This is a genomic window from Ruegeria lacuscaerulensis, from assembly GCF_013034745.1.
GTDB lineage: Bacteria > Pseudomonadota > Alphaproteobacteria > Rhodobacterales > Rhodobacteraceae > Ruegeria > Ruegeria lacuscaerulensis_B.
The window spans coordinates 288,358-344,720 of the sequence record NZ_WQGP01000003.1; the positions used below are offsets into that span (position 1 = coordinate 288,358).

Below are 56,363 nucleotides of genomic sequence, written 5' to 3' on the forward strand. Positions count from 1 at the left end.
TATGCCATACCTCTGGGTGTATCGACCGTCGCCTCGACCCCTATGGAGAAGCTGATCGAGATTGCCGAAGGGCACGCCTGGTTTCAGCTTTATTTTAGCGGAGACGGCGCGGGAACGTTCAAGCTGGTCGATCGCGCAAAATCAGCCGGGTACAAGACCCTTGTGCTGACCGTCGATGTCCCCGAAGTGGGTCGCCGACCGCGCGAACTGCGCCACGGGTTCAAGATGCCCTTCCGCATCGGTCCACAGCAGTTTCTGGACTTTGCGATGCATCCTCGCTGGTCCTTGGCCACATTGCGGTCGGGAAAGCCTCAGATGGCCAATTTCCTGATGGAAGGTTACGAGTTCGACCGTACCGAAAGCCGGGCCAAAGCCACGTGGGAAACGCTGGCCCGCCTGCGTGACCAATGGGACGGAAACTTGGTGCTGAAGGGTATTTTACACCCCGAAGACACGCTGGCGGCAAAATCCGCCGGAGCCGATGCGGTTCAGGTGTCCAGCCACGGCGCACGACAGTTGGACAGCGCCCCAGCCGCCTTTGACGCCTTGCGCCTGATACGAGATGCCGTTGGGCCGGAATTTCCGCTGTTTTACGACAGCGGGCTACGCTCGGGTGAAGACGCAGTCAAGGCTATGATTTCCGGCGCCAATTTTGTGTTCTTCGGCCGGGTCATGCAATACGCAATCGCCGCCGCTGGCGAGGCTGGGCTGCATCAGCTCTGGGACGTCTTGAGCGATGAATTCAGCATCACAATGGCTCAGATCGGGGCCACTTCCATCGACGATCTAAACCCCTGACCATTTGGCTGAACTCTTCTGCCCAGGCTTTTTGACCACCAATTTCTAGGTTGGCTTCGTGGGTTCGGTCATCAGATGTGCAGCGGACTGGTTGAACAGGGTGGCGTGTTGCTGAGCCGTGGCCTTGCCCGAGAACTGAGCGTCCTTGTGCAGGTTGATCGCGTCGATCACCGCCGGGCGCGCTTTGATACGCTGACGCCAAGCGGCCAAATTGGGGAACCCGTCCAGTGAAACTCCCAAGGGTTTCGCAATAAAGGCCCAAGGGAAACACATCATGTCCACGATTGTATAGCGATCCAGCATATAATCCCGACCCTCCAGCCAGGTTTCCATCACCGCCAGCGCGCGCTCGAATTCGCCTTTGTAGCGTTTATGGGCATAGGGCTGATCTTCGGGGCTGTAATTCACGAAGTGACTCAGCTGCCCACCCATCGGGCCTTGGTTGGCGGCCTGCCAGAACAACCACTCGTTAAAGGCTATCCGTTCGGCCGGGGTTTGCGGCCCGAACTGTCCCGTCCGCTCAGCCAGATAGAGCAGAATTGCGCCGCTCTCGAATACGGTTTGCGGCCCATCAGGCGCGTCGTGATCGACAATTGCGGGCATTTTCGCGTTGGGGCTGATGGCGCGGAAGGCAGGCGTGAACTGGTCTCCGGCGCGCAGATTCATTAGGACGGTGCGATGCTCCAACCCCGTTTCGCCCAGCATGATCGCCACTTTCCAACCATTCGGAGTAGGAGAATAGTAAAAGTCGATCATGAGGCGTCTCCTAACTGCGCCTCCGCGCGCACTGCGTCTGTATGTTCGCCCAGCTCTGGCGCCGGGCGCAGATCGGTTGCGGGCGTGCCGTGAAATACGGCGGCAGGGCGGGTTTGACGCAATCGGCCCGCCGCGGGGTGGTCATATTCCACGATCATCCCGTTGGCGTGCAATTGTGGATGTTGGCGCATCTCTTGCCGGGTCAGAACAGGGGCACAGGGCACCCCGGCCTTTTCTAGTTCGGCCAACAGGGTGTCACGGTCGATTTCCTGCACGATAGTCTGAGTCAGCTCCAGCCGGGCATGGCGGTTGATGTCGCGCAATTCGGGGGTCTTGAACCGTTCATCTTCCAGAATATCGAGGCGACCCGTGGCGTGGGCCAGCGCCTCCCAATGCTTGTTGAGCATGACCGAGATGCTGAGATACCCACCCTTCACCTTGTAGATCAGGTCGTGGAAAGACTGGCTTTCCTCTTTCTCCATCTCATCGCCAACAAACGTGTGGCCGTTCATATCCGAGGCCCAAAGGAAAGCTGTCACCGTGTCCAGCATCGACAGGGTCACTTTCTGCCCCTGCCCCGTGCGTTCGCGTGCGAACAACGCAGCGGTGACCGCCTGGCTCGCCTGCACCGCCGTCAACTTGTCGGGCAGAATGGTGCGCACCAGACGCGGGCGTTCCTCGTCCGAACCGGCCTGTACCGTGGTCAAGGCCGACAAAGCCTGAATCAGCGGGTCATATACCGGTTTATTCGCCAAGGGACCGTCGAACCCGAAGCCCGAAATCGACATATAGACCAGACGCGGATTCAGAGCGCTTAACACCTCATAGCTCAGGCCCAAACGATCCACGACACCGGGGCGGAAATTCTGGATGAACACATCTGCGGTTTTGACCAGAGACTTGATCATCTCGATATCGCCAGGGTTCTTCAGATCCGCCACTACCGAGCGCTTGTTGCGGTTGTTATTGAGGTATGAGGCCGAATGCCCACCCCGCCGCGTGGCCACATGGCGGGTAAAATCGCCTTCGGCGCGCTCGATCTTGATGACATCTGCGCCCTGATCCGCAAGGATCATCGTGCTCATCGGGCCCGAGACCACAGCCGTCAGATCCACCACCCGGACGCCCGACAGCGGCCCGTTGCGCCGAAGGTTTTCGCTTTGTGTCATCTCCAGATCCTTTTGATCCCCGTGCCGACGCTAACTCCGGCACCGGCCAGAACGTAGAGCAAAAAGCTGGGGTGTCGTCGTCCAATATGCAAGCACCCGCTGCATTTGCACCAGTTTTGTGGACTAAATACTCACCTATGAGGCCGTTTTCTGAAAACGCCTTGGCAACTCATCATGTTACAAGCCTCAGGCGTTCTTCGGGCATCCCTGCGCAGCGCTTCATCTGTTGCGTTCGCGCTGCAAATGTCTTGACGGCCGCTGCACTAGACAAAGCCTTTTACCTGTAGGAACCTGTAGCCAAACAGAAAACAGGGAGACATTTGATGAAACTGCTTTCCAGCACAGCTTTGGCTTTGATGGTCTCTGCGACGGTGGCGTATGCCGCAGGCGGTGGTGCCTGTGCCGTGGACAAAACACTTGTGGAAGGAACGCTGACCATCGCCACTGGGAACCCGGCCTATTATCCTTGGGTGATGGATGACGCGCCCGAAAGCGGTCAGGGGTTCGAAGCGGCTGTTGCTTATGCCATCGCTGATAAAATGGGTTTCAGCTCGGATGATGTCACCTGGGTCCGCACCAGCTTCGATGAGGCGATTCAACCTGGCGCGAAGAACTTTGACTTCAACATGCAGCAATACTCGATCACCGCCGAGCGCGAGGAAATGGTCGATTTCAGCCTGCCATACTACGCCTCGGCCATGGCGGTTCTGACAACTCAAAATGTGGTCGACAACGGCGCCCAAGCAACATTGGACAGCCTCAAGGGTTTGAAATGGGGTGCCGTGGCCACCACGACTGCACTGCCGATCCTCAATGACCTGATCCAACCTGCCAGCGATCCGCTGCTTTACAATGACAATGCCGATGTGAATGCCGCCATTATGGCGGGCCAGATCGACGCCGCACTGTATGATCTGCCCACGGCACTTTATCTGTCGGCCGTGGTGGTGGAAGGCGGCGCGCTCTTGGGTCAGTTCCCGCCGGACAAGTCGGAAAACCCCGATCAGTTCGGACTTCTGATGGAGGAAGGGAACCCGTTGAAGGAATGCGTCGACGCGGCGATATCTGAACTAACGGAAAGCGGCGAGCTTGCCGCCATCGAGGCCCAATGGCTGGCCGAGGCCACGGGTGTTCCGGTCATCGAATAAATGAGCGAAACATCGGTGCAGAACAAGGCGACCGAGCGCTCTGGCTCGGCGCCCACGCGGCGTGAGGTCTATGAGGCCGGGATTCGGCGGCGCTCGAACCGGATCGCGTTGACTTCAACGGCTATCGTGGTGCTGGCCATTGTGGTGCTAGTGCCGCTTGCCCCCGGCTGGGATGCTGTACAGCGCGCCTTTTTCAACGGTCGGGTCTTTGCGGCGACGTTTCCGGGCCTGCTCGAGGCCTTTCTGTTGAACGTGATGATTTTTGCGTGGTCCGCGCCGCTTATTGCCATCACCGGCCTTGCCATTGCGCTGTGTCGTGACACTCGCGCGCCGGCGCTGTTTCCGCTTCGGCTGTTCGGGATTGCGTATACGGATATCTTCCGTGGCCTGCCGGTGGTTCTCGTCATCTATATCATTGGCTTCGGGGTGCCCGGCCTTGGCCTACCGAGACCCTGGAACAGCCCCTATATCTGGGGCACCTTGGCGCTGGTGCTGGTCTACTCGGCTTATGTGGCTGAAGTTATCCGTTCCGGCATCGACTCGATCCATCAGTCACAACGATCCGCCGCAGCCTCCTTGGGTCTGAGCGATCAGGACACCATGCGTTTTGTGGTCTTGCCGCAGGCTATCCGCAACGTTGTTCCTGCCAATATGAACCTCTTCATTGCCTTGCAGAAGGACGTGGCGCTTTTGTCTTTCATCGGTCCGGTCGAGATTTTTCGTCAGGCCGGGGTCTACAAATCGCTTTACGCGAATTTTACGCCCTATGTCGGTGCCGCGCTCATCTTCCTAGCCCTGACCATCCCTGCCACACGATATGCAGATTATCTGATGAACAAGCAGAACCGGGCGCGCACATGACGACGAAACTATCCTTGCGAGGGGTACGCAAACGGTTTGGCGATCACGAAGTCTGCAAAGGCATTGATCTGGACGTGACCGAGGGCGAGATGGTCTGTCTGATCGGGGCGTCCGGGTCTGGCAAGTCGACGCTCTTGCGCTGCATGAACCTGCTGGAACCGATTGACGATGGCGCGATCTGGCTGGACGGCGCGGACATATCCGAGCCGGGGCTGGACCCACAGCCTGTGCGCCAGAAAATCGGTATTGTATTTCAAAGCTACAACCTCTTTCCCCACATGACCGCAGCCGAGAACGTGATGCTGGCCCCGCGTCGTGTACGTGGTTTGAGCCGGCAAGACCTGCTTCCAAGGGTAACGCAGCTTTTTGCCCGCTTCGGGTTGGGCGAACGGATGGGGCACTATCCAGATCAGCTTTCAGGTGGCCAACAGCAACGGGTGGCGATCATCCGAGCGTTGGCGATGGAGCCCCAGATCATGCTCTTTGACGAGATAACAAGCGCGCTTGATCCCGAACTTGTGGGCGAGGTGCTGGATGTGCTGCGCGATCTGCGACAGCAGGGCATGACCATGGTGCTGGCAACCCATGAGATGGGTTTTGCTCGAGAACTGGCTGATAAGGTCTGCTTTCTGGATGCAGGTCGTATTCTGGAACAAGGCCCGCCCGAGGTACTTTTTGCCGCGCCGCAAGAAGAACGCACCAAGGCCTTTCTTGCGCGGGTCCTCTGACCATATTGGTCCCGCCCAGTGGGCGTCCGCAACATCCTGTGCTGCATCGTTTCCACCTTTACTGTTGCGCGCAGGCATCTTGTTATGGGTTGATCAAAGCAACTTGGTACTTGTCGAGAATTTCCGCCAGTTCAGCACCGTAAGAGAACAGGGGTTCGCTGCGGACTGATCGGACTTTGGTCATCCCACGTTCAAATACTGCCACATTAGACTGTTCATTCAGGCGGGATGAAAAAATGATCCCGTCGGGCTGATCTTTATGTTCATGAATGGCCAGTGACCAAATCTGTCCCAATTCATGAGACTGTGCCCGGACCGCATCTGTCGGGATCCGATAAGACAGGGTGCCTGACCCACGGAGGTCCAAAAGTTTCAAAGGTTCTGTGGTGGCGATTTGAACTATCGACCATCCTTGCAGATACTTTCGAGAGATGGGGATACCTTCCTTGCCGGCGCCCAGCCCACTGTCGCGTATGATGGCTTCTAAAACGCAAGTTTCGACACTCGTCCCGAAATAAACAGTCGCGTACGTATCGGCAGTGCCGCTACCAATCCTGGGATCTGAGAAACGGCTTGGAGCGGGGCGAAACCCCAACGGGTTTGGATATCGTGTCTGAAACGCGCGAAAATGCGGCGCCTGGTCAAGGTCAACAAGATTGAGATCGCGCGCGTGGAATGCCTCGGTCGGCAGGAATTCATCAGGAAACAGACTGTCTGGCATTAAGTTGTGCTACCGCCAAGTACACCATCTATATGCGCCAGAACTTTTGAGGCTTCTCCACGGCGAAGTTTTTCGTAGACGGGCTCTCCTTGCGCATCCGGAAAAGTTTCGGTCAGCATCCGATAGGCCGCCCAGGCGTCACCGTCCAAACGATCAATGACCTCGCTTAGTCCCTCAATTGTTTCTCCGGTCGGCAAGATTTGCCACTCGGGATATTTGAGCGTCTTCGGCCCTCCGCGCAAAGCAAGAAGCTGTCCCGATTTGCGGCGCTTGTCGATTGCTTGGCGTGTAACACCAATGAGATCGGCCAATTGAGGTGTGGTCAGCATCTCATCACCAGCAAGCACAGCTTTGCTCGCGGCAACGCCGCGTCGTTCAGCGGCGCGCAGTGCCTTCTCAAGCGGGCTATTGACCACGGAACCTGTCGACTTTGAAACTTCGACAAACTTTGCCAAAGTATATGATTTTTCGCGCCGACCGCCTCGGGCGTGTTTACCCTTCGAACCCTTCTTGACACCTGCCGTAAGCGTCTTTGCGGCGGGGATATCGGTATGAATCCTGACACTTCCCTGAACATACTCAACGTTACTGACGGCATGCTCCACGCCATAGAAGGCCTTTTGCGTACTAGGGTTGCCTGTCTGCGGAATGCTCGGCTCGGAACTATGACCAAAGGCCACAACCTCCTCTTCGCCCAGGTTGGACAACATGGTCCTCAAAGCGGCCCCGAGATCGGCATCACTTGCATTCATATCGAACGATGACACCTCAACCCCACCGGGCATCGCGGCGGAAGTTCCTGTTTTCATGTTTGTTTTTCGGGTCATATCGGAAACCGTTTTTGTGAAAGCGTGAGAAGCGATCAGTCCGCACTAGACTTCAACGGACACTGCTACGCTCTGCCAATATGGTATCAATTGACCATTTTGTCAACTTGAGCAACCTAGTCAACTTTGCCAACCTAACTAAAGCACACGGAAGAATCCCAGTATGAAACTGACAACTCGCTGAAATGAATTATGAAATGCCTCAAATACGCCACCTCAGCGGACGATTGAGTGCACCTTAGCTACCACGATTTCCCACTAGGAGATTCATCTTCAACATAGCTACGGAGCGCGTCGATATCCGAAATCTCGGCATGGTTTCGATTGATATTCACACCAACTGTTTTGAGCCTGGAAAACGCTCGGCTTAGGCTTTCGGGTTTCATTCCCAAACGACCGGCAATAAGCATCTTGTCGTAAGGTAGCGACACGTCGCAACGACCTTCGTCGCTGTCGCAAAGGTTCAACAAAAACTCGGCGACCCGCTGAGCGCCCGTTTGCGCCTTGAGCTGCTCTAGTTGAGCGACCAACGAATGCAAATGGGTAAACGTGGACGCCAGGATTGATATTCCTATTTCGGGGTCCTCTTTCATCAACGAGATCAGGATCGGGCTGGGGATATGCATCAATTCGCAAGCCGATACCGCTTCGGCTGATACCGGATACGGTACGTTTCGCAGGGCCACAGCCTCGCCAAAACTGTCGCCGCGCTTGAAAACACTGACGACAGCTTCTGCGCCGGTCGGTGTAATGCGAAACAGTTTAATCCACCCCGCCAGTACAACGTGAACAGCCTTCGCAGTTTCTTCCTGAAGGAAAATTGTCTCGCCACGATCATATTGCCGCCATATCGCATGGCTCAACAGCGTCTCGACGTGCTGATCCGGCAAACTGCGCAGCAAAATCGACTGACGTGCGATCGCTTTTTGTGCTTCATGAGGCAAGAATACTCTCCCGGTGTCTTTTAAGCCGCCGAAAAACCAACGTCCGGGCAGACTGTCTTTAAGTTATGTCAAACCCGCAGCGTTCGCATCAATCTTTTGATGCCGGGTCAACTTGACAATAGTCATGTCGAAAGCTGCACGCCTGGCTTACCCTTGGTGCAACGCCAGCAATCCGGGGGAGCACGAAATGGACTACGAGCGATTTTTCACCCAGCGCCTTAATGCCCTTCGGGACGAAGGAAACTATCGTGTATTCATAGACCTGCAACGACGCTGCGGGTTTTTTCCCAATGCAAGGCAAACCGATGGCACCGCAGAACGAGATGTGCGCATCTGGTGTTCCAACGACTATCTGGGCATGGGTCAGCACCCCGCTGTCATTGCCGCCATGCATGACGCGCTGGATCGCTGCGGCGCAGGTGCGGGCGGCACGCGCAATATTTCGGGCACCACCCATGACCACGTGCTGCTTGAGGCTGAACTGGCCGACTTGCATGGCAAAGAGGCCGCGCTGCTGTTCACCTCGGGCTATGTGTCGAACTGGGCGGCGTTGGGGACGCTGGCGGCAAAAATTCCAGACCTGATCGTTTTCTCTGATGCGCTGAACCATGCCTCGATGATCGAAGGCATCCGCCACTCACGGGCACAGAAGGTGATCTGGGCCCATAACGACCTTGCAGATCTTGAGGCCAAGCTGGCCGCAGCCGACCCCGACGCGCCCAAGATGATCGCCTTTGAATCGGTCTATTCCATGGATGGCGATATCGCGCCCATCAAAGAGATTTGCGATCTGGCAGATAAATACGGCGCGATGACCTATTTGGACGAAGTCCACGCCGTCGGGCTGTATGGCCCCCGCGGCGGCGGTATTGCCGAACGCGAAGGGCTGATGGATCGCCTGACCGTGATCGAGGGCACGCTGGGCAAAGCGTTTGGCGTGGTGGGCGGCTATATCGCGGCCTCGGCCGCGCTTTGTGACTTCGTGCGCAGCTTTGCCAGCGGGTTCATCTTTACCACAGCACTGCCACCTTCTGTTGCGGCAGGCGCTGCGGCGTCGATCCGACATCTGAAACAGTCGAATGTAGAGCGCGACCTGCAAAAAGCCCGCGTGGCGCAGGTGCGCGCGCGGCTAGATGCCCAGGGCATTCCGCATCTGCCCAACCCCAGCCATATCATCCCGGTCATGGTGGCCGATCCAGTGAAGTGCAAATTCATCTCGGACACACTGTTGGAGGAGTTCGGCATCTATATTCAGCCGATCAACTACCCCACCGTCCCCAAAGGAACCGAGCGTCTGCGGATCACCCCCTCGCCCGTACATACGGATGAAGATATCGACCATCTGGTCGGCGCGCTGTCCGCTCTCTGGCAGCGTTGCCAGATCGCGCGGATGCCGATGGCAGCTCAATAACCAAAGCGCCCCCACGCTTGAAAGGCCGTCGCCCCTTGGGGTGGCGGTTTTTCATATCAGGTAGAGGCCAAACAACACCACTGCAAAGCAGATCAGACCAAAGCTGAAGCCGCGCAGCCAGGCAGGGCTGTGAGCAAGGTCCAAATAGCGGGCCAGGATGAGGCGCGATTTGATCAGCCCAAGCAACAGGATCGCTGCGGCCAGTGCCGATCTGGGGATCGGCAACGGGATCAGCAGGGCCGACGCAACAGTCAGCGCCAGCAAAGCCACCCAGGTGCGTGTGAGCGGGTTCAGGAGCCTCCGGCGGCCGTATTTGGAACAAGAAGAAAGTGCGGACATCGCCCTTATCCCAAAAGGTAAATAACAGGGAACAGCATTATCCAGACCAGATCGACCATGTGCCAGAACTGGGCGCCCGCCTCGATGTTGCGGGGGTGGTCGTGCCAGGCGACCAGCAGAAGCACACCCACACCGGCCAGCACATGTGCCGCGTGAAAGCCGGTCAGCAGGTAGTAGAATAGGAAGAACGGGTGTGTTTCGAACGAGATGCCCTGGGCGGCTTTGTCCGCGTATTCGATCCCTTTGATGATCAAAAAGACAACACCCAGAAGGGCCGCGCCGATCAGGCTGAACCGCGCAGCTTTGCCACGCTCAGTCTGCCGCCAATGCAGTGCCATTGCCGCCAGATACCCTGACGTTACCAGAACTGCGGTATTCAGGGCGGCTCCGGTCCGGTGCAGATGCGATTGAGCCTCGGCAAAGCCTGTCGGGTCGGTCAGGCGCACGCCCATGAACGCGATTAGGCCCGCGCCGAAAACCAGCAGTTCCGAGATGATCAATACCCACATCAGCAACTCGCCCGGAAGTTCGTCGATCAGAGAGCTGTCGCTCATGCGCCGACCAATTGGCGGTAGATCTGCGGCAGCGCCATGGTCAGGCGGTGCGGGTCGGGGATGACGGCGAAACCGCCTTGGCCAAACATGCGGGGGAACCAGCTTTTGCCGGTTTTGTCGATCGTAACGCCAAAGACCGATTGCCCGGCGCGGCGCGCCTCGCGGATCGCCATGCAGGTGTCCTCGATTCCGTGGCGACCTTCGTAGTGGTCCAGATCGTTAGGTTTGCCGTCGGTGACGACCAACAGCAAGCGGCGTTTTCGGGATTGCGCCGCCAGATCGGCCGAGCAATGGCGAATCGCGGCCCCAAGCCTCGTGTAGTGACCTGGACGCAGCGAGGCGATGCGTTGTTCGACGGTGCAGCCCATCGGCTCATCGAACCGCTTGCAACGTTGCAGATAGACGCGCTGACGTTTCAGCGAACTGAAGGCGTGGATGGTGAAATCGTCGCCGCAGGCATTCAGGCCCCAAGCTAAGGCTGCCAACGCCTCGCGTTCGATGTCGATTACCGCGCGACCAGTGACGGCACTTTCGGTCGAGCGGCTGACATCCAGCAGGATCGAGACCGCCAGATCGCGCGCCTCGGGGCGGGATTGCATCCAGATGCGTTCATTGCCTTCGCCGCTGGCATGGCGATCGGTCTCGGCACGCACGGCGGCTTCTATATCCAACTGATCACCGTCCAGATGGCCACGCGTCATGACGCGGCCCGGGCGCAGAGCCTCGAACTGACGTTTGACGGCACGGATGCGGCGGGCGGTGGCCGGATTCTTGCCAAACTCGGCGGCGTCGTCGCGGATATCGGCGTCGGACAGCAAAACGTTCACATGGTCTGGCAGGTACTGACCGGTGCGCACATCCCATTCGGGATAGAGAATTCGGCCCGACAGGCGTTCGCGATTCACGTCCTCGGGGGCCAGGTCCAGATGCAGTTTCAGCTTGGTGGGCGGGGCTTTGGAAATCTGGCCCAACCCAATCTCTTCCTGATCGTCCGCGGCTTTCTTGGCGTTGTCGGGGTCGTCATCGTCGATGCGCCGGTTGATGTTCAGGAACTCGGCCCAGCTGAGGATGGCTTCGAACTTATGCAGGATGAAACTGTCACTGCGGTTCGCCTGATCCGATTTGCGACGGCGAGCGCGGTGGGTTTTTTCGCCGGATTCCTCGGGTTCACCTTCAGTGTCGGGGTTCTCGACCTCATTGTGTTCGGAAAAGCCGACGGTGCGTAGCTCTGGCCACAGGGGCACCGGGCGAAAGCGTTGATAGCCGCGCGGGGCCTCAGCCTGAAGGTCCAGATAGGCGCGGGCCCGGTCGGACAGCGGATCGGGATCGCCAAGCATGTTTCGGATGATGCTTTCAACCGCCGCTTCGGCAGGGGGCAGATCGGGGACGCTGCGTAGATGCTGCAAACCCTTGCACAGCTCGGCATATAGCGGGCGCAGGCCGGGGGCATCTTCCAGGGTGTCCCTGACCATCTGCCGGGCCGCAGCCAGCGCGCGCAGATCAGCGCGCAGCAGGTCGGTTTCGTCTGTGCGGGTTCCGGCATGGGCCGCTGCGGCGGCCAGCCAGACATAAAGCGCACCATTGGCCTCGCGCAGCGGATAGACCGCTAGTCGGTCGGGCAGACGCAGAACCTCTCCGTCGAACGAGGCGCGCGGCATCAGTTCGGCCTCGGTCGCCAGTTTGCGGCGCCAGCTTAGACGGTGGCGTGAAATCTCGGGTGAGACCGGGCGCAATTCAACGCCCGGGCTACCCCCAAGTCCTCGAAAGAGGACGGCCAGCCGCCCCGCGACCTCTGAGAGGTCGACCGCGGCTCCATCATGCACCTTGGGTGCATCGAGGCGGCTGGCAAGGGTGTGCCACAGTTTCCCGATCGTTTCTTCGGGTTCCCATGGCTCAAAATCGATCCTGACCATCGGCCGGCCTCACCCAAAGACAGCCGTGACAAGATCGAGGAGCCCGCGTTTGATGTCCTCGTCATCTGTCAGAGGTTCGATCATTGCGGCAAGGATGGCGCGGTCGGTGGACATGCCCTGTGCGATCAGTGTCGCGGCATAAACGACCAAACGGGTGGAGACGCCTTCCTCAAGGTCCTGACCCTTGAGCCCGCGCAGCTTGTTCGCCAGCCGGATCAGCGGCTTGCAGCGTTCCAGCGACAGGCCACTTTCCTTGGCGACAACTTCGGCCTCCATTTCAGGTGACGGAAAATCGAACTCCAACGAGATAAACCGCTGCCGGGTCGAGGGTTTCAGGGTTTTTAGGATGTTCTGGTATCCGGGGTTGTATGATGCGACCAGCATAAAACCGGGCGCGGCCTCAAGCTCTTCGCCGGTGCGGTCGATCGGCAGGATGCGCCGGTCGTCGGTCAGCGGGTGCAGCACGACGGTGACGTCTTTACGGGCTTCGACCACCTCATCGAGGTAGCAGATCGCGCCTTCGCGCACCGCGCGGGTCAGGGGACCGTCGACCCAGACCGTTTCACCGCCTTTCAGCAGATAGCGGCCGATCAAGTCGGCAGCAGCCAGATCGTCATGGCAGGCCACGGTATAAAGCGGGCGGCCAAGCCGAGCGGCCATATGGCCCACAAACCGGGTCTTGCCGCAGCCTGTCGGGCCTTTCAGAAGAAGCGGCAGGTCGTTGTTGTAAGCGGCGCAGAACACATCGCATTCATCGCCTTGGGGCAGGTAGAAGGGGGCGTTTGCCGCCCCCTCACTCAGTTTAATGGAGCCGTCCATATCCATCACTCCGCAGGGGTTTCAGCTGCGCCGGGTTCAATCACCTCTTTCCGGGGGACCCAGAGCGAGTAGATGAACAGCAGCGCGCCAAGGACAACGACCACACCAGACCCCAGACGCATCCAGTAGAAGATCGCAATCTGGTCCTGCACATCCATGAAGTAGTCTCCGACCACCCGCTGCATGTGTGTCTGGACGGTGCCACCGAAGGTCAGCACAAAGGTCATGAAGACCATGCCCGAGGACATCAGCCAGAACGATCCCATGTTCAGCACCTGATTATATGGATCGCGGTTTTTCAGGATCGGCATGGCATAGCTGAAGATCGCCAGGTTCAGGCAGACATAGGCGCCATAGAAGGCCAGGTGACCATGGGCCGCGGTGATCTGCGTGCCGTGGGTATAGTAGTTCACCCCGTGCAACGTATGCAGGAAACCCCAGACACCGGCACCAAAGAAGGCCAGCGTCGCACAGCCCAACGACCACAACAGAGCGGCCTTGTTGGGATGGTCCCGGCGGCCTTTCCAGACCATGACAAAGGCAAAGGCCATCATCGCAAAGAACGGGATCACTTCGAGACTTGAGAAGATCGACCCGATCCACTGCCAGTAGGCAGGCGTACCGATCCAGTAATAGTGGTGCCCTGTGCCAAGGATGCCAGAGAACAGCGCGGCGGCGACGATGACATAGAGCCATTTCTCGACCACCTCACGGTCCACGCCTGTCAGCTTGAGCATCAGATAGGCCAGGATCGAGGCCATGATCAGCTCCCACACGCCTTCAACCCACAGGTGGACGACATACCACCAGTATTGCTTGTCGAGCGACAGGTTGCCGGGGTTATAAAAGGCAAACAGAAACAGCAGTGCCAGACCCCACAGGCCCAACAAAAGGATGTTGGTGATCGCGGTCTTCTTACCCTTCAGCACTGTCATCGACACGTTGTAAAGGAAGATCAGCGCGGCAACGACGATGCCGGCCTTGACCCATTTGGGTTGTTCCAGGAACTCGCGTCCCTCTTTACCCAGCAGCCAGTTGCCTTCGAACAGGTTGAACGTATAGGTCAGCACCACGCCCAGTGTTCCGAGGATCAGGATCGCCAGTTGCGCGTAGGCCAGCGTGGGCGAATGAATGTCGCGTTCCGCCTCTTCGGGGATCAGAAAGTACGCCGCACCAAAGAAGCCGGTAATCAACCAGACGATCAAGGCGTTGGTATGCAGCATCCGCACGATGTTGAACGGCAGCAGATCAGACAGGAAGTTGGGATAGACATAGATCAGACCGGCCAGCAAGCCACCGATCACCTGGATCGCGAACAGGCCCATTGCGAATGCGAAATACGCGTAGGCCACTTTTTGGGATTCATATTTCATTGTTCCGGTTCCCTTCTCAGCCCGCCTCGTTGGGCGGCCAGTCCTGCGCGTCAATATTGTCCGTCCAGATCAGGAAGTTCGCCAGATCGCGGATCTCTTCGTCGCTGAGGTTGAAATTGGGCATTTGCCGGCGACCGGGAATGCCGGTCGGCTGCGCCTCCATCCAGCCCTTGAGGGACTCAAAGGCCGATTCCGGGTCGTCCAGCACGCCCCAACGGGTCATGACGTTGCCGACTTCGGGGGCATAGTATGCGCCCTCGCCCAGGATCGTATGACAGTTGATACAGGCGTGTTTTTCCCAGACATGTTTGCCCCGGACCACGCTTTCATCCAGCTTGGCGGTGTTTTCCGACCGCAGGATATACAGATGTGAATGGGCCGACAAAGCCAGAAAGATGAGGATAAAGAACAGGGACCCGCCGTAGAATATATTGCGAGCCATGCTCTTGGTCATGACTTCACGCATTGCGCTCTCCTTTGCGCAGATTAGCTAGTATGGGCAGAATGGAGATTGGGCAGGCCCGGCTCCTTAACGAAAGTCAAGCCTGTGGGATTTTACGCGGATCGGGCTGCGCGGGGGCCCGTCAACGCGGGCCACATCGCAAGCAGATACAGGGCAAAAGCCGCAACCCACAGCCCGTCTGACAGCAGCATCGCCACCAGATAGACCGCGTTCAGATCGGTGCCGACCCAGCGGGTCAGCGCAGCGACGGCCATCAGCCCATAGGCCACCACCATCGGTCCCGGCGCGACTAAATCGCGCCCGCTGTGACCCAGTGTGGCGCGGCTCATGACGGCTAGGGTCATACCCCCGACACAGCCGATCCCTAGCACGTGTAGGGCCGCGACCTCATTGCCTAGGCCAAGCCCGGCCAGACCCCACAGGATCAGACCCAGCGCCAACATGCCCAGCCCCAGATGCAACGCCAAAAGGATCGGTTGGTGCAGGGTCCAACGCGTGCGCCAGCGTGCCATGCGAAGAACCTGAACCCCACCCAGCAGCAGGGCCAACGCCGCGGCAACCCGACCTATGCCGAAGACCAACACGCTCAGCGGCAGGGTGAGCGCCAACACCATCCCCGCCCTGTCCAACGCCGCGACAGATACCGGCCACTCCGCCTCAGGAACAGCGGCACGTTTCATGGCGTTGCGAGTAAAAGCTGGCGTAATCCGTCCTCCTAAAATGGCGATCATCGCACACAAGGTCAGCAAACCTGCGCGCAGGCCGGTTTGCAGCGTGTTTTCCGTTACCCCCATCCATTCCAGATGCGTTAACAGATTCGCCACCCAGATGAAGACCAGCAACAGCAGAAAAATCATGTTTTGCGGCTTCGGCCGCCGCATCAGCTGAGTCGCGATCTTGGCCGCCAGTATCGGCACAAAGGTCAGATCAACCGCCGCAACCAGAACCGGTGATATCGTCCCTGAAAACCACATGGCCATCCGCCCTGCCAACCACATTGCGGCAGCCAATGTAATGAACCGCACGCGCGCGTCCGCCGCTCCTGTCCAGTTGGGAACTGCCGTCAGAAAAAACCCACCAAGCGCTGCGGTGGCATAGCCGAAAACCATCTCATGCGCATGCCACATTGGGGGCGTCATCCCGTAGTTCGGTGCCAGATAGGGCACGCTTAACCACAGACCCCAGACCAACCCGACAAATAGGCCGTAGAGCCCAGCGGACAGAAAGAAAACGCGAAACCCTTCCCCAAATACGCGGGTTATGATTGTGGGCATGGCTGCTCTCCTTGACGGTTTTGGTCATCCTATCAAGGCGCTCAACCGCACTGCTTAACCAAAGTCAAAACCCGGCAAACATGCCCGTAAGACTCAGATTTCACTGTCGGATTTTCTGGCTTTTTTCGCGGCTGACGACAAATTGCCTCGGCACTGTTGACTTTCGTCAAGGATCGCCGGTCGCCGATGTCTCAGGCTTGGACCTGCCTCACCAGCAAACGGAGAGTGATCATGTCACTTGGAATCAGCTACAATAAAACCGGTCGCGCCTTTGGGGTCGGTTTGGCGATGCTGCTGGGCAGCGTCGCTGCACCTGCCCTGGCAGAAGAGCCAACCCTGAGCAAAGAAGCCTTTGAATCCTCGAAACAGCTGTACTTTGAACGCTGCGCCGGTTGTCACGGCGTGTTGCGCAAAGGGGCAACAGGCAAAAGCCTTGAGCCTGTGGTCGAGAAGAAAAATGACGATGGCACCGTCACCGTATCCGGTACCCTGAAACTGGGTCAGGAACGGCTTGAGAAGATCATCGCATGGGGTACCGAAGGTGGGATGAACAACTTCTCGGACGTCATGACCGAGGACGAAATCCGCGATATGGCGACCTACATCCAGATGGAGCCGCCCAAGCCGCCCGAGATGTCGCTGGAACAGATGATGGCGACCCGCAAGGTCTATGTGGAACCCGAAGATTACCCGACCGAGCCTCTGCATGGCCGCAACTGGGAAAACTTCTTTGTCGTCATTGAGCGTGACGTGGGCAAAGTGGCCGTGATCGACGGTGACACCAAGGAAGTGCTGGCGCATATCCCAACCGGCTATGCCGTGCACGTTCTGAAAGCGTCCGAGCACCATAAACTGGAAGAGCCGGAAAATCCGGGCCGCTTCTGGTACACGATGGGCCGGGACGGCAAGATGACCAAGATCGACCTGTGGCAGAACCCTGAAAACATGCTCGTGGCCGAAGTCACCATTGGGTATGACGCCCGCGACGTGGCTGTTTCGGGTGACGGTAAATACGTCATCGGTGGGGCCTATTGGCCGCCGCACTTTGCAATCGTCGATGCCGAAACCATGGAGCCGAAAAAGGTCGTCTCGACCCGCGGTGTGAACGTGGACGGGGACTATGTGGAAGAAAGCCGCGTGGCCGCCATCTACACCACCCCGAACGAGCCCACATGGATCGTCGCCGTCAAGGAACTCGGTCAGCTCTGGCAGGTTGACTACACCGACCTGGACAACCTGCGGATCGACAAGATCGACAGCGCCAAGTTCCTGCATGACGGGTTCTTTGATCCAACCGGTCGTTATTTCCAGATTGCCGCGAACGCGTCGAACAAGATGGTTGTCGTCGACACCCAGACTCACAAGCTGGAAGCCCTGATCGATACCGCTCCGCTGCCGCACCCCGGCCCCGGCGCGAACTGGGAAGACCCGAATTGCGGTCCCGTTGCCGGTACAACCCACCTGGGTGAAGGCACGGTCACCGTTTGGGGCAACGACCCCGAAGGGCACCCCGATCAGGCATGGCAGACCTGCTATGAGGTCGAAACTGACGGACCCGGTCTGTTCATCCGGACCCACCCGGAATCGGACTATATCTGGGCCGACCAAACCAAGCACCCCGAGCCTGAAATCCAGCAATCGGTGCAGGTCATCGACAAGGCCACCGGTGAGATCGTGAAAACGATCCAGATCACCGAAGAGGAAGGCAATGTCGCCGTCCACTTCGAGTTCAACCAGGACGGCTCCGAAGTCTGGGTCTCCAAGTGGAATCGCTCGACTTCGAAAGAGCCTAACGGTGAGATCGTGATCTTCGACGCCAAAACGCTGGAAGAAAAAGCGCGCGTGAAAGGTCTGTTCGCGCCGACTGGCAAGTTCAACGTCTACAACCGGTCGAACCACGTCACCTGACGGGTTCAGCACCAAACACCGGAAAGGGCGGGCCCCTCGCCCGCCCTTTCTTCGTTTGACTTCTCATCAAAATCCACAGGCCTGACACCCAGGGCCAGAAAAGAAAGCCATAACGGAGACTGGATATGACCTCCGAACCGGAAAAGAAAAAACCAATCTGGCGCCGGTATTTCCTGTGGGGAATGCCCGTGGCTGGAATCGCCGCGGCCTTTGTCGGCGGCATCATCTTCTGGGGCGGGTTCAACACCGCCATGGAAGCGACCAACACCAAGGAATTCTGCGTCTCGTGCCACGAGATGCGCGATTTCGTTTACGAAGAATACACCGGAACGATCCACGACGTGAACCGTTCAGGCGTCGGCGCCGTCTGTTCCGATTGCCACGTGCCGAAGGACTGGACGCACAAGATCATTCGCAAGATCAAGGCGTCTAAAGAGCTGTATGGCAAGATGGTCGGTACCATCAACACGCGCGAGAAATTCGAAGCCAAGCGCGTGCACCTGGCGATGAACGAGTGGGAACGGATGAAGGCCACAGACTCGCGCGAATGCCGTAACTGCCATGATTTCGAATCCATGATGCCCGAGTTCCAGAAACCCCGCGCACGGCAGCAGCACTTGAACGCGATGACCGTCGGTCAGACTTGTATCGACTGCCACAAGGGGATTGCCCACTCGGATGCCCGTGATCGGGCGGAAGAGGAGTATCTGGAAGAACTCGAAGCCCCGAACCCGGCCTTTATCCGCGAGATTCCGGCCGAATATCTGGCCAGTCTGGAACGGATCGAAGCCAAAGAGGCCGCAGAGGCCGAGGCTGAAAAAGCTGCACGTGTTGCGCAGCAAGAGGCTATCCAGGCGCAGATCGCGGCGGCTGTTGATGCTGCTCTGGCCGAACGGCAAGCCGGCAGCGACGAAACAGCCTCGGCAGGCGGCAGCGATGTTGGCACGAATATCGACTGGAATGCGGTGGCTGGTGCGGACATGAAACTGTTCTACCCCGGCCAGGCCTCGTTCGAATGGGTGCAGAATGGTCGATCTCATGGGGGCGCACGGCCTTTGACCAAGGGCGGCGACAAATGCACGACCTGTCACGCCGCCGAGCTGGACGCGATCGGCAACAAGATTGTTGCTGGGGGAGAGCTTGAACCGACACCGATCCCTGGAAAACGCGGTGTGATCGACGCAACCGTGCAGGCGGCCCATGATGATGAGAACCTCTATATCCGCCTGCAATGGCCGGATGCGGGCCACAGCCCTGCCCCGTTCGTGGATGGTGGCAAGATGGACCCCGACAACCAGATCAAGGTGGCCATGATGATCACCGGCACCGGTATCGAAATGGGCGATCAGGTGGGTTGCTGGGCCTCGTGCCACGCGGACAACACCTATATGCCCTTTGATCCGGGCGCCGAGGAGATTGCAGCAAATGCGGATGTCTCGGGCCGTCTGGCCGCTCAGGACACAGTGACTAAGTATATCAGTGAAAGCCGGACCGAGATCGACACCAAAGGCCGCCGGGGCAAGCCTCTGGGTGGTTGGGACAAGCTGCACGCGGCTGAACAGATCGAGCAATATCTGGCTGATGGCACCTATTTGGACTTGATGCGCGTCTATGCTGATGGCAGCGCTAGCAACGGTTATCTGTTGGAGCAACGCGTGGTCAATGACGGCGAGATTGCCGCTTCAGCCAACCTCGACGCTGGTACGTGGACCGTGGTGTTTACTCGTCCGCTGAACTCGGGTGCGGCTGGTGACGTGCCGCTGGAAGCAGGCAAGACCTACACGGTCGGCTTTGCCATCCACGATGATTTTGCCGCCGCCCGGTTCCACCACGTGACGCTGGATACCAGCCTGGCGCTGGACGACGACAGCGCGTTCATCAACGTGGTTAAACAGTAAACGACAGGGGCCAGACGATCCGGCCCCTTCCCCAAAGAAGAGGAGATTTGGACGATGAAACCCCAACACCTTCTTCCCGCCCTGCTGCTTCTGGCTGCGCCCGCGTGGGCGGATGACACTGCCGAACTCTGCGCCGAAGCCGAAGACCGCTATGTCGAGCTGTTCGGCCAGCCCTCATCCGCGGTCGAGGATGCCGAGGTGGTGTTGATGTACAAATACACCTTCTGCCCGGTCGACCTGACGGTCAAACCCGGGACCACGGTGCGCTGGGTCAATGTGGACAAGCGCACCAGCCATTCGGTGTTGCTGAAAGATGGCAGCGAGCCCGAAAGCGACCGGCTTTTCCCCGAGGAATCGGTTGATCTGACCTTCCTCACCCCCGGCCCGCAGGACTACCTGTGCGGACCGCATTGGGAGACACAGAACATGATCGGAATGATCACCGTCGAACCCTGAGCCGAGGCAACCATGCAGGCAGAACAAAGGAGCGCGGGCGCAAATCCCGCGCTCCTTAACTTTAGTCAAGGCAAGACGGCCGAAAATGCGGGACCCTTGGGGCAAGACACGCCCGGCCTGCCCAGCAACGTCCCATACACGCAGCGCGATTCCGGGTCCCGACTACATTCAGATCAAGCGAGTTTGCACATGAGCGGTAAGGTTTTTCTGATTGGCGCAGGCCCCGGCGACCCCGAGCTGATGACTCTGCGTGCGCTGCGGATGCTGAAGGAAGCGGATGTGGTTGTGTACGACCGTCTTGTTTCGGCCGATATTTTGAACCTGCACGCGGATGGCGCGCGGTTAGTTCCCGTGGGTAAGGCGCCCAAATGCCATACGGTGCCGCAAGATCGGATCAATGAAATCCTCGTCGACGAAGCCCGCGCCGGTCACACAGTCGCGCGCCTTAAGGGCGGCGATCCCATGATCTTTGGCCGTGGCTCTGAAGAGGCCGCCTATCTGATGGACCGTGGCATTCCTGTCGAATACGCGCCGGGGATTACGGCGGCGCAGGGGGCATCGTGCTCCACTGGCGTGCCGCTTACCCATCGCGGGATTGCTACGTCGGTGCAATATGTCACCGGGCACCGGCAGGCCGACATGGTGCTGGATCTTGACTGGAAACGGCTGGCCGACCCGGACTCGACATTGGTTGTTTATATGGGCGTCGCCAATATCGGCCAGATCGCCATAGGCCTAATGACCGAGAACCTGCCCGGATCAACCCCGGTTCTGGCTGTCGGCAAAGCGACGACCCCGAATGAGCGCCGCATGGTGTCCCGGCTGGATCGGTTGGCGGCGGATGTGCGCGAGGCTGATCTGAAAGCGCCTACGCTGTTCATCATCGGCAAAGTGGTTTCGCTTTATGCCGAAAAGCCTTTGGTAAAGCTGTTGGAGCAAGCACATGGCTAGTCTCGCCCATCGCCGACCAGGGTTTCGCGTCGTCGCGACGACCCGCAGTGCAGGCTGGACCGCGCGCGCCGCTCTGACAACCGCCGTGCTTGTGGCCACAACCGCCTTTGCCGCCGACACGCTGGACCCCAACGCCCTGAAACGGCTGGTCCACCAAGATTGCGGCTCGTGCCACGGGCTGTCGCTAAAAGGTGGACTTGGGCCCGATCTCCGACCTCAAAATCTTGAACACTATGACGCCGAAATTCTGACAGGCGTGATCCTTGACGGCATCCCAGACACCGCAATGCCCCCATGGCGACCCTTGATCAGTGAAGAAGAAGCCGAATGGATCGCCCGTTACCTGTTGCAACAGGAGACCCAATGAAACACCTCATCCTCACCCTTGCCGCGACCCTCTTGATGACCACGGCGCAGGCCGAACCCACAGCCACCGGAGATCTGGGCCTTGTGATCGAACGGGCCAAGGGATCGGTCCTGCTGGTCGATCAATCCGACCGCGCCGCGCTGGCCCGGATCGAAGGGCTGGGCGATTTGTCCCATGCCTCATTGGTCTATTCGCCCGACGAACGCTTTGCCTATGTGTTCGGGCGTGACGGAGGGCTGACCAAAGTCGACATCGTCACCCGCCAGATCGTGAACCGCGCGGTGCAGGCGGGCAACGCCATCGGCGGTGCGATTTCGGACGATGGCAAGCTGGTCGCCGTCTCAAACTATGAACCCGGCGGCGTGCGCGTCTTCGATGCGGATACGCTGGACATGGTCGCCGACATCCCCACCGACAGCAAAACCATCGGTCTGGTCGACGCGCCAGGCCGCCGGTTCGTGTTCACCATGTGGGACACGGGCGAGACCTGGATTGCCGATTTCTCCAAGGGTGACCCGGCGATCACCAAGATCCCCAACATGGGCAAAAACCCCTATGACGCGCTGATCACCGCCAATGGCCGCACCTATATCACCGGCCTGTTTGGCGAGGACGGTCTGACTGCGCTGGACTTGTGGGCCGAGACGCCCGAACCCATCCGCGTGCTGCCCAATTACGGACGCGGGCAAGAGGAAATGCCAGTTTACAAGATGCCTCATCTGGAAGGTTGGGCGCTGTCGGGCCGCGAATTCGTGCTGCCCGCCGTGGGTCATCACGAGGTACTGTGGATCGACGCCGACACCCTGACCGAGACCGGTCGCACACAGACGCACGGCCAACCGGTTTTTGCCATGGCACGTCCTGACGGGCGGCAGGTCTGGGTGAACTTTGCCCACCCGCTGAACGACACGGTTCAAGTGATCGACAGCGTCAGCAAAGAGATCATCCACGAATTCAAACCAGGACCCGCCGTGCTGCATATGGAATTCACTCCGCGCGGACATGAGGTCTGGATCAGCGTGCGCGATGCCAACAAGGTCATGGTCTACGACACGCAAAGCTTCGAGAAACTACGCGAGATCGAGGCCGACAGCCCCTCCGGCATCTTCTTCACCGCACGTGCGCACAAAACGGGGCTGTAGCCGATGAAACATATCACCGACCCGATTGATCGCCGCCTGCTGGATGAGTTTCAACGCGATTTTCCTGTCACGGAACGTCCGTTTCAGGTTTTGGCAGATACTCTGGGTCTAGAAGAATCTGAAGTTCTGGATCGTCTGGAACGGATGCGTAAAACCGGACGGATCACGCGGGTTGGAGCTACAATTGCGCCGGGCGCAGTTTCGGCCAGCACCTTGGCAGCCGTCGCCGTTCCAGAGAGCCGTTTAGAAGAGGTGGCCGCGCTGATCGACGCGGAACCTGGCGTGAACCACAACTACCAGCGCGAGGATGCGTGGAACCTGTGGTTTGTGGCCACTGGCCCAGACCGCGCGCATGTAGACGAGACGCTGGCACGGATTTCCCGGCGCACCGGGTTGCGCGTTCTGGACCTGCGGTTGGTACGCCCGTTCAACGTCGATCTGGGCTTCCGCATGTCCGGCGCGGAGCGCCAAGTGCCCGGCCCGCGCCACGTTGACGGCTCCGTCATGCTGGATGGCGACCGCTCTGTGTTGCAAGCGCTCAGTTCCGGTTTGCCTTTGGTGACCGAACCCTATGCGTTGCTGGCGCACGCGCTGGGATGCAATCCCGCGCAGGTCATGAACCGGATCAGAGTTCTGCACGCGGCTGGTATCATTTCCCGGCTGGGCGTCATCGTGCGCCACCGCGCACTTGGCTGGTCCGCCAATGCGATGGTGGTCTGGAACATGCCCGCCGAACGGGTCGAAGCAGCAGGGCCCGCATTGGCCGCCCATCCCGGTGTGACCTTGTGCTACGAGCGCAACCCGGTCGAAGGCGTCTGGCCCTATCGTCTTTATTCCATGATCCACGCACGTTCGCGCACCGAAGCTCTGGACATTCTGGCCGGGGCTTCAGCGCTACCCGAACTGTCGGGAACCAAGCACAAAGTTCTGTTCTCAACCCGTTGTTTCAAACAGACCGGCGCATTGATCCAAGCCAAAGAGGTGGCCGCATGATGCTGGATGACACCGACCGCGCGATCCTGAACCGGATGCAGGATGACTTGCCGCTGACCTCGCACCCTTATGCGGCGATTGCTGATGAGTTGGGGATCGAGGAATCCGACCTTCTGAGTCGGTTGAGCCGCATGAAAGAGGATCGCGTCATAACCCGGTTCGGCCCTTTCTTTGACGCGGCCGCAATGGGTGGTGCCTTTTGCCTCTGCGCCATGGCCGTGCCACCGCAGGAATTCGAAACCGTCCTGACCAAAGTCAATGCACATCCAGAGGTGGCGCACAATTATGAGCGCACACACCGGCTGAACATGTGGTTCGTTCTTGCGACCGAGACACCCGAAGGGATCGCAATCGCAGCCGAGGCCATCGAACGGGATACCGGGATCACAGTCCTGCAATTTCCCAAACTTCAGGAATTTTTCATCGGCTTCCGGGTAGCAGCATGATTGACGCAAAAGACCGAGTAATTATCGAAGCGCTGCAAGGCGGTTTGCCTTTGGTTCCTGCTCCCTATAGGCAAGTTGCCGATAATTTGGGGTTGAACGAAGACGATCTTCTGTTCCGCCTGGCCGATATGAAATCGCGTGGCGTGATCCGGCGCATTGCGGCGGCGCCCAATCACTACAAGTTGGGCATGACATCGAACGGGATGACCGTCTGGGATGTCGAGGATACGCGGGTTGCCGATCTGGGCCCGCAGATCGGGCTGCTGCCTTTTGTGACCCATTGCTATGAACGCCCCCGCGCCCTGCCCGACTGGCCCTATAACCTGTTCGCCATGGTCCATGGATCGGACCCGATCGAGGTCGAGGAAAAGCGCGCGGAGATTGCCGCCATCCTGGGTGATGCCTGCCGGGCGCAGGATATCCTCTATTCCACACGCATCCTGAAAAAGACTGGGCTGCGCCTGAAACAGAAAGGCTGAGGACCATGTTCCGCCTGACCGAATACATGCATCAACTGGTCGCCCCGACCCCGGTACGCCCGCGCCGCACCGGCCCGGTGAAGCCGGTGGTGATCTGGAACCTGACTCGGCGATGCAACCTGAAATGCCGCCATTGCTACACCGTCTCGGCGGATGTGGCGTTCCCTGGCGAGCTCAGTCACGCTCAAGCCATGGTCACCCTTGAGGATTTGGGCCAGTTTCGCGTCCCGGCCCTAATCCTCTCGGGTGGGGAACCCTTAGACAGGTTCGATTTCTTCGACATCGCCAAACGCGCCCGCGATCTGGTGCCGATGCTGGCGCTGTCCACCAATGGCACGCGGATTTACGATGAGACAGCCGACATGATCGCCGATGTGGGGTTCAACTATGTGGGCATCTCACTAGATGGGATCGGCGCCACGAATGACTGGTTCCGCGGCGTTGAAGGAGCCTTTGCCGATGCCTTGCGCGGTGTACGCGAATGCAAAAAGCGCGGTATCAAGGTGGGTCTGCGCTTCTGCCTGACCGAGGGCACCCAGCACCACCTACCCGATCTGCTGCAACTGTGCAACGACGAAGGCGTGGACAAGTTCTATCTGTCCCATCTGGTCTATGCCGGGCGCGGTGACAAGAACCGGGGCGAAGATGCCGAACATCTGCGCACGCGCAAGGGCTTGGACCTGTTGCTGGACCGTGCGTGGGAGGCGGCGTCTGGCGGGCGTCCTCTGGACATCGTCACCGGCAATAACGACGCTGATGCAGGCTATTTCCTGAATTGGGTGCGCGCGCGGTTCGACGCGGACAAGGCCGCCCATGTGCGGGATCATCTGGCGGCCTGGGGCGGAAACTCCAGCGGGTTGGGCGTGGCCAATATCGACAATCTGGGCCGCGTGCATCCGGACACCTATTGGTCCGATTACACGGTCGGAAATGTGAAAACCAAACCATTTTCCGAGCTGTGGACCAGCAATGATCCGATGCTCGCCATGTTGCGCACCCGCCCGCGTCCGCTGAAGGGACGCTGCGGGGCATGCACGTTGAAGGACGTCTGTGGTGGCAATACTCGTATCCGGGCTTTGCAACTGACCGGCGATCCCTGGGCCGAAGATCCGGCCTGTTACCTGAGCAATCAAGAAATCGGCGTCGAAGATGCGGTAGAGCGGCTGCAAGTGACGCCATTCCGGGGGAAACGTCATGATCCGGCGCATCAATTCTTCTGACACTCTGAAAATCAGCGCGCTGTGCGCCCTGCTACTTGCGGGCACCTCATGGGCTGACGCGCCTTCGGATTACGCGGAATACTGCGCCTCGTGCCATGGCGAGAGCCGCTTGGGCGGCGTTGGCCCGGCGCTGATCCCCGAGACGTTGAAACGGATGCGCGGCCCCCGCGTGGCTGCCGTGATTGCCGAAGGACGCACGGCCACTCAGATGCCTGCCTTTGCCCATGAGCTGGATGCGTTGCAGATCGAAGAATTGGCGGGTTGGTTGAAATCCCCGTTGGAGACGGACCCCGAGTGGGGTGCAGCCGATATCATGGCCAGCCGTACACTGGACGATGATTATGTCCCTGTCGATGCGCCGATCTGGAACAGTGATCCGATGAACATCACGCTGGCGGTTGAGACCGGCGATCACCATGTCAGCGTGCTGGACGGCGACACGTTCGAGGTTCTGGACCGGTTTGAGACGCCGTTTGCCGTGCATGGCGGGCCGAAATTCAGCCCCGATGGGCGCTATGTGTTCATCATGTCCCGCGATGGCTGGGTGCAGAAATACGACATCTGGGCGCTGAAACAGGTGGGGCGCGTGCGCGCGGGCCTGAACAGCCGCAACATTGCAATGTCAGGCGATGGCAAATGGGTGGCCGTGGCGAACTATCTGCCCAATTCGTTGACGTTGCTATCGACCGAGAATCTTTCGGTGGCGTCGGTTATCGAAGTGAAAAGCAAAAAGGGTGTGCCCAGCCGAGTCTCGGCCGTGTATCAGGCGCCGCCGCGTGAAAGCTTTGTGCTAGCGCTGAAAGACGTGCCCGAAATCTGGGAGGTCTTCTACGGTGCCAACCCGCCGCAATTCGGGCTGGGCCATGATTTCCGCATCGAGGGCCAGTTCAAAAATCCTGACCCGTTCCCGGTGCGCAAGATCACCACGCCGGATTATCTGGACGATTTCTTTTTCGACCAGAGCTATGAATACGTTATGGGCGCCTCGCGCGATGGCAAGGGCGGACAGGTGATTGATCTGGTAATCGGGCACAAGGTGGCTGATCTGGACCTGCCGGGCATGCCGCATCTGGGATCGGGCATCACATGGCAGCATGGCGACACAACCGTTATGGCCACACCGCATCTTACCGATGGCACGGTGTCAGTGATCGACATGAAAAGCTGGGAGACCGTCAAACGGATCAAGACCGAAGGGCCGGGGTTCTTCATGCGCAGCCATGAGAACTCGCCTTACGTCTGGGCCGATGTGTTCTTTGGCCCTAACAAGGATGTCATGCATGTAATCGACAAGCAGAGCCTTGAGATCGTGAAGACCCTGCGCCCTGCCCCCGGCAAGACCGTGGCCCATGTGGAGTTCACCAAGGATGGCAGCCACGCGCTGGTGTCGATCTGGGAGGAAGATGGCGCAGTGATCGTCTATGATGCGCAGACGCTGGAAGAGGTCCGCCGCCTGCCGATGCGCAAACCGTCTGGAAAATACAATGTCTGGAACAAAATCACCTTCTCGGAAGGCACCAGCCACTGACGGGCGCTGGCCGGTCTGGAAACTGTCCATCCTGCTTTACCCGGCCACGGCTTTGACCGTGGCCATCAACCTGTTTTTGGCTGGGTTGATCGCGCATACCCTTGGTTTTGCGGTCATTCCCCCGGTGACAGCGCTGATCTGGTCAGTGCCGTTGGGCGTGCCTGCAAGTTGGCTGGCGGGTCGTTGGCTGCGTGGGCTGATGGATGAGGCCGACGGCTAAGTCGCGAAAACCTTCGCACCTAACAGAAGTCAAGTATCGGTCCGAGAGATTCCCCTAGAACTCTGGAAAAGAATACCGAGTTGGATTCTCTATGCCCGCCTCTAACCCTCTGCACAACCTCCCTGTTCGCGCGTCCCGCGTGGCTTGTGCATGGGCGGGCACCCTTCTTCTGCTGTTGCAAATGCTTGGCCCGGTTCTGGCGAGTCCCGGTCAAAGCATATGGGTGGAGATCTGCTCGGAGGCGGGGGCGGTTTGGGTTCAGGTGGACCTTGAGGAGGAGACCGATGACCCGACCGCGCCCTGCCCGAAATGCGCCGATTGCACCTTGTGTGCCGTCACCACGCTGGCGCAGTTGCCCGATCAGCCTCATCTGGTCCTATCCCAGAAGGCCGGCCTCGCCCTGTACCGGTGCGCCGATCAGAACCAACCCCATGATCAGGCCCGCTTGTGGCCTGAAACCCGAGGGCCCCCGCACGCAAACCTAAAAACAACTGAACGCGCCCCGCGCGCTTCCATGGCGTCTACTCAAAGTATCGGAGGTGCGCCATGGTCGTAAGTCGCGCATTCCAAGCCCTGCTGGCCTTCACCCTGTCCTGCCTGATGGCGATCAGCGCCCATGCCGACAGCCTCGCCAGCTTTCTGCCCGAGATTGAGCCTGCTGATCTGGTGCCCGGTGCCGATGCCTTTGGCCCGGTGCGCGAGGACGTCATGGTTGCCCCCGTTCTGAAAGGAGGCGATACGGTGGCCTGGGCGTTCCTAACATCCGATTTCGTGGGCACCACCGGATATTCCGGCAAGCCGATCCACGTGGTTGCTGCCATCAATGACGAGGCGGTGTTGACCGGGGTGCAACTGGTCAAACACTCGGAACCGATCGTGCTGATCGGCATTCCCAATGCGCGCATGGTTGAGCTGACCGAAGGCTATGCCGGGCTGGACCTGAAGGTTGAGGCCGAGACGGGCGGTGAGGGGCATGACCTTGATATTATCTCGGGCGCGACCGTCACGATCATGGTGATCGACGACAGCCTTGTGCGTGGTGGCATCAAGGTGGCGCGCGCGTTGGGGTTGGGCGGATTGGCACCGGCGCAGGCCGACGGGCCCAAGCGCGAGGTCGATATGGCGCAGGACGCCATCTATGACTGGACGACGCTGTCGGGCGACGGCTCCATCCGGCGACTGACGCTGGATATCGGGCAGGTCAATGCCGCGTTTGAGGCGACGGGCGATCAGCGCGCGATCAAACGCCCCGAACCCGGTGAACCCGATGACACCTATATCGACATGCATTTGGCACTGGTCTCGGTGCCGTCGATCGGCAAGTCGCTGCTGGGCGAGGCCGAATATCAGAACATGGTCAACTGGCTGGACGAGGGCGAGCAGGCCATTCTTGTGCTGGGACGTGGGGCTTACAGCTTTAAGGGTTCGGGCTATGTCCGGGGCGGGATTTTCGACCGGATTCAGCTGATCCAGGGCGACAATTCGGTGCGGTTCTTTGACAAGCAACAACGCCGTCTGGGCGAAGTTGCAGCCCCCGATGCCCCAAGCTTTACGGAACTGGACATCTTCAAAATCCCCGCCGATGCCGAGTTTGATCCGGCCGAGCCCTTCCGCCTGCAACTGCTGGCGCAGCGGGCCGTGGGTGCGGTCGAGAAAACATTCCTGACCTTTGATCTGGGCTACAAATTGCCCGAATACTATCTGTTGCCCGTTGCGGCCCCTGCGGTTGTCGATGACGCCAGCGGTGAGGCTGCGGCAAAGGCTGCGCTGTGGCAGCGCATCTGGAAAGACCGCGTGGTTGAGATTGTGATCCTCAGCGCGATGCTGCTGGTGCTGACGGCGACCTTCTTCTTCCAGTTCCACGCCACCATGAATGCGCGCGTGTTCTACTGGTTCCGCATCGGTTTCCTGACCATGACGCTGTTCTTCATCGGCTGGTACGCCAACGCGCAGCTGAGCGTGGTGAACCTTATGGCGCTGGCGGGCAGTCTGCGCACGGGGTTCTCGTGGGATGCCTTCCTGCTGGACCCGCTGGTGTTCATCCAGTGGTTCGCCGTCGCCGCCGCGCTGCTGTTTTGGGGACGCGGGGCCTATTGCGGCTGGCTGTGCCCGTTCGGTGCACTGCAAGAGCTGACCAACAAGATCGCGCGGGCCTTCAAGGTGCCGCAATGGATCTTGCCTTGGGGTCTGAACGAACGGCTCTGGCCAGCAAAATACATGATCTTCCTGGTGCTGTTCGGGATCAGCTTTGTCTCGATCCCGCTGGCCGAAACCTATGCCGAGGTCGAGCCGTTCAAGACCGCGATCATCCTGAAATTCATGCGAGACTGGCCTTTCGTGGTCTTTGCGCTGGCCTTGCTGGGGATCGGGCTGTTCATCGAACGGTTCTACTGCCGCTATCTGTGCCCGTTGGGCGGTGCGCTGGCGATCCCGGCCCGTATTCGCATGTTCGACTGGCTGCGCCGCTACAAGGATTGCGGCACCCCCTGTCAAACCTGCGCCAATGAATGCCCCGTTCAGGCAATCCACCCCACCGGTGAGATTAACCCTAACGAGTGCGTCACCTGCCTGCATTGTCAGGTGCTCTATCAGTCCGAGGACAAATGCCCCGTCGTTATCCGCCAGTTGAAACGGCGGGCCAAGACAGGGTCGGTGCAGATGAAGACTCCACTCGGACAACCACCGGCGAACCATCCGAACGCCAAACCGCAAACCATTTCTTGATTGGAGGGACGATCATGTCAGACCAAGAAAACAAACTGAACATCACACGCCGCGGAATGCTGGGGGCGACCGCCACCGGTGCCGTTCTGGCCGGGACCGGGCTGGGCTCGACCCTGATGACCGCCCGCGAGGCAAGCGCCGCTGCGAACGCGCATCTGGAACCGGGCGAGCTGGACGAATACTACGGCTTCTGGTCCTCAGGCCAAACCGGTGAGCTGCGCATCCTGGGTGTGCCCTCGATGCGTGAGCTGATGCGGGTGCCTGTGTTCAACCGCTGCTCAGCCACCGGCTGGGGTCAAACCAACGAGTCGCTGAAAATCCTGACCGAAGGCCTGCTGCCCGAAACCAAAGAGTTTCTGGCTGCCAACGGCAAGGTCACCTATGACAACGGCGACCTGCACCACCCGCACATGTCCTTCACGGATGGCACCTATGATGGTCGCTATCTGTTCATGAACGACAAAGCCAACACCCGCGTGGCCCGTGTGCGCTGCGACGTGATGAAATGCGACAAGATCATCGAGATCCCGAACGCGCATGACATCCACGGTCTGCGTCCGCAGAAATACCCGCGCACCGGCTACATCTTTGCCAATGGTGAGCATGAGGCGCCGCTGGTCAATGACGGCCAGATCCTCGACGATCCGTCGCAATACGTGAACATCTTTACCGCCATCGACGGCGACACGATGGAGATCGCATGGCAGGTGATAGTGTCGGGCAACCTCGACAACACCGACTGCGACTATCAGGGCAAATACGCGTTTTCGACCTCGTACAACTCGGAAATGGGCATGAACCTGGCCGAGATGACCGAGAATGAGCTGGACCACGTGGTCGTGTTCAACCTCAAAGGCATTGAAGACGCAATTGCTGCGGGGAATTATCAGGAGCTGAACGGCGTCAAGGTCGTAGACGGCCGTAAAGAGGCTGGCGGCAACCTGACCCGCTACATCCCGATCCCGAACTCGCCACACGGTGTGAATGCCGCGCCCGACAAGAAACACATCATGATCAACGGAAAGCTGTCTCCGACCGTGTCGGTGATCGATGTCGAAAAAGTCGACGCGCTGTTTGCCGACAACGCTGATCCGCGCTCGGCCATCGTCGCGGAACCGCAACTGGGTCTTGGCCCGCTTCACACCGCGTTCGACGGCAAGGGCAACGCCTATACCACCCTGTTCCTGGACAGCCAGGTGGTGAAGTGGGACATCGCCAAAGCGATCGAAGCCTATGGTGGCGCGGACGTCGATCCGATCCTCGACAAGGTGGACGTGCAGTATCAGCCGGGTCACAACTCGACCTCGATGGGTGAGACTGCTGAGGCTGACGGCAAATGGCTGATTTCGATGAACAAGTTCTCGAAAGACCGCTTCCTGAACGTGGGACCGCTGAAGCCTGAGAATGAGCAGCTGATCGACATCTCGGGCGACAAGATGAAGGTGGTCCATGACGGCCCGACCTTTGCGGAGCCGCATGACTCGATCCTTGTACACCGGTCCAAAGTGAACCCGGTCAATGTCTGGGATCGCAACGACCCGATGTGGGAAGATGCGCGCAAACAGGCCGAGGCCGATGGCGTCGATCTGGATTATGGCGCGGATGAGCCGATCCGGGATGGCAATAAGGTGCGCGTCTACATGACCTCGGTCGCCCCTGTGTTCAGCATGGAGAAGTTCACCGTCAAGCAGGGCGACGAAGTCACCGTCTATGTCACCAACCTGGACGATGTGGATGATGTGACCCACGGCTTCTGCCTGTCGAACTTCGGTATCGCGATGGAGGTTGCCCCGCAGGCCACCGCCTCGGTCACGTTCATTGCCGACCGTCCGGGCGTGCATTGGTTCTATTGCCAGTGGTTCTGCCACGCGCTGCACATGGAAATGCGCGGCCGGATGTTTGTTGAGCCGCGGAGCGCGTAGTCATGCGTTGGTCCCTGCTCATACCGCTCCTGCTCGGCTCGCCCCTTTGGGCGGCGGACTGGGATGTGCCCAACCGGGCGGGGGCCATCAATCAGATACTGGCGCAGGCGGCGGATGGGGATACCCTCCGCCTGAGCCCCGGCACCTATGCCGAAACACTGGTTCTGGATCGGCCCGTCACGATTGACGGGCTGGGACAGGCCACGATTGACGGACAAGGCGAAGGCAGCGTTATCACCGTGACCGGACCCGGCGTGACGGTGCGCGGGCTGACGGTGATCGGCTCCGGTTCAGACCATGACGGGATCGACAGCGGCATCCAACTGACCAAAACGGCAACCGCGCCTGTGGTCGAGGATAATGTGCTGCTGGGCAATCTCTATGGCATCGACATCCACGGGGCCAAGGACGGCATCGTGCGCCGCAACCGGATCGAAGGGCGGCAGGACCGCCACATGAACGCGCGCGGCAATGGGGTCTATGTCTGGAACGCTCCCGGGGCCGTTGTCGCCGACAATGACATTCAATTTGGCCGCGATGGGATTTTCGTAAATTCTTCGAAGAAGAATTTGTTCACCGGCAACCTGTTTCGTGATCTGCGCTTTGCGGTGCACTATATGTATGCCGACAACTCCGTGGTCAGCAACAACGTCTCGATCGGCAACGATCTGGGCTATGCGGTGATGTTCACCTCGAATGTCAAAGTCACCGACAATGTGTCGATTGATGACCGCGAACATGGCGTGATGCTGAACTATGCCAACAAAAGCGTCATCACCGGCAATGTGGTCAAAGGTGCGAAAGAGAAATGCACCTTCCTCTATAACTCGAACAAGAACGACTTCACTGACAACTGGTTTGAAGGCTGCGGCATCGGCATCCACTTTACCGCCGGGTCCGAACGCAACCGGATCGTCGGCAACGCCTTTGTCGGCAACCGGACACAGGTGAAATATGTCTCGACCAAATGGGTCGAGTGGTCAGAAGACGGGCGCGGAAACTATTGGTCCGATTTCGCCGCCTATGATGTGGATGGCAACGGCGTGGCCGATGCCCCTTATCGCCCCAACGATTCAATGGACCATGTACTGTGGACCCAACCCGCAGCCAAATTGTTGCTCGGCTCACCTGCCGTGCAGCTGGTGCGCTGGTCGCAATCGGCCTTCCCGGCGCTGTTGCCGGGAGGCGTGGTGGACAGCAACCCCTTGATGCAAGCCCCTGAACCCCCAGCGACGAAAAAGGTGCCTCATGACGGATAAGGCCCTGACGATTGACCAAGTCTGCAAAGACCGTGGCAAGACCCGCGTTCTTGACGATATCACCCTGTCTCTTGCCCCCGGTCAGCGCGTTGCGCTGCTGGGCCATAACGGTGCGGGCAAGTCGACGCTGATCAAATCCATCCTTGGCCTGACGCCGATCCATGGCGGAGCCATTCGGATCGGAGACGTCGCCCCCGGTACGGCGCAGGCGCGGCGAGAGACAGCCTACTTGCCCGAGGCGGTATCCTTCCACCCGGCCTTGACGGGCCGCGAACAACTGACCCTGTTTGCGCAACTCTCGGGCGCGAAAGCAGACGTGCCCGGCCTGTTGGAGCGGGTCGGCCTCAGCGATGCGCTGGACCGCCGGATCGGAGCCTATTCAAAAGGAATGCGGCAACGTCTGGGTCTGGCGCAGGTGCTGCTGGGTCAGCCCAAAGTGGCGTTGCTGGACGAACCGACCAGCGGGCTGGACCCGATCTCGCGGCAGGACCTCTATGCCATTATTGACGAGCTTGCCGCGCAGGGCACTGCCGTCCTGATCGCGTCTCACGCCTTGACCGAGGTCGAGGCCCGCACCGATCGCATTGCCATCATGCGCAAGGGTCGGATGGTTACCAATGACACGCTGACCAACCTGTCGGCATTGGCCGGTCTGCCGATCCGCCTGAAGGTGCGCGCCAGTGCCAACCCTGAGGCGCTGGCTGCCGAACTGGGTGGCAACCGGATCAACGGGGCTTCGGTCGAACTGCTCTGCTCTCCTGAAGACAAAATGGAGGCCCTGCGTCGCATAGCCGGATTGGGCGACGCGGTGGCGGATGTGGAAATGACGCCGCCCAAGCTGGAAGACCTCTATCGCCATTACGCACAGGAGGGATCGCGATGACCCGCTTCCTTGCCATCACTCGCACCGAAATGCTGATCCTGCGCCGCAACCGCTGGCTGCTTGTCGCCACGCTGATCATGGTGCTGTTCGCCTTGGCGCTGACCTTTGCGGGCAGCGCGCCAACCGGCACGCTGGGGGTCGATATGCTCACCGTCTCGGTCGCCTCGATGACCACACTGTCGGTCTATCTTGCGCCCTTGCTGGCGCTGATGATTTCTTTCGACGCCATCGCGGGCGACGTGGACCGGGGCAGCCTTTCCCTATTGTTGTCCTATCCTGCAGGGCGCGGAGAAATCCTGTTGGGCAAGTTCACCGCCCATCTGGCCGCGCTGGCCTTCGCCATGACCGTCGGCTTTGGCACGGCAGGCGCAGTGGCCACCTTCTTTGGAGGCGCGGGGGCCGAAAGCCTGATAGCTCTGACGCGACTGATCCTCACATCCATCCTGCTGGGCGCCGTCTTTCTGGCGCTGGGATACCTGCTGTCTGCCCTGGCAAAGGGGGCTACGGCGGCAGCGGGTCTGTCGGCCGGGCTATGGCTGGTTTTTGTTGTCCTCTATGATCTGGGCCTGTTGGGGGCCGTCGTCTTGGACAAGGGCGGCAGCTTCACCCAATCCGTCTTTCCATGGGTGATGGTGGCCAACCCGGCCGACGCATTCCGTCTGTGGAACATTGCCGCGACCGAGGGTGTCGCCATGGCCTCCGGCATGACCGGGGCCGCGCAGGCCCTGCCCTTCTGGGCCGCGCCCGCCTCACTTCTGATCTGGCCGGTGCTTGCCTTCGCGCTCGCGCGACTGGCCTTCCGGAGGGTCGAACCATGAAACGCTTGTACCTGATTGCCCTGATTGCCCTGACCGCCTGCAAAGAAGAGGTTGCCGAGGCCCCCGACCCGGTGGATTTAACCCCCGATGCGCTGAGTTTCTTCTGCCAGATGAACATCGCCGAACATGGCGGACCCAAGGGGCAAATCCATCTGGAAGGCTACCCTACGCCGCTCTTCTTTGCGCAGGTCCGCGACATGGTGGCTTATCTAAAAAGCCCCGAACGTGACGCCGCCATCACCGCTGTATATGTCAGCGACATGAGCGTCGCACCCAGTTGGCGACAACCCGGCATTTCCAACTGGATCGCCGCCGCCGACTCCACCTTTGTAGTCGGCGCCAACGTCGCGGGGGGAATGGGCGCGCGCGAAGTTGTGCCTTTTGGCGATGCCAGCGCGGCGCAGGCCTTTATCGACATTTATGGCGGCGCCGCCTTGACCCTGTCCGATATCCCCGATGCCGAAGTGTTGGGCCCCGTCGATCTGAACCTTGCGCTGGAGACCCCGTCATGACCGCTCTGACCCGCCGCCGGTTTCTGGCTATTTCCGCAGCCTGCGCCTGTACTCCGGTTGCCGCCGCTGAGTCTGCGCGATGGCACGGCTCAGCATTGGGCGCAAAGGCCAGCCTACGCGTGGAAGGACTAACCAACACTGAAGCAGCACCCATTTTCGATGCCGTCGCGGCCGAGCTGACCAGGCTTGAGAATATTTTCAGCCTGTATCGCCCTCACTCTGAGCTGAGCCGACTGAATACTGATGGACACCTGATAGCACCGTCACCCGAACTGTTGAAAGTTCTAAGCTTGTGTTCCGCGTTGCATGACGCCTCGGACGGCGCGTTCGACCCAACGATACAACCTCTCTGGATGGCGTTCGCCAAAGGAGCGGAACTCTCTGAACTGAATCGCGCGCAGCGCGGGATTGGATGGCACAAAGTGTTAGTAAACACGGATGCAATCCGCCTGCCAGATCCGGGATTTTCAGGATTGACCCTGAACGGAATTGCCCAGGGCGAAATCACTGATCGTATCGCAAGTCTGCTAAACGGGTTCGGCCTGCGCAATATTTTGGTTGATATGGGCGAGATATCAGCCCGAGGCACCCGTAGCGATGGAAGCGACTGGCAAGTCGGCCTGGCAGGTCCCAGGCATATCGTAAGGGGGCGGCTTTCGTTACGTGACCGTGCTGTCGCAACCTCGGCACCGGCAATGATGAAGCTGGCTGCGGGACGTCACCACATTCTTGACCCAAAAAACCGAATGGCACCGCAGAGTACTGTGTCCGTTTCTGCCGCAAATGCCGCCTTGGCAGATGGGTTGTCGACTGCGCTATGCGTGACACCAGATAGGAAGGTCAGGTCAGTCTTGTCCCACTTCCCGGACGCCAAACTTGAGATGCTCGTCCCCTAGGCTCAGGACCCATTGATTTTCGTTTTGCTGCCAACCATGGCGAAGAAAAGACGGTCAAAATCTTCCTCTCAGCAATCGCGCTCGCCGCTTTGGTCATCTATCGGCCATGAGGCCTGAGCCTAAGCAGCAACTTGGGACTACGGCTGCGCTCGGTCTTGTCAGCGCATTTTTCACCGGATTCCGTTATCGGTAAGACACTGTTCAATGGGCCCGTAAGAGGCTGGCGTCGTGAGCGTCTTGCCGGAACGAGTCTCAGCACAATCAAATGAGCGCCCGGGACCTTATCCGCGGAACTTTGCTGCCGAAACCCTAGCAATCATCTCTTTCGGGCGGCCCAACGCCGATTACACTTGTCAACGCAGTGGAAAGGCATCTGGAGTGATCTGCCCTGTCTCCGCTACTGTCCAACCGCGTGTTTTTAGTGAGTCCGTCGCTAAACCGGACATCTCGTCCGAAACAAAAAGCACGATGGGACCTTCGGTCGCCTCAGTAAGATTGGCAGAGAATGCATCCAGCGTTTCGGTCCAGCTCAGGTAGTCTACTGGAGCCATGACCACGGAGTTGCTACTACCTCCAACGCCAATGATTGTGCCTTGTACGCGCAACTGGGACAGTGATTCTTTGGTCACGTGATACGTCCTGAACATGTCCAAGGTCTGCACCAGGAAACGCGCCTGACCTTCCGAGCCCACACTCAGGATCAACGGAAGGACATCCGCCCGGCCTTGCACCCCCTCAAGCGATTTCAATGAATCCGCCACCACAGCTTGCATGCTGAGCGTATAGTAGCTGTGCCGCAAAAAGCGGTCGACTTGATCACGCGGCACGCCGACGGACAAAAGCGTTTCCTCAACCTGCACGCGCAGATCACCGGGGGCGGTATCCCAAACCCAGTCACTGAGCCGCGAGGATGACGACAGGACCAACCCGCCCGGAACCAAACTGGTCAAGACATTGACGCCAAGCCCCCCCGCGAAGGCCGCCCAAGTAACCTCATCCAGCCGCGTGGCGAGGAGTTGATTGGTAGTATAGGGATCGACACCCAATTCCTTGGCCAGACGGCGGCGCTGTTTGTCAAACCCAAGGATATTTACAGCAACATCTCCGCTGGCGCGCGCGACATTCTCAGTAAAGCTGCCCTGCGGACCGGCTTGTAAATCTGCCGAGCCTCCGGGAAGGTTAGAGGTGGTCTCGGGATCAACGCCGGGCAAGTTGCCCTCTCGGACATCGCCCAGTTTTTGCAGCCCCGTCTTGGCCGACCGTCCGGTACGTTTGAGAAACCGCCCGACACCTTCGGGCACACCTTTCAGAGTTTCCTTCGGCTGCTTCGCAAATTGGCGCAGGTTTTCAAACGTCTCTCCGGCTGTGTCTTCGGCAGCGTCGATGAATTGCTGGTCATTCTGGATGTGGTCCAGCGCAGCAAGAGCTCGGATTTCGGCCAACCGCGCCTGCAACATACCCGGACCAGAGGCCGAGAATTGCCCGAACTGCGTCTCGATGCGGTAGGTCGCCATGTACCCATCCGTCGGGACCTGTTCGTCGATGCGATAAATCTCGGTCGCAAGCGGAACGTCCTGAACGCTTTCCTGCGCAGACAGTATGGGCTGTGCTTCATACTCGGCACTGAACGCAACTGTTGGCACAAACAGCAACACAATAGGAAATGCCTTAACAAAATTCATTCGTTCCATCCCTTTTCCGCGCATCCCGGCCAAATTGCACAAACACGGAACACGGGGACGCTGCAGATCTTCAATCATCCCGACAGCAAGCACCGAGATGTCTTTCTTGTCCAGTCCGGGGCTCCATACTGCGACGGGGGCTATGGCGACGGCGTAGATGTGGAAGCCCATCTTGCGCTAAAGCTGCGATCCAATAGGCAAAATGGCCAAAAACCCGGCCTTGATATGATCAAAGAAACTACCGGTGGGTTCATGTCGGTTCAGCAAGATCGCACCATCCTCGCGGTAGGACCTCCAGGTGACGCGTTTTTCCTCGTCATATTGGACCGAATAGGTGTTTTGCTTCAAAGCTTCGTCAAGCGCAGCAACCGCGCGTCGCGTCAGGTCCGGCGAGTCCACAAGCACGCCCATTTCTGTGTTTATGTTGACCGACCGCGGGTCCCAGTTGAACGAGCCCACGAACAGGTATCGCTCATCGATGGTAAATGCCTTCGTGTGCAAACCCGCGCGCGACTGACCCCAATTCACCCCCCGCTGATTGACCCGGTCCGAGTCAGGGCGCAGTTCGAACAGTTCCACGCCCCCGTCCAATAGAGCGCGGCGTTCCCTTGCATAATGCGCATAAACCGGCGCCACATCGTTTGACGCCAGCGAATTGGTGACAACACGCACCTTAACCCCGCGATCCTCGAGTTCGCTCAGCCATTTAACCCCTCGCTTACGGGGCACAAAATAGGCTGAGATGACGTCGACCGAGCTTTCAGCCTTTTGGAAATAGGGTACCAACTTCGAGGCCAGAATGGGCTGATCATTGTCGACACCGGCTGCCTTGGACGGCGGGTCGGAATACAGTTTGGCCGGAACCCAGTCTAGCCTGAGCGTCTTGAGGGTAAAAGTCTCTTGCGCGGTCTTCTTGACCGCTGCCGCATACGGTGTTTTCAGGGCTTCATCGACCAGCGCATTCAGACGCACGCGGGCATCTGCCAGACCCAGAGTCTCGGGTTCGCCAATCACCGCACGGGCAGGAACAGCAAATTCGCTGTTCCAGTATTCGTCAAAATTGTCGGACACCTCGTTCACCACAGGCCCGGCGACGAAGATATCCAGATCTGCATAGTTAAACTCTTCCTTGGCCAGGAAGTACTCATCCCCCACATTTCGACCACCAACGATGGAAATAGTGTTGTCGACGGTTATGGACTTGTTATGCATGCGCCGGTTGATGCGTTTGAAATCGGTCAAACCTGCAACCAACAGGCTTTGGTCACGCCAGAAAGGATTGAACAGCCGGATCTCGATATTTTCATGAGAATCCAGTGCGGCAGTCATCGCGTCGTAACCCGATGTATCCATGTCATCCAGCAGCAGCCTGACCCGTACACCGCGATCCGCCGCGTTCAGCAGGCTCAGCGCAAACAATTGCCCGGTCAGATCGTTGTGCAGCAGATAGTATTGCGCATCTATTGTCACATCCGCCTGCGATGCCAGAACCAGACGCGCGGCCAGTGCCTCTTCGCCGTTGCTGATCAGCTTGACACCCGACCGTCCGTCACGTGGATCACCCAGTTTGCGCACCGCTGTCGTCAACCTGCTATTGGAAGGGCTCTCGACCGCCCGCGATGGGACTTGAACAAAATCCCTAGGCCCAGCCGAACAGGCCGCCAGAGCGATCAATCCCAACAAAGGCCAAAGCAGTTTTCTCGGCATCTTCCTTCTTCCTTTAGCCTTAGTCGTTTGCCCGGATCGGTTGGGTTCGACGTCTCATTTACCGACTTACCTTAGCACCTTAGTATCCTGTACCGAGCTTTTTCGCATCGACCGCAAAGTACAGTTGGGAATCTCGCCAAAATCGCTTTCACTTTGCAGGGCGATGGCGGCGTTGGTTCTTAACCGAATCCAACACCGCAAACGCTCTGATGCCTTCTGGAAATGCGATACGACCGGATGCTGGAATCGACGCGCAGGATCAGTTCACAGGCTGCCATTCCTCAGTCGGATCAAACCCTTTTATGCCTGCCGCCTTTTCCAGCGTGTCCTCGCCCAGAACAGCCTCGAACACGACACCGTTTTCCGAAACCATGAAACTGTGCACGCCGGTCTCTCCGAATTCTGCTGGAACGGCCAAAAGGGCATGACCCGCAACCATGTGGCCATTGACGATGTAGTCCATCGCTCCGCCGGGCGCCGCATCGGTTTGCTCTGTCAGGATACGGAAATAGTAACCTGAAAAGGGCTCGGGCGCGAAGTCGGTTTCGCCGTCACTGAAGCCAAAAGCCGAAGCACGCGCGAAAAGCTCACCCAACAGCGTGTCTTCGGATGCCCAGAACAGCCCATCCCGCTGATCGGCAGAAGTCGAAATGATCTGGCTTGCGAATTCCCTGACCCCGTCGCCGTCTTGATCCTGCGACCGGAAATCGGCCTGTATTTCGACATAGGCCTCCATCAATTCGATCACGTCCAGCTCGTTGCGGCCGATTTCGCGCAGACGCACTTCTTCCCGGCCTGAGTCGTTGTCGAAAGACCATGATGTGTCCGTCTTTGCTATGGGCACCGGGAACAGCCAGCCTTCCTCACCCAGCGCAATCAGGACCGAGCCATCGTCTTGCGGCACAAGCCGATAGCCTTCTTTGTAGAGGGACAACAGTGCCAGCTTGTTGATCTTGTCCTCGACCGGGTTTCCATCGGAAAGATAGTCCGCAGCCTCTGGCCCGAAGACGGCCAGAGCAGCACCCGCCTCAGGGCTTTTCAGCGCTGCGACCATCGCCTCAAGCGCCTCTTGCGGAGAGGCATATGCGGCAGGTTCAGCCCAGGCCGGACCAGTGAGAAATGCGGTGATTGCAGTTGCTTTGATCAAAGTATTGGTCATGCTCTTATCTCCTCCGCTGGGCTTTTTGGTGGCTAGCTTTGCCCCGTTGCGAAGCCGAGCGTGCTTTTTGCCCGCTGGATTTCTTGTGGGTCGCCTTCGGCTTGCTGACCGCTTTGGGCTTAGAGGCTTTGGTGACATGGGACTTGGTCCCGGATGGTTTCTTGACCGCTGGCTTTTGGGTCGGTTTCTTCACGGCCTTATTCGGCGTGGCCCGATTAACCTTGGGCGTACCCCCATCCTTCATGGTTTTCCGAACTGCTTCCGTTTTGGCCTGCGATCCGGGCCGGGAGATATCTGGCGCACCGGATTTCTGGGACAGTTTGCTTCGCAAGGCATCCGCGCTGCTGTCACCTTTGTCTATCGGCAGCTTGGTCTTACCCCCTGGATCCTTTTTGGAGGCAATCTTGTCTCGCGCCTGATCTTTCTTTCGATCATCCGGTTTCCAGCCATCGTCAGGACGATTGATGTTACCGTTCCCGATATTGACGTCATTGCCGATATTCACATTGCCGTCGATATCCAGATCAATATTCGGGTTTCGATAGATCGGGCCCCCACCCCAACCCCCGCAATTTCGACAACCCCAGTAGTCATTCCAGTCGTCGTCATCGTCAAAAATGGCGTCGATCAGGGCGAATGTCCCAAACGCGATAGCTCCGGTGACAATGGCGTCGCCAACAAGGTTGCTGTTGCTGTCGGTATAAACGACCTGAGGGTCATATTGCGGCACATAAACAACTTCGGGATCCGCAGGTTGGATAATGACGGTTTCGTCTTCCGTGACCTCGACAAGCTGTTCTTCACCCGATACGAGCGCACCGTTGTTGATCGCCTGGGTCCGCATGGTCTGAACGGCGACCATCACCTCGTCACTTTGGGCAAGCATGGCGTCGCCCATGGTTTCGGTCCATTCGATATGGGTAGCCATATCCTCGATCACTTCGGGGAAGGCGACGGCCAGAACCTCGACACTTTCGTCCCATTCTTCGGCTTCGACGGCAGCTTGAATGACTTCGGGTTCCTCGCCGTCCATGTTGGCCAGCAACCGGTCGCTTTTGACAACTTCCATCGGGCTGGTCGCCGCAACCAGTATCTGAATCAAAAGCGTGTCCGGAAACAAAGCAATCGGCGCGACGAGATTTTCCAGCTCGGCCTGGGTAAGCAGATCGGTGTCTGATATAGGTTCCGCGACACCCTCCTGTTCGGACTGCGCCCCCACTAACGTCGGTGTGAAAACCAGAAACGCGGATACAATCCAACGAACGATATCAGCCATATCTCCCCCCCTTTTTATCAGCAAATGTCCGAGGCCCAATTCGCCGCGGACACACGGGAAAACTCATCCCGTTATTCGAATGCTTAAATTTATCTCATGTTGTCGCGGGAGGGGCTTCTATGTAAAGGGCCTTTGGCTCAAATGTCGGAACACCTGTTTGAAGAAGAGCATGGGTACTGCTGGTTTGCCGCTGGTACCTTCGACATTGGGACCCATGCATGATCACGGGCGAAGCCGGCGAGATCTCGCTGTTTTTTACAAACCGCTCAAGCGACGTTCGTAGCCCGTACGATTTTTCGAACAGCGTTCGCTGCGTCAGGCCGGTCTCACGTCCACACCCTTAGAGCAACTCAATTCGGCGCGCTCTCTTGGGGCAAATAGCGATCCAACAGGGCGTCAACCAGACCCGAAAGAAGCCGGTCACCTTCTGGCTGATCAACGCGCAGAATATCTTCCAAAATGATGAACTGCTCCATTCCTGTCGTCATCGCCAACCGCTTTTTCAGATCCTCGAAGTCTGAGGGATTCATTCGACCACGAACAGGTTCAAGCGCTTCGCCAAATGCAGCCACGCGTCGGGCCCCCCGTATGTTTCTGCGCGCGTCCTCCAAAGCTGCCTTCAGTGACTCTGCCAGGAACTGCCGGAAATAGGCTTCGTGATCACGTGAGAAATCCAAGTAATATTGCGCAACCTTTTGCACACGGCTTCGTACGTCAGCGAGATCTTCCAATAGGCGCGAAGTCGGCAAAACCTCGAAATCCAACGTCGCATCAAGCGCCAAAACTCCGGGGTCTGAAAAATACCTGTACACGGTCGCACGGCTGGTTTTCGCACGATCCGCAACTTTCGCAAGAGTAACCTCTGTACCCTCGGCCATGATGTCGCGCGCCGCTTCCAGCAACGCCTCTCGGGTCCGGTTTTTCTGATTGGTTCGTTGGGCCAATATTCAAGTTCCTAAATGTTACACTTGTCTTATAAAGAGATGTATGTATCATAAACTCACTTTGATTTTAGTAAAGGGAATCTTCAACGTGGAACAGACTCGCCCGCGCATTTATCACCTTTTCGGCAATCTCTTGACCTTTCACGCGTTCCCTGCGGAGACCGGGGACAAATACGCAATCGTCGAAATCAAGACTGCGCCCGGAGCAGGCGCGCCTCCAAACCATCATGCCGGAGAGGAAGAGAGCTTCTTTGTTTTGGAAGGCGAGTTCGAATTTATGGTCGATGGGCAGACGCTTGGCGTTCGCGCAGGTGATTTTGTGAAAGTACCCGATGGAGCGGTTCACGCGTTCACATGTAAGGGGCCCCAAGCAGGTCGTTTGCTGTGCATCAACGCGCCCGGCGCAATGCATGACACATTCTTCACCGAAGCAGGTGAAGCAATGCCGGACAGCACGACAGAAATTCCTGAACCCGACGGCCCGCCAGACATCCCAGCAATCGTAGCTTTGGCAGATAGAATCGGCATGACAATCCTCGCGCCGGATCATGCTCCGACCTGAAGCGGGTCCTTTGTTCACGCGAGATGGGAGTACGAAAAATGAAATGCATAGGTTTGTTTTTGACCCCAATCCTTCTGCCGCTGGTCGCGATGGCTGATCCGAGTATCGAACGCGGTGAGTACCTTGTACGAGGGCCAGCTGCGTGCGGAAATTGTCATACACCGCAGGGCCCCAACGGCCCGGACATGTCCAATGAGTTCGGCGGAATGTTGGTCGAAAAGAACGAGATGATGGAGGCCTGGGCCGTCAATATAACGCCAGGTAGCCGGATCGCAGACTGGAGCGACGCAGACCTGGTGCGCGCAATTCGGGAAGGCATCCGCCCGGACGGTTCTGTCATCGGACCGCCCATGCCCATCGGGCTTTACCGCAGCCTTAGCGACGATGACGTTATGTCCATGGTAATGTTCCTGCGCACCGTCCCCGCGAGCAAGAATGAAACGCCTTTTTCAACCTACAACTTCCCCCTTCCGCCCAGCTATGGGCCGCCTGTGGGCCTGGTGACGGCCCCGCCCGCTGGACCAAGCGTCGAGTACGGAGAATACCTCGCCGGGCCAATTGCACATTGTATCGAATGCCACACTACCTTTGGGCCACAAGGACCAATGTTCGACACGCATCTTGGCGCCGGAGGTTTTGCCTTTCACGGTCCGTGGGGGGTCTCCATTGCACCAAACATCACATCGCACGAGGATGGGTTAGCCCAATATAGCGATGATGAGTTAAAGATGATGATCGCTTCGGGTGTACGGCCCGATGGCAGCCGAATGCGACCCCCAATGGGGTACGCGCATTATGCCCAGATGTCTTCAGATGATCTTCAGGCAATTGTCCTGTACCTTCGGACAATCCCGGCTCTACCGGACCCATGACCGGTCTGACACCGCCAGGTTTTCGTTCGGGTTAGCAGGGAATTTTGTAACGCGCGCGTTGCTGAAACAGAGCACAACAAATAGGCCAAACAGTTTTCACTATTCGGCGTTCTATTGCTTCGCTTGGCGGCCATGAATGCCATGGCCACCGACCCTAGAGCGGTGCCAAGGGCGGATCGTCAAGACCATGGGAGACGGAATTCTGGTCGAATTCGCGTCTCCAGTCGCCGCGCTACGCGCCGGCCTGCAAATACAGGACAGTATGCACGCGCGGGAAGTAGGCGAACCAAAAGATCACCGTCTGCGGTTTAGTGTCGGGATAAACCTCGGTGACGTCGTAGTAGATGGCGATGACGTATTGGGCGACGCTGTGAACATAGCCGCTCGGTTGGAGAGTTTGTCGCCCGTTGGCGGCATCTGTATCTCGCGCCAAGTACGTGATCAGGTGAATGGACGCATGGACGCTGAATTCACGTCACTCGGGCTGCAAACTGTAAAGAACATTCCAAATCCGTTGGAAGTCTAGAGCGTAGACGTTGTAGGTGACGACGCCATTCCAGTGGCTCAGACCGGTCGCGACGTGACGAGTGTCGCCGGGTTGCCGTTTGAGATTGACACGGACGACTCGGATCAATTGTTTCTCGCGTCCGCATTAGTGGAAGATGTCACCGCTGCACTAGGACGTTTTCGACGGGGTGGAAACCGCTTGCGGGTCTCGTCGCGTTTGAACGGCGCAAAAGACGAAGAACAGGTTTGAGCCAACCACTGGGATGGGCCGGCAGACGATTTGTTCGCCATTCTCGATCAACTCACCGGGGCCATCGTCATGGGCGTCGAGCCCGAGATTGGCGCGCATGAGCGTATGCTTTCCCGCTGCGCGCCGAACCACAGCCTTTCAGCCTAGGAGCTTTGTCAGCGCGATTTTACCATTTTGCACTCGCCACCCCCGAAGCGATGACAGAGTCACAACCTATTTTCGAAGCGGCCATCAAGGCAGATCCGGGCTATGCCCTGCCGCAGGCACTGTTGGCGCGCCAAAAATTTTTACTGCTGAGACTGGGCGTTGCGAAAGACCCTGTCGCCACGATTGCCCATGAAGAAAAAGCCCGACGCCTATACCCGTACGATCCTGTGGTTTGGGCATTTCTGACCACGCAGGCAGCGGGGCTGGTTTGCCGGGGTGTTGAAAGCGACTTGGAGGCGGCAGAAGAAAGATCGCGCGAAGCGATACTTGCAAACACCAAAGTCTGGCATCCCGCAGCCATAGCTGCGCTTTCAGCGACGCGGCGCGGGGATCATGACACGGCGCAAAAGCTGGTTCAGCGAGCGAAAGTGAAATTGCCAGTGTTCAGCGCATCCATGATTAGGCAGTCTCTCGGCAAAGGCGCGCAGACCGAGCCCTGGTCAAGCATTGCGGCAATGGTCGAGGACATGCGTCTTCCTTGATCCACGCTCACCACTTTGGCATTCACCGATCAAGCCAAGATTTTAACGGGCTACCGCTCTTAGACCGGAGTACCGCCAAATAGGTCACTCTTGTTTGTCTCGATGAAACTCCAACGCCATTTCGTCCATAATACCGAACGCCACCGGATAGAAGTTTTCGAACAGATCAATTACCGCAGATTCCTCTGCAGGATGATGTGTGCCGTCGGCATCCGTCAGCCGCCCCATCCGATACACAATCTCGGTCCCTTCTTCCACCGGGGCCAGTTCATAGGTCTCTAGATTAGTAAGGCCCTCGATGGACGAATTGTGGAGGATATCGGTCACATATTCGAATGGATTCCAATCGACGATCAGCATCTGAAAGTGAGCCGCCTCATGAATGCAGTGCAGGCGGACACCGGCTGACGTACGCGACACATCCCCTTCCCGATAGGCGTCTCTCAACATCATCCATCGCATCTTGAGTGCGGGGTCCGTAAGCATTTCCCAAGCAACCACCGGTGGGGCCTTCAGAATGTGCCGGGTTGTAAATACAGCCTCCTCATCGGTCACGCGCACAGGTCCGGCGATCTCTCGGTATTTTTGCCAAGCTGCCGCAAGGTCATAGACCCGCATGGGCACGTCACCAAAATGCTCGAACTGAGCGCTATATTGCATGAGATCCGATGTGATACCCATCGCCTGAAAAGCGTCTTCCGAGAACAGCGCATAGCTGCGTATCCCGGTCTCTTCCTTGACATCGGTCTTCGCCATACGATGGACAAGTATGACATCGGCACCCGAGATATCCTTCATCGGACCGATCGACAGTTCTTCAAACTTTCCGTGATGCGCAAGGATTTTCAGATCGAGGTCGGCGACGTTCCGGCATGCATTGCAAGGGCAAGTCGTGTTCTGCACGATGTTCCGGCGGCGTTCGGCGAACGCTCGATACAGGCTTTCGCATATGTTGAGGAACGTTTCGCCAGATGGGAACGGCCCGCTGGAGTAGGCAAGAACAGCGTCCCCTTCAAGGCCCCGCAGTTTCATCGGGTCTTTCAGCTCAATAACAATCGCCTCAAGCAAAGACCGTATGATCGGGTTGGCGTGCTCCAACTCTGACCGCGTCAGATATCCGGTATACCCGGTAATATCGGCGATTAGTAAGTAACCGGTTTGAACTGGCATTCCCGTCTTCCCATTTGCGCCCTGCCCGTTGACTGTAGCCTCCGCTATAGCACTGGACAAGCGGGTCAGCTCTGGCCCCTTCGGCAGCAGCCGCGCAGAACAAAACGTGCATCATCGGCCAGATACAACCACTGAAGCTAAAGGCCGTTCCAAACGCGGAATAGGCACTGCAATCCGTAGCTTTAGTTTTTGGTCCGCTGTTCCCAGTTTCGCTTGAGCAGGAATTGGTTCTTGAAATTTCTGAGGCCCAACATCACTTCTGAATCCACGATGTCCTCGACCCCATGTATATGGTCTTCAAGGAAGGTCGCCAAATCGTCCGGCTCGTCGCAGACCAGTTCCACCATCAGATCGAACCGCCCCGTGACCCACAGGATATAGACAACACTGGAAACGGCGCCCAGACGCGTTGCCACCGCTTGCGGCGTCGTGCCCGGCGCCACCTTCAGACAGATCATTGCATCAGCCTTGTATTCCGTGGCGGTCGGGTCCGCGATGGCCACGATCCGCAGCAGGCCCGCCTCTTTCATCGCGTTGACGCGATTGCGCACCGTTCCCTCGGACACGTCCAGCTTCTGGGCAATCTCGGAAAACGCCATCCGCCCGTCCAGCTCAAGCATACGGACGATCTCACTGTTCAGACGCTCATCCACCGAATGCGTGCTGCGCTGACGCAAGGGTCTGTCCGCTTCTGGTTTGCGCGATAAGTTCACAGCGCGTCCTTCTTGTGTCTGTCGGCCCAGCGGCCCGTTTTGTGAACCCCGATCATAAGGTCCAACCCGCCGTGACAGCAAACCGATTTCCGGTCCGATGCATCCTGCCCGCGCCTATTGCTGCAAAAGCGCGCGGATATTGTCATCCAAAGCCGCCGTAAAACCGGCATCGTTGCCAGGATTGGCCGCGCAATGGCCCCAGGGCGAGTCATATGGGCAGAAACGGGCGTTTGGCATGTGCCGGGCCTCGATCTCGTTGTCTTCGGGTGGGAAATACAGGTCCTGCGTGCAGGGCATCAGGATGGCGCGGGCCTTGATGGCGCCCAACGCGGCCTTGAAATCGCCGCTATACAATGACCCTGCCGCGATATCACTCGCTTGCCACGTGGCCAGCTTGGCCAGCAGATTGTTGGCATCCCAACCGTCGACATGATCAATCTCCCAATCCAGCAGCAGATCTTCGATCGTGTCGAACCCCAGCTGTTTATACAGTCTCTCGCGGTAGAAGGTCTGCGAGAACGCCCAGCCCGCATAGACACGGCCAAAAGCTTTCAGTCCGGCGATCGGCGGGCTGTCATAGTCGCCCCCGTTCCATGCCTGATCAGCACAGAGCGCGGCCTTCACCCCTTCGAGAAAGACGAAGTTATGCGGCGAGGTCCGGGCCGAGGCGCAAAACGGCAAGATCGCCTGCACCATGTCGGGGTATTGTGCCGCCCATTGATAGGACTGGCATCCGGCCATTGACCAACCGGCCACCAGCGCAATCCGGTCGATGCCGAGATGGTCATGGATCAGCCGGTGCTGCGCCGCGATATTGTCCCACATCTGAACCAGCGGAAAACGCGGCCCGTCCTGTGGTGCGAGCGTGTTCGTCGGGGACGAAGATCGCCCGTTGCCAAACAGGTTCGGGCTGACGATGAAATGCCGCGCCGGGTCAATCGCGCGACCCGGGCCGAAAAACCCCTCGTTTCGGGAATTGGTGCCGGTGTAGAAGGTGGGCAGAACGATCACATTGTCACGTTCGGGCGCAAGCGTGCCAAAAGTCTGATAGGCCAGCTTCGCATCCCGCAACACCGCGCCGGACAACAGTGGAAAATCGCCTAGCTCAAGGATCTGATAGTCTTGCGTCATGCCCGCCTCTGGCTGTTGGACCCGAGCGACCCCAGGGCCGTCCGAGGTGGAAATCAATAGAGCCGCAGGTATTCCTGCACTTCCCAATCCGTTACGGATTGGTGGTATCGCTCCCACTCGTCGTTTTTGTATTCCAGATACGAGTTGCGCATCACCGGTCCCATCACATGCGCGGCCATGTCGTCACCACGCAGCGCCTGAATGGCGTTCCACAAAGTACGCGGCAGGCGTCGAATGCCAAGTTCAGCCAGTTCGCTTTCTGTTTTGGAATACAGGTCGAAATCCGTGGGCTTGCCCGGATCGATCTTGTTCTTGATACCCTTCACCGCGCAGCTCAGATGCATCGCCATCGCCAGATAGACATTCATGGTCATATCGCAGGCACGGTTTTCGATGCAGTGGCGGCTTTGCGGCAGACGGAACTGGGCTGAGCGGTTGTTGAACCCAAAGGTGATATTGGTCGGCGCCCAGGTCACGGTGCCACCCTCGAACCCACCCACGCGCGGGACCAGACCGTTATACGAATTCACCGTCGGACAGGTGATGGCAGTGATCGCCTCGGCGTGCTGCATCAGGCCGCCCACGGCCCAACGGCTTTCATCCGACCAGTCGCCTTCGGAGGTTTCAAAGATATTTTCACCGGGGCGGCTTTCATGCTGCATCGACATGTTGATATGCGCGCCCGAACGCCAATCGCCCACTGTCGGCTTGGGCATAAAGGTCACGAAGCAGCCATGCTTCTTGGCAACTTCTTTCAAAACAATGCGCAGAAAAGCCAGCCGATCGGACATTTCCAGCATGTTGGTATAGTGGAAATCCAGCTCAAACTGGGAATAAGCACCCTCGGCCACCACGTCGTGCAGGTTCCAGCCCAGCCCTTCGATAATATCGATCATGTCCTTGAGGAAGGGCATCGAATCCACCGAATATTCCACGTCATAGCCAAAGGCCTGACGGCGCGGGCGCAGGCCCTGTGCCGGGTCGTCGTCGAAGGCTTTCACAGGCTGACCGTTTTCATCGTATTTCATCACGATGAACTCGGGCTCGACCCCGGCATAACCAATGTAACCTTCCTGCGCGGCCTCGTGGATGGCGCGTTTCAGGGCCTGACGGGGGCAGACGTTGTACGGTGCGTCCTCCCAGTAGAGGTCCGAGAATATGATCGCCATCGATGTGTCCCACGGGCAGACATAGACCGCGTCCAAATCGGGAACCACCACTTGATCGCTGTCGGCGGGGCTCAACTCGGGGACGTAAGAGATCGAGTGCACGGCGAATTGCGGCCCCTTGCCCAGACATAGCGCCTCAAAATCACTCATGGGGACGGGTTTGGTCTTTGGGATGCCGTGCAGGTCGATCCATGCCCCCATCACATATTTGACACCCGCATCCTCAAGGCGATTTTTCACCTCGGGGATCTTGGGCCGGTTGCGTTCGACCGCGTCGTGAAAGCTGTCGTAGTAGATTTTGGCAGTGGGATTATCTTTTGGCATCTGGGCCTCCTCCTGTCAGCGGGCCGGGGCCCCGGCAATTAGCCGGGCACAAAGTCGTCGGGGTCGATGCCGGGCACTTGCGTGATACCGGCCAGTTGCTTCCAGTTATGGGGATAGGCGGCATAGAAGATCACACAGCGTGCGTCCGCCTCATACGAGATGTGATTGTCCTTGGGGATATACAGCACGTCGCCGCGGTTGCAGATATAGGTTTCGCCGTCGCACACCAGCCGGAAGGTGCCTTCCAGCACATAGATGATCTCATCACAGGTCAGATCCCACGGCACCTTGATGTTCTTGAGAACATTGATCCCACCGCACATGGTCTTGCTGAATTCGCTTGTGACCATGGGCTTGATATAGGTGTCGCTGTCGCTTTCACCGATCGCGTTATAGCGATCCTCGACCAAATCCCATTTCATAAGTCTTGGTGCATTGCCCATGGGTCACGCCCCTTCCTCGGCCAGATGTTTCAGAATGCTTTCGTTCAGCTCGACCTTGTAGCCGTCCGGGTCCTCGCAGAACGCAATGACGCGGGTGCCGTTCTTCATCGGACCGGCCGGGCGAGTGATATTCACGCCTGCGGCCGCCAGTTCTTCGCAGGCCTTATAGACATCCGGTGTCTCGATGCAGATATGGCCCCAGCCATTGCCCTTTTCATAGGGGTCTTCCTGATCCCAGTTCGCCGTCAGCTCCAACGTCGGGAACTCAGCCTCGGGGCCGTAGCCGATGAAGGTGTTGGTGAATTTGCCCTCGGGGTAATCGGTGCGTCGCTGGACCTGCATGCCCAGAATGCCGCAGTAAAATTCCAGCGACTTCTCCATGTCCATCACTCGCATCATGGTATGCGCCAAACGGAATCCGCTGCTGATATTCTCGCTCACTTTGGTCTCCTCAATTCAGTGTTTTTCGAGTGTGGTCACATCCTGCGCCACCAGTTCCTGAAAGGCGCGCACGCTGTCTTCCCAAGCGGGCGACAACACGCCCCCGGCCTCGGAAACGGTCGAGGACCGACCCAGTTGCAGCCGCTCGGTCATCTCGTGATCTTCCTTGTGCACGTCCCACCACAGCTTTTTGAGGCCTTCGATCGCGTCGGGCGTCAGGGTTTGACCCTCGGTGGTATAAAGCGTCCTTTTCTGGACCATCGTTCCAGGACCGGTCGGAATGTTCAGGTAAACTCCCATCTGATCCGGGAAATACCGCCCCAGAATGAAGTTGGGATACAGCGTCAGATAGCGCGAGCTGACGCCCAGACTGCCGGATGTCCCGATCTCTTCATCCAGATCGACCGCGCTGCCAAGGCAGTTGCCGTCAACGATGGTATAGTGGTCGGCAAGCGGCTGATCCGTGGTCGAGGCATGGACGAACTGCACGTGATAGGGTTCGATGAAGTTCTCCATGATGAACTTCCAGTTGCATGCGATCTCTCCGAAATCGAGCGTTCCGATACAGTCGACCTTATCCCAGTCGATGCCCTCTAGACGCGCCTGCATCGAGGCGGAATAGGCATCAAAATCCGGCGCGTTGCCGTCCAGATTGACGAATACCCAATCGTTCCAGACATGGCTGCGCACCGGCACAAGGCTGTTTTGCGACGCGTCGAACCCTTCGGCCTGATGCTCGTTTACACCGCCGAAATGGGGTGCGGCACGCAGTTTCCCGTCCAGATCATAGGCCCAGGCGTGATAGGGACAGCGGATCAGCTTGCCCACATTCTTAGGCGCATCTACCAGCGTCAGGCAGCGGTGGCGGCAGATATTGTGGAACGCCCTGATTTCACCCGCCATATTGCGGACCAAAAGCAGCGGATGCCCGGCCAGCGTGACCGGCACCGCATCCCCGGCAGCCTGCAATTCATGGGCAAACCCGACACAAACCCAGTTGCGCGTAAAGACCGAGGCGCATTCGGCCTCCCAGAATTTCGCGTCCTTGTAGGCTGCCGCAGGCAAGCCCCGTTTGGGTGTGGTTTCTTCGTAAAAAGACTTAAGCAACGAAGAGATCGTATTCATCGTTCAAGTTCCCGACGCAGAGTTTCAAAACCAAAATCGCAGTTGGGCTGCGGGTGTGTGGCCAATGTGGCTGTCAGGAAGTGAACTGCGAAATAATCACTCTGTCCACATTTTTTTGCGAATTCGGCAATCCTTTTTGCTGTTTCGGCAATCTTGTGTCGCATTCAGACCAATGTATTGTCGATTTCGTACCACTCTCACTAAACAGTGACCCGGCTGCCATAGGACAGCCGGGTCACGTTCTACCAATTTTGAAAGTAGGTCTGCGGTATCCGCAGAGTCGCGGTGCTGGTTGCAGGTGGCGGGCATCACCAAAGGCCCCTGTCCCATCGACAGCAGGGCCAGAACAGGGCACCCTGCCCGATCAGATATCCAGCGTGTTGTCTTTTTCCCAGCGCGAGAAATGCGACACGAACGAATTCCATTCCTGAAGTTTCATCTTCAGAAACGCGGATGAGAATTCATCGCCCATCATCGCCTTCAGTTCCGTGTCTTTGTCGTATTCGCGCAGCGCGTCCAGCATGTTCAGCGGCAGTTTCGGCGCATCGGTAACGGTGTGGCCCTCGGCATACATATCAATGTCATGGCGCGGACCGGGATCGGCCTTGGCGCGCAGCCCAGACAGCCCTGCCGCGATAATCACCGCTTGCAGCAAATAGGGGTTCGCAGCCCCGTCCGCCAAACGCAGCTCGAACCGGCCCGGACCAGGCACGCGCACCATATGGGTGCGGTTGTTGCCCGTCCACGTCACGGTATTGGGTGCCCAGGTCGCGCCCGACATGGTGCGCGGCGCGTTGATGCGTTTGTAGCTGTTCACCGTGGGGTTGGTGATCGCTGCCAAAGCGCTGGCATGTTTCATGATCCCGCCAAGGAAATGTTTGCCCTTCTCGCTTAGGCCCACTTCTCCAGTGGGGCCGTCACCCTCTCCCGCGAAAACATTGGTCTTGGCCTCAGCCCCCGGTGCATCCCAGACCGAGATATGGGCGTGGCAGCCATTGCCCGTCAGCCCTTCGACCGGTTTGGGCATGAAGCTGGCGCGGAATCCGTGTTTCTCGGCCACGGATTTGGTCATGAACTTGAAGAAGGAATGCTTGTCGGCAGTACGCAGAACATCGTCAAACTCCCAGTTCATCTCGAACTGGCCATTGGCGTCCTCGTGGTCGTTCTGATACGGACCCCAGCCCAGATCCAACATATAATCGCAAATCTCGCGCACCACGTCATAACGGCGCATCACCGCCTGCTGGTCGTAACAGGGTTTGGCGGCGGTATCGAAGGGATCGCTGATCTGCTCCCCATCGGGGGTCAGCAGAAAGAACTCGGCCTCGACCCCGGTTTTGACATGCAGCCCTTCGGCGGCGGCTTCGTCGATTAGGCTGCGCAGAACGTTGCGCGGGGCTTGGGCGACGTCCTCGCCCTCCATCACGCAGTCGGCGGCGACCCACGCAACCTCGGGCTTCCAAGGCAGCTGAATGACCGAGGACGGATCGGGCACCGCCAACATGTCTGGGTGCGCCGGGGTCATGTCCAGATAAGTGGCGAACCCGGCAAAGCCTGCCCCTTCGATCTGCATCTCGGCGATGGCTTGTGCGGGGACCAGTTTGGCCCGTTGTCCACCGAACAGATCGGTGAACGTGATCATGAAGTATTTGACGCCTTTTTCCTTGGCGAAAGCAGCCAGATCTGTCGTCATGGTCGGCTTTCCTTTCCCTGTTGAACCCAAAAGAAAAGGCGCGGCCCCGGTCAGGGTCGCGCCCGCTTGTCTCAGAACCCCGGCTTGCCCGGATACCACTCTGTCCCCGCCAGAGGCACGCGCGCCATGGCGGCGGCCTCCATCGTCAGGGCGCACAGGTCTTCAGGCTCCAGATTGTGCAGATCGTTGTGGCCGCAGGCGCGCGCGATGGTCTGCGCCTCAAGCGTCATGACCTTGAGGTAATTGCGCAGACGCCGCCCGGCCTCAACCGGGTCAAGACGCGCCGCCAGTTCCGGGTCTTGCGTGGTGATGCCCGCCGGATCGCGGCCTTCGTGCCAATCGTCATAGGCCCCGGTGGTGGTGCCCAGCTTCTGATACTCGGCCTCCCATTTCGGGTCATTGTCACCCAAAGCGATCAAGGCCGCCGTACCGATAGCCACCGCATCCGCGCCCAGTGCCATCGCCTTGGCCACATCCGCGCCATTGCGAATTCCGCCCGAGATCACCAGCTGCACCTCGCGATGCACACCCAAGTCTTGCAACGCCTGCACGGCGGGGCGGATACAGGCCAGCGTCGGAATGCCCACATGTTCGATGAACACATCCTGCGTGGCCGCTGTTCCGCCCTGCATCCCATCCATCACCACCACATCGGCCCCGGCTTTCACCGCCAGCGCCGTGTCGTAATAGGGTCGCGTCGCGCCGACTTTGACATAAATCGGCACCTGCCAACCCGTGATTTCGCGCAGTTCGAGGATTTTGATCTCAAGATCATCCGGGCCGGTCCAGTCCGGGTGACGACAAGCAGAGCGCTGGTCGATCCCCTTGGGCAGGGTGCGCATCTCGGCTACGCGGTCGCTGATCTTTTGGCCTAGCAGCATCCCACCGCCGCCGGGCTTTGCGCCCTGACCGACTACAATCTCGATTGCGTCTGCTTTGCGCAGATCGTCGGGGTTCATGCCATAGCGCGAAGGCAGATACTGATAGACCAATTTGCTGGAATGCCCGCGTTCCTCGGGTGTCATACCGCCGTCGCCCGTAGTGGTCGACGTACCCGCAGCGGACGCGCCGCGACCCAGCGCCTCTTTCGCGGGGCCGGACAGCGCGCCGAAGCTCATGCCCGCGATGGTGATCGGGATATCCAGCTGGATCGGGTTCTTGGCAAAGCGCGTGCCCAACGTGACCGAGGTGTCACAGCGTTCGCGATAGCCTTCCAGCGGGTATCGGCTGACCGAGGCGCCCAGAAACAGCAGGTCGTCGAAATGCGGCACCTTGCGTTTCGCGCCGCCGCCACGAATGTCATAGATGCCCGTTGCCGCCGCCCGCCGGATTTCCGCATTGACCGGGTTGGAAAACGTCGCAGACTGTATCGGCATCGTGCGTGGTGTGTGATCGTCCATTACGGTCTTCCTCAGTATTCTGCCGCGTTGTCGACATCGAAATTGTAAAGCTGCCGGGCCGAGCCATAGCGTTTGAACTCTTCGGGCTTGGCATCTGCTCCTGCGCGCTCCAGCAGGTCGGCCAGAAGGGTCAGATGCTCGGGTCTCATCTCTTTCTCGATGCAATCGGCACCCAGACTTTTGACCGAGCCGCGCACGAATAGCCGCGCCTCATAGAGGGAGTCCCCCAACGCATCGCCCGCATCACCGCAGACCACCAGCGTACCGGCCTGCGCCATAAAGGCGGACATGTGGCCGATATTGCCATGTACCACGATGTCGATCCCTTTCATGGAAATCCCGCAGCGCGAACTGGCATTGCCCTTGATCACCAGCAACCCGCCATG

57 protein-coding genes (2 of these 57 only partly in view) are annotated in these 56,363 nt (G+C 58.6%); 29 read left to right on the forward strand and 28 right to left on the reverse strand.

Translation table 11 applies throughout. From position 1 onward, the window contains the following. Positions 1–798, forward strand: the 3' portion of a protein-coding gene (locus tag GOV79_RS07540; protein ID WP_170789290.1) for an alpha-hydroxy acid oxidase. Its footprint begins 300 nt before the window's first position; the window shows 798 of its 1,098 coding nt (coding positions 301–1,098); its start codon lies off the left edge, out of view; its stop codon occupies positions 796–798. Positions 799–843: 45 nt separating this feature from the next. On the opposite strand, the gene GOV79_RS07545 is transcribed toward GOV79_RS07540, so the two are convergent. Together GOV79_RS07545 and GOV79_RS07550 are read right to left on the reverse strand one after the other, a co-directional pair. Beyond that, complete coding sequence (locus tag GOV79_RS07545; protein ID WP_170789291.1) at positions 844–1,554, reverse strand: glutathione S-transferase family protein; 711 nt, start codon at positions 1,552–1,554, stop codon at positions 844–846. Next, entirely contained in the window at positions 1,551–2,723 is a 1,173-nt protein-coding gene (locus tag GOV79_RS07550) for a CaiB/BaiF CoA transferase family protein (RefSeq protein WP_170789292.1), read from the reverse strand. The genes GOV79_RS07545 and GOV79_RS07550 overlap by 4 nt, the downstream gene beginning before the upstream one ends. Before the next feature lie 320 nt (positions 2,724–3,043). Between GOV79_RS07550 and GOV79_RS07555 the strand changes: the two genes are divergently transcribed. From GOV79_RS07555 to GOV79_RS07565, 3 genes are read left to right on the forward strand one after another with little or no spacing between them, the layout of a single operon-like run. Further along, positions 3,044–3,871: an ABC transporter substrate-binding protein gene (locus GOV79_RS07555; protein WP_170771909.1), complete on the forward strand. Its 828-nt coding sequence runs from the start codon at positions 3,044–3,046 to the stop codon at positions 3,869–3,871. Beyond that, positions 3,872–4,732 (forward strand): amino acid ABC transporter permease, encoded by an 861-nt coding sequence (locus tag GOV79_RS07560; RefSeq protein ID WP_170771907.1) that lies wholly within the window; start codon positions 3,872–3,874, stop codon positions 4,730–4,732. Next, complete coding sequence (locus GOV79_RS07565) at positions 4,729–5,460, forward strand: amino acid ABC transporter ATP-binding protein (RefSeq protein ID WP_170789293.1); 732 nt, start codon at positions 4,729–4,731, stop codon at positions 5,458–5,460. Before GOV79_RS07560 ends, GOV79_RS07565 begins: the two co-directional genes overlap by 4 nt. A gap of 82 nt (positions 5,461–5,542) precedes the next feature. Here the strand turns inward: GOV79_RS07565 and GOV79_RS07570 are convergent, their stop codons facing one another. The 3 genes from GOV79_RS07570 to GOV79_RS07580 form a co-directional block, all read right to left on the reverse strand. Further along, positions 5,543–6,181, reverse strand: a complete 639-nt coding sequence (locus GOV79_RS07570) for an RES family NAD+ phosphorylase (RefSeq protein WP_170789294.1) — start codon at positions 6,179–6,181, stop codon at positions 5,543–5,545. Next, a complete protein-coding gene (locus GOV79_RS07575; RefSeq protein ID WP_170789295.1) occupies positions 6,181–7,008 on the reverse strand; it encodes a hypothetical protein in 828 nt (275 codons plus the stop codon). The genes GOV79_RS07570 and GOV79_RS07575 overlap by 1 nt, the downstream gene beginning before the upstream one ends. A gap of 242 nt (positions 7,009–7,250) precedes the next feature. Next, entirely contained in the window at positions 7,251–7,952 is a 702-nt protein-coding gene (locus GOV79_RS07580; protein WP_170783291.1) for a Crp/Fnr family transcriptional regulator, read from the reverse strand. A gap of 187 nt (positions 7,953–8,139) precedes the next feature. Between GOV79_RS07580 and hemA the strand changes: the two genes are divergently transcribed. Further along, on the forward strand, positions 8,140–9,363 hold the full coding sequence (gene hemA / locus GOV79_RS07585) for a 5-aminolevulinate synthase (protein ID WP_170789296.1): 1,224 nt from the start codon (positions 8,140–8,142) through the stop codon (positions 9,361–9,363). Between the two features lie 51 nt (positions 9,364–9,414). Here hemA and GOV79_RS07590 read toward each other — a convergent pair whose 3' ends face one another. The 7 genes from GOV79_RS07590 to GOV79_RS07620 form a co-directional block, all read right to left on the reverse strand. Then, on the reverse strand, positions 9,415–9,702 hold the full coding sequence (locus GOV79_RS07590; RefSeq protein WP_170789297.1) for a cytochrome C oxidase subunit IV family protein: 288 nt from the start codon (positions 9,700–9,702) through the stop codon (positions 9,415–9,417). Between the two features lie 5 nt (positions 9,703–9,707). Next, positions 9,708–10,256 (reverse strand): cytochrome c oxidase subunit 3, encoded by a 549-nt coding sequence (locus GOV79_RS07595; RefSeq protein WP_170789298.1) that lies wholly within the window; start codon positions 10,254–10,256, stop codon positions 9,708–9,710. Then, positions 10,253–12,169, reverse strand: coding sequence for a nitric oxide reductase activation protein NorD (locus GOV79_RS07600; RefSeq protein WP_170789299.1), 1,917 nt, complete (start codon positions 12,167–12,169; stop codon positions 10,253–10,255). The genes GOV79_RS07595 and GOV79_RS07600 overlap by 4 nt, the downstream gene beginning before the upstream one ends. 9 nt (positions 12,170–12,178) lie before the next feature. Next, the gene (locus GOV79_RS07605) at positions 12,179–12,988 is read right to left on the reverse strand and encodes a CbbQ/NirQ/NorQ/GpvN family protein (RefSeq protein WP_237217965.1); all 810 of its coding nucleotides are present in this window, start codon (positions 12,986–12,988) and stop codon (positions 12,179–12,181) included. A gap of 5 nt (positions 12,989–12,993) precedes the next feature. After that, the gene (locus GOV79_RS07610; protein ID WP_170789301.1) at positions 12,994–14,361 is read right to left on the reverse strand and encodes a cbb3-type cytochrome c oxidase subunit I; all 1,368 of its coding nucleotides are present in this window, start codon (positions 14,359–14,361) and stop codon (positions 12,994–12,996) included. A 16-nt stretch (positions 14,362–14,377) separates the two neighbouring features. Next, a complete protein-coding gene (locus GOV79_RS07615) occupies positions 14,378–14,827 on the reverse strand; it encodes a c-type cytochrome (protein WP_170771892.1) in 450 nt (149 codons plus the stop codon). A gap of 89 nt (positions 14,828–14,916) precedes the next feature. Then, positions 14,917–16,098 carry an NnrS family protein gene (locus GOV79_RS07620; protein WP_170789302.1) on the reverse strand — a complete coding sequence of 394 codons (1,182 nt, stop codon included), beginning with the start codon at positions 16,096–16,098 and terminating at the stop codon, positions 14,917–14,919. A gap of 231 nt (positions 16,099–16,329) precedes the next feature. Here GOV79_RS07620 and GOV79_RS07625 point away from each other — a divergent pair, with 231 nt between their 5' ends. From GOV79_RS07625 to GOV79_RS07715, 20 genes are all read left to right on the forward strand, one after another. After that, entirely contained in the window at positions 16,330–18,006 is a 1,677-nt protein-coding gene (locus GOV79_RS07625; RefSeq protein ID WP_170789303.1) for a cytochrome D1 domain-containing protein, read from the forward strand. Between the two features lie 125 nt (positions 18,007–18,131). Beyond that, entirely contained in the window at positions 18,132–19,904 is a 1,773-nt protein-coding gene (locus tag GOV79_RS07630; RefSeq protein ID WP_214648117.1) for a NapC/NirT family cytochrome c, read from the forward strand. Between the two features lie 54 nt (positions 19,905–19,958). Beyond that, positions 19,959–20,360 carry a cupredoxin domain-containing protein gene (locus GOV79_RS07635; RefSeq protein ID WP_170783283.1) on the forward strand — a complete coding sequence of 134 codons (402 nt, stop codon included), beginning with the start codon at positions 19,959–19,961 and terminating at the stop codon, positions 20,358–20,360. A gap of 189 nt (positions 20,361–20,549) precedes the next feature. Then, on the forward strand, positions 20,550–21,311 hold the full coding sequence (cobA, locus tag GOV79_RS07640) for a uroporphyrinogen-III C-methyltransferase (RefSeq protein ID WP_170789304.1): 762 nt from the start codon (positions 20,550–20,552) through the stop codon (positions 21,309–21,311). Next, positions 21,304–21,678, forward strand: coding sequence for a c-type cytochrome (locus GOV79_RS07645; protein ID WP_237217966.1), 375 nt, complete (start codon positions 21,304–21,306; stop codon positions 21,676–21,678). The genes cobA and GOV79_RS07645 overlap by 8 nt, the downstream gene beginning before the upstream one ends. Next, the gene (locus tag GOV79_RS07650; protein WP_170789305.1) at positions 21,675–22,820 is read left to right on the forward strand and encodes a cytochrome D1 domain-containing protein; all 1,146 of its coding nucleotides are present in this window, start codon (positions 21,675–21,677) and stop codon (positions 22,818–22,820) included. The genes GOV79_RS07645 and GOV79_RS07650 overlap by 4 nt, the downstream gene beginning before the upstream one ends. A gap of 3 nt (positions 22,821–22,823) precedes the next feature. Then, complete coding sequence (ahbB, locus tag GOV79_RS07655; protein WP_170789306.1) at positions 22,824–23,813, forward strand: siroheme decarboxylase subunit beta; 990 nt, start codon at positions 22,824–22,826, stop codon at positions 23,811–23,813. Then, positions 23,810–24,259, forward strand: a complete 450-nt coding sequence (locus GOV79_RS07660) for an Lrp/AsnC family transcriptional regulator (protein WP_170789307.1) — start codon at positions 23,810–23,812, stop codon at positions 24,257–24,259. The genes ahbB (GOV79_RS07655) and GOV79_RS07660 overlap by 4 nt, the downstream gene beginning before the upstream one ends. Further along, positions 24,256–24,738 (forward strand): siroheme decarboxylase subunit beta, encoded by a 483-nt coding sequence (ahbB, locus tag GOV79_RS07665; RefSeq protein WP_170789308.1) that lies wholly within the window; start codon positions 24,256–24,258, stop codon positions 24,736–24,738. Before GOV79_RS07660 ends, ahbB (GOV79_RS07665) begins: the two co-directional genes overlap by 4 nt. 5 nt (positions 24,739–24,743) lie before the next feature. Continuing rightward, positions 24,744–25,958, forward strand: a complete 1,215-nt coding sequence (nirJ, locus tag GOV79_RS07670) for a heme d1 biosynthesis radical SAM protein NirJ (RefSeq protein ID WP_170789309.1) — start codon at positions 24,744–24,746, stop codon at positions 25,956–25,958. Then, positions 25,933–27,486, forward strand: a complete 1,554-nt coding sequence (locus tag GOV79_RS07675; RefSeq protein WP_170789310.1) for a nitrite reductase — start codon at positions 25,933–25,935, stop codon at positions 27,484–27,486. The genes nirJ and GOV79_RS07675 overlap by 26 nt, the downstream gene beginning before the upstream one ends. Next, complete coding sequence (locus GOV79_RS07680) at positions 27,443–27,706, forward strand: hypothetical protein (RefSeq protein ID WP_170783276.1); 264 nt, start codon at positions 27,443–27,445, stop codon at positions 27,704–27,706. The genes GOV79_RS07675 and GOV79_RS07680 overlap by 44 nt, the downstream gene beginning before the upstream one ends. 181 nt (positions 27,707–27,887) lie before the next feature. Continuing rightward, positions 27,888–28,262 carry a hypothetical protein gene (locus GOV79_RS22585; RefSeq protein WP_408015515.1) on the forward strand — a complete coding sequence of 125 codons (375 nt, stop codon included), beginning with the start codon at positions 27,888–27,890 and terminating at the stop codon, positions 28,260–28,262. After that, a complete protein-coding gene (locus GOV79_RS07685) occupies positions 28,253–30,430 on the forward strand; it encodes a NosR/NirI family protein (protein WP_170789311.1) in 2,178 nt (725 codons plus the stop codon). The genes GOV79_RS22585 and GOV79_RS07685 overlap by 10 nt, the downstream gene beginning before the upstream one ends. 14 nt (positions 30,431–30,444) lie before the next feature. Beyond that, on the forward strand, positions 30,445–32,352 hold the full coding sequence (gene nosZ, locus GOV79_RS07690; RefSeq protein WP_170789312.1) for a TAT-dependent nitrous-oxide reductase: 1,908 nt from the start codon (positions 30,445–30,447) through the stop codon (positions 32,350–32,352). A 2-nt stretch (positions 32,353–32,354) separates the two neighbouring features. Continuing rightward, complete coding sequence (locus tag GOV79_RS07695) at positions 32,355–33,611, forward strand: nitrous oxide reductase family maturation protein NosD (RefSeq protein ID WP_170789313.1); 1,257 nt, start codon at positions 32,355–32,357, stop codon at positions 33,609–33,611. Then, positions 33,601–34,494, forward strand: coding sequence for an ABC transporter ATP-binding protein (locus GOV79_RS07700; RefSeq protein WP_170789314.1), 894 nt, complete (start codon positions 33,601–33,603; stop codon positions 34,492–34,494). Before GOV79_RS07695 ends, GOV79_RS07700 begins: the two co-directional genes overlap by 11 nt. Continuing rightward, positions 34,491–35,312, forward strand: coding sequence for an ABC transporter permease (locus tag GOV79_RS07705; RefSeq protein ID WP_170789315.1), 822 nt, complete (start codon positions 34,491–34,493; stop codon positions 35,310–35,312). Before GOV79_RS07700 ends, GOV79_RS07705 begins: the two co-directional genes overlap by 4 nt. Then, positions 35,309–35,824, forward strand: a complete 516-nt coding sequence (locus tag GOV79_RS07710; RefSeq protein WP_170789316.1) for a nitrous oxide reductase accessory protein NosL — start codon at positions 35,309–35,311, stop codon at positions 35,822–35,824. The genes GOV79_RS07705 and GOV79_RS07710 overlap by 4 nt, the downstream gene beginning before the upstream one ends. Next, positions 35,821–36,720 carry an FAD:protein FMN transferase gene (locus tag GOV79_RS07715; protein WP_170789317.1) on the forward strand — a complete coding sequence of 300 codons (900 nt, stop codon included), beginning with the start codon at positions 35,821–35,823 and terminating at the stop codon, positions 36,718–36,720. Before GOV79_RS07710 ends, GOV79_RS07715 begins: the two co-directional genes overlap by 4 nt. Before the next feature lie 353 nt (positions 36,721–37,073). Here GOV79_RS07715 and GOV79_RS07720 read toward each other — a convergent pair whose 3' ends face one another. From GOV79_RS07720 to GOV79_RS07740, 5 genes are all read right to left on the reverse strand, one after another. Then, complete coding sequence (locus GOV79_RS07720) at positions 37,074–38,402, reverse strand: hypothetical protein (protein ID WP_170789318.1); 1,329 nt, start codon at positions 38,400–38,402, stop codon at positions 37,074–37,076. Between the two features lie 177 nt (positions 38,403–38,579). Continuing rightward, entirely contained in the window at positions 38,580–40,109 is a 1,530-nt protein-coding gene (locus GOV79_RS07725; protein WP_170783268.1) for a phospholipase D family protein, read from the reverse strand. A 259-nt stretch (positions 40,110–40,368) separates the two neighbouring features. After that, entirely contained in the window at positions 40,369–41,268 is a 900-nt protein-coding gene (locus tag GOV79_RS07730; RefSeq protein WP_170789319.1) for a DUF2950 family protein, read from the reverse strand. Between the two features lie 4 nt (positions 41,269–41,272). Then, complete coding sequence (locus tag GOV79_RS07735) at positions 41,273–42,544, reverse strand: DUF3300 domain-containing protein (protein ID WP_170789320.1); 1,272 nt, start codon at positions 42,542–42,544, stop codon at positions 41,273–41,275. A 350-nt stretch (positions 42,545–42,894) separates the two neighbouring features. After that, complete coding sequence (locus GOV79_RS07740) at positions 42,895–43,488, reverse strand: TetR/AcrR family transcriptional regulator (protein ID WP_170789321.1); 594 nt, start codon at positions 43,486–43,488, stop codon at positions 42,895–42,897. Positions 43,489–43,576: 88 nt separating this feature from the next. On the opposite strand from GOV79_RS07740, the gene GOV79_RS07745 reads away from it, so the two are divergent. The 3 genes from GOV79_RS07745 to GOV79_RS07755 all read left to right on the forward strand — a co-directional run bounded on the left by GOV79_RS07745 (position 43,577) and on the right by GOV79_RS07755 (position 45,448). Further along, positions 43,577–44,050, forward strand: a complete 474-nt coding sequence (locus GOV79_RS07745) for a cupin domain-containing protein (protein WP_331252434.1) — start codon at positions 43,577–43,579, stop codon at positions 44,048–44,050. Positions 44,051–44,109: 59 nt separating this feature from the next. Next, positions 44,110–44,922: a c-type cytochrome gene (locus tag GOV79_RS07750; RefSeq protein WP_237217967.1), complete on the forward strand. Its 813-nt coding sequence runs from the start codon at positions 44,110–44,112 to the stop codon at positions 44,920–44,922. Positions 44,923–45,058: 136 nt separating this feature from the next. Next, the gene (locus tag GOV79_RS07755; RefSeq protein ID WP_170789322.1) at positions 45,059–45,448 is read left to right on the forward strand and encodes an adenylate/guanylate cyclase domain-containing protein; all 390 of its coding nucleotides are present in this window, start codon (positions 45,059–45,061) and stop codon (positions 45,446–45,448) included. Positions 45,449–45,598: 150 nt separating this feature from the next. Here the strand turns inward: GOV79_RS07755 and GOV79_RS07760 are convergent, their stop codons facing one another. Next, entirely contained in the window at positions 45,599–45,778 is a 180-nt protein-coding gene (locus tag GOV79_RS07760) for a hypothetical protein (RefSeq protein WP_170789323.1), read from the reverse strand. A gap of 98 nt (positions 45,779–45,876) precedes the next feature. On the opposite strand from GOV79_RS07760, the gene GOV79_RS07765 reads away from it, so the two are divergent. Then, positions 45,877–46,368, forward strand: coding sequence for a hypothetical protein (locus GOV79_RS07765; RefSeq protein ID WP_170789324.1), 492 nt, complete (start codon positions 45,877–45,879; stop codon positions 46,366–46,368). A gap of 84 nt (positions 46,369–46,452) precedes the next feature. Here GOV79_RS07765 and GOV79_RS07770 read toward each other — a convergent pair whose 3' ends face one another. The 10 genes from GOV79_RS07770 to GOV79_RS07815 all read right to left on the reverse strand — a co-directional run. Then, positions 46,453–47,538, reverse strand: coding sequence for a DUF2652 domain-containing protein (locus tag GOV79_RS07770; protein ID WP_170789325.1), 1,086 nt, complete (start codon positions 47,536–47,538; stop codon positions 46,453–46,455). A 182-nt stretch (positions 47,539–47,720) separates the two neighbouring features. After that, positions 47,721–48,251: an Lrp/AsnC family transcriptional regulator gene (locus GOV79_RS07775; RefSeq protein ID WP_331252438.1), complete on the reverse strand. Its 531-nt coding sequence runs from the start codon at positions 48,249–48,251 to the stop codon at positions 47,721–47,723. Between the two features lie 114 nt (positions 48,252–48,365). Next, entirely contained in the window at positions 48,366–49,382 is a 1,017-nt protein-coding gene (locus GOV79_RS07780) for an alpha/beta fold hydrolase (RefSeq protein ID WP_170789326.1), read from the reverse strand. 53 nt (positions 49,383–49,435) lie between these two features. Next, complete coding sequence (locus tag GOV79_RS07785) at positions 49,436–50,875, reverse strand: glutamine synthetase family protein (RefSeq protein ID WP_170789327.1); 1,440 nt, start codon at positions 50,873–50,875, stop codon at positions 49,436–49,438. Between the two features lie 38 nt (positions 50,876–50,913). Further along, positions 50,914–51,318, reverse strand: a complete 405-nt coding sequence (locus GOV79_RS07790; RefSeq protein WP_170717712.1) for a cupin domain-containing protein — start codon at positions 51,316–51,318, stop codon at positions 50,914–50,916. Positions 51,319–51,321: 3 nt separating this feature from the next. Then, positions 51,322–51,759, reverse strand: coding sequence for a lactoylglutathione lyase (gene gloA, locus GOV79_RS07795; RefSeq protein WP_170789328.1), 438 nt, complete (start codon positions 51,757–51,759; stop codon positions 51,322–51,324). Between the two features lie 15 nt (positions 51,760–51,774). After that, complete coding sequence (locus tag GOV79_RS07800; RefSeq protein WP_170789329.1) at positions 51,775–52,884, reverse strand: aromatic ring-hydroxylating oxygenase subunit alpha; 1,110 nt, start codon at positions 52,882–52,884, stop codon at positions 51,775–51,777. Positions 52,885–53,248: 364 nt separating this feature from the next. Beyond that, positions 53,249–54,577 carry a type III glutamate--ammonia ligase gene (gene glnT / locus GOV79_RS07805; RefSeq protein WP_170789330.1) on the reverse strand — a complete coding sequence of 443 codons (1,329 nt, stop codon included), beginning with the start codon at positions 54,575–54,577 and terminating at the stop codon, positions 53,249–53,251. 71 nt (positions 54,578–54,648) lie between these two features. After that, a complete protein-coding gene (locus GOV79_RS07810; protein WP_170789331.1) occupies positions 54,649–55,977 on the reverse strand; it encodes an FMN-binding glutamate synthase family protein in 1,329 nt (442 codons plus the stop codon). An 11-nt stretch (positions 55,978–55,988) separates the two neighbouring features. Then, on the reverse strand, positions 55,989–56,363 hold the 3' portion of the coding sequence (locus GOV79_RS07815) for a GltB/FmdC/FwdC-like GXGXG domain-containing protein (protein WP_170789332.1). Its footprint extends 309 nt past the window's final position; 375 of the gene's 684 nt are visible here — the last part of the coding sequence; its start codon lies beyond the right edge, outside the window — the gene reads right to left on this strand; it ends in the stop codon at positions 55,989–55,991.

Excerpts from the sequence above, each read along its gene's own strand:
- GOV79_RS07600 (WP_170789299.1), bottom strand. The coding sequence starts at position 12,169 with ATGGTCAGGATCGATTTTGAGCCATGGGAACCCGAAGAAACGATCGGG.
- GOV79_RS07685 (WP_170789311.1), top strand. The coding sequence starts at position 28,253 with ATGGTCGTAAGTCGCGCATTCCAAGCCCTGCTGGCCTTCACCCTGTCC.
- GOV79_RS22585 (WP_408015515.1), top strand. The coding sequence starts at position 27,888 with ATGCTTGGCCCGGTTCTGGCGAGTCCCGGTCAAAGCATATGGGTGGAG.
- GOV79_RS07570 (WP_170789294.1), bottom strand. The coding sequence starts at position 6,181 with ATGCCAGACAGTCTGTTTCCTGATGAATTCCTGCCGACCGAGGCATTC.
- GOV79_RS07800 (WP_170789329.1), bottom strand. The coding sequence starts at position 52,884 with ATGAATACGATCTCTTCGTTGCTTAAGTCTTTTTACGAAGAAACCACA.
- GOV79_RS07625 (WP_170789303.1), top strand. The coding sequence starts at position 16,330 with ATGTCACTTGGAATCAGCTACAATAAAACCGGTCGCGCCTTTGGGGTC.
- GOV79_RS07620 (WP_170789302.1), bottom strand. The coding sequence starts at position 16,098 with ATGCCCACAATCATAACCCGCGTATTTGGGGAAGGGTTTCGCGTTTTC.
- GOV79_RS07660 (WP_170789307.1), top strand. The coding sequence starts at position 23,810 with ATGATGCTGGATGACACCGACCGCGCGATCCTGAACCGGATGCAGGAT.
- glnT (WP_170789330.1), bottom strand. The coding sequence starts at position 54,577 with ATGACGACAGATCTGGCTGCTTTCGCCAAGGAAAAAGGCGTCAAATAC.
- GOV79_RS07705 (WP_170789315.1), top strand. The coding sequence starts at position 34,491 with ATGACCCGCTTCCTTGCCATCACTCGCACCGAAATGCTGATCCTGCGC.
- GOV79_RS07595 (WP_170789298.1), bottom strand. The coding sequence starts at position 10,256 with ATGAGCGACAGCTCTCTGATCGACGAACTTCCGGGCGAGTTGCTGATG.
- nirJ (WP_170789309.1), top strand. The coding sequence starts at position 24,744 with ATGTTCCGCCTGACCGAATACATGCATCAACTGGTCGCCCCGACCCCG.
- GOV79_RS07710 (WP_170789316.1), top strand. The coding sequence starts at position 35,309 with ATGAAACGCTTGTACCTGATTGCCCTGATTGCCCTGACCGCCTGCAAA.
- GOV79_RS07565 (WP_170789293.1), top strand. The coding sequence starts at position 4,729 with ATGACGACGAAACTATCCTTGCGAGGGGTACGCAAACGGTTTGGCGAT.
- GOV79_RS07650 (WP_170789305.1), top strand. The coding sequence starts at position 21,675 with ATGAAACACCTCATCCTCACCCTTGCCGCGACCCTCTTGATGACCACG.
- GOV79_RS07760 (WP_170789323.1), bottom strand. The coding sequence starts at position 45,778 with ATGCGCGCCAATCTCGGGCTCGACGCCCATGACGATGGCCCCGGTGAG.
- ahbB (WP_170789306.1), top strand. The coding sequence starts at position 22,824 with ATGAAACATATCACCGACCCGATTGATCGCCGCCTGCTGGATGAGTTT.
- GOV79_RS07770 (WP_170789325.1), bottom strand. The coding sequence starts at position 47,538 with ATGCCAGTTCAAACCGGTTACTTACTAATCGCCGATATTACCGGGTAT.
- ahbB (WP_170789308.1), top strand. The coding sequence starts at position 24,256 with ATGATTGACGCAAAAGACCGAGTAATTATCGAAGCGCTGCAAGGCGGT.
- GOV79_RS07615 (WP_170771892.1), bottom strand. The coding sequence starts at position 14,827 with ATGCGTGAAGTCATGACCAAGAGCATGGCTCGCAATATATTCTACGGC.
- GOV79_RS07725 (WP_170783268.1), bottom strand. The coding sequence starts at position 40,109 with ATGCCGAGAAAACTGCTTTGGCCTTTGTTGGGATTGATCGCTCTGGCG.
- cobA (WP_170789304.1), top strand. The coding sequence starts at position 20,550 with ATGAGCGGTAAGGTTTTTCTGATTGGCGCAGGCCCCGGCGACCCCGAG.
- GOV79_RS07605 (WP_237217965.1), bottom strand. The coding sequence starts at position 12,988 with ATGGACGGCTCCATTAAACTGAGTGAGGGGGCGGCAAACGCCCCCTTC.
- GOV79_RS07550 (WP_170789292.1), bottom strand. The coding sequence starts at position 2,723 with ATGACACAAAGCGAAAACCTTCGGCGCAACGGGCCGCTGTCGGGCGTC.
- GOV79_RS07675 (WP_170789310.1), top strand. The coding sequence starts at position 25,933 with ATGATCCGGCGCATCAATTCTTCTGACACTCTGAAAATCAGCGCGCTG.
- GOV79_RS07720 (WP_170789318.1), bottom strand. The coding sequence starts at position 38,402 with ATGAATTTTGTTAAGGCATTTCCTATTGTGTTGCTGTTTGTGCCAACA.
- GOV79_RS07700 (WP_170789314.1), top strand. The coding sequence starts at position 33,601 with ATGACGGATAAGGCCCTGACGATTGACCAAGTCTGCAAAGACCGTGGC.
- GOV79_RS07735 (WP_170789320.1), bottom strand. The coding sequence starts at position 42,544 with ATGGCTGATATCGTTCGTTGGATTGTATCCGCGTTTCTGGTTTTCACA.
- GOV79_RS07630 (WP_214648117.1), top strand. The coding sequence starts at position 18,132 with ATGACCTCCGAACCGGAAAAGAAAAAACCAATCTGGCGCCGGTATTTC.
- GOV79_RS07785 (WP_170789327.1), bottom strand. The coding sequence starts at position 50,875 with ATGCCAAAAGATAATCCCACTGCCAAAATCTACTACGACAGCTTTCAC.
- GOV79_RS07790 (WP_170717712.1), bottom strand. The coding sequence starts at position 51,318 with ATGGGCAATGCACCAAGACTTATGAAATGGGATTTGGTCGAGGATCGC.
- hemA (WP_170789296.1), top strand. The coding sequence starts at position 8,140 with ATGGACTACGAGCGATTTTTCACCCAGCGCCTTAATGCCCTTCGGGAC.
- GOV79_RS07560 (WP_170771907.1), top strand. The coding sequence starts at position 3,872 with ATGAGCGAAACATCGGTGCAGAACAAGGCGACCGAGCGCTCTGGCTCG.
- GOV79_RS07680 (WP_170783276.1), top strand. The coding sequence starts at position 27,443 with ATGTCTGGAACAAAATCACCTTCTCGGAAGGCACCAGCCACTGACGGG.
- GOV79_RS07575 (WP_170789295.1), bottom strand. The coding sequence starts at position 7,008 with ATGACCCGAAAAACAAACATGAAAACAGGAACTTCCGCCGCGATGCCC.
- GOV79_RS07715 (WP_170789317.1), top strand. The coding sequence starts at position 35,821 with ATGACCGCTCTGACCCGCCGCCGGTTTCTGGCTATTTCCGCAGCCTGC.
- GOV79_RS07765 (WP_170789324.1), top strand. The coding sequence starts at position 45,877 with ATGACAGAGTCACAACCTATTTTCGAAGCGGCCATCAAGGCAGATCCG.
- GOV79_RS07695 (WP_170789313.1), top strand. The coding sequence starts at position 32,355 with ATGCGTTGGTCCCTGCTCATACCGCTCCTGCTCGGCTCGCCCCTTTGG.
- nosZ (WP_170789312.1), top strand. The coding sequence starts at position 30,445 with ATGTCAGACCAAGAAAACAAACTGAACATCACACGCCGCGGAATGCTG.
- GOV79_RS07730 (WP_170789319.1), bottom strand. The coding sequence starts at position 41,268 with ATGACCAATACTTTGATCAAAGCAACTGCAATCACCGCATTTCTCACT.
- GOV79_RS07780 (WP_170789326.1), bottom strand. The coding sequence starts at position 49,382 with ATGACGCAAGACTATCAGATCCTTGAGCTAGGCGATTTTCCACTGTTG.
- GOV79_RS07590 (WP_170789297.1), bottom strand. The coding sequence starts at position 9,702 with ATGTCCGCACTTTCTTCTTGTTCCAAATACGGCCGCCGGAGGCTCCTG.
- GOV79_RS07610 (WP_170789301.1), bottom strand. The coding sequence starts at position 14,361 with ATGAAATATGAATCCCAAAAAGTGGCCTACGCGTATTTCGCATTCGCA.
- GOV79_RS07810 (WP_170789331.1), bottom strand. The coding sequence starts at position 55,977 with ATGGACGATCACACACCACGCACGATGCCGATACAGTCTGCGACGTTT.
- GOV79_RS07755 (WP_170789322.1), top strand. The coding sequence starts at position 45,059 with ATGCCATGGCCACCGACCCTAGAGCGGTGCCAAGGGCGGATCGTCAAG.
- GOV79_RS07635 (WP_170783283.1), top strand. The coding sequence starts at position 19,959 with ATGAAACCCCAACACCTTCTTCCCGCCCTGCTGCTTCTGGCTGCGCCC.
- GOV79_RS07545 (WP_170789291.1), bottom strand. The coding sequence starts at position 1,554 with ATGATCGACTTTTACTATTCTCCTACTCCGAATGGTTGGAAAGTGGCG.
- GOV79_RS07645 (WP_237217966.1), top strand. The coding sequence starts at position 21,304 with ATGGCTAGTCTCGCCCATCGCCGACCAGGGTTTCGCGTCGTCGCGACG.